Below are 57671 nucleotides of genomic sequence, written 5' to 3'. Positions count from 1 at the left end.
ATGTAGGATTATGTATATTATTGTCGAAATAATAATCATTCGAAAAAAACTGCAGCTTTAAGAGGGCGGCGCAGAATCTAAATATAAGCTGTCTTTGAATGGTCGAGGGAATATAGAATTTATCATGGAGGGTTTCCAGATGATTGTTCAAACGAAGCTATACATCCCCCATGCACATAACGCTTTAGTGCCTCGGCCAAGGTTGATACGCAAACTCGACGAGGGGCTGCGGGCCAAGTTGACGCTGATTACCGCTTCGGCTGGTTACGGGAAGACGACGGCGTTGAGCGAATGGGCGAGACAAAGCGACGCCCAAGTGGCTTGGGTATCGCTAGACAAGCAGGACGATGCATGGATTCCGTTTTGGAGCTGTGTTACCGCTTCGATTCAAGAGAAGGTTCCCGGTTTCGCCCAAACGGTTTGGCCGTTTCTGGAAAAAGGGCCGTCGGCGTCTTCTGTATCCTTGGAGCCTGCGATCTCGGCTATGCTGAACGCGCTGGACCAACGATTCGGCGAACTGGTGATCGTTCTAGACGACTACCATCTCATCGAGCATCCCGATATTCAGAAGTCGTTGACTTATCTGTTGGAGCACATGCCTGCTCACATTCATCTCTATATCGCGAGCCGTACCGATTTGACCATTCCTACGGCCAGGCTGCTGGCCAAAAGAGAAATGCGGCGAATTACGGTACAGGATTTGCGGTTTCATCCGGAAGAAGGGTTGATCTTCTTCCGAGATACGACAGATTTGTCGCTATCCAGGGAGCAAGTTGCGGAGCTGTTCGATCAGACGGAAGGCTGGATCAGCGGGTTGCAGCTCGCGGCACTTACGTTGAAGAGCAGCGATAACATCGCGGAATCCATAAGGCAATTCAGCGGCCATCAGCATCATATCTCCGATTACTTGCTCGAGGAAGTATTCCGTGATCTACCGGAAGACATGCGCGCTTTTTTGCTCCGGACGTCTATTCTAAGCCGCATGAATAATTCCCTATGCCAAGCCGTTACGGGACATTCGGACGGTCAGACGTATTTGGAAAAATTAGAACAGTTGAATTTGTTTACGATCCCGCTGGATGATCATAGGCAATGGTACCGTTATCACCATTTGCTGTCCGATTTTTTGCAGAGGCAGTTTGCCCGAACAGCTCCCGAGCTATGGGCGCAAGCCCATGTTCATGCGGCGCAGTGGCAGGAGTCTCACGGCTTTGGAGAGGCGGCGGCCGAGCATTACTTGGAAGGGCGCCAGTACGATGATGTCGTTCGGGTAATCGAAAAAAATCTTCAAGATTTTTTGCATAAAAAGGCTGAGAAAGTAAGTGGATGGGTTTTGCAATTGCCGGAAAGCTTCCTGTCGAAGCAGCCCATGGTCGAAATGTTTCATTTATCCCTCTTAATCGGCATTCGGCAATGGGAAGCGGCCAGTCTAAAGATAGAGCAGGCGAAAATCCGCTATGAAGCCATGCGAGGGAGCATGGACGAGGCGGAATGGAAACAGATGATGGGCAACATGTACTTTTTGTGTGCGAGCGCGAGTTATTTCCAAAAAGATTTGGATGGCATATCGAACTATTTCGAGCTGTCGGAGCGCGTTGCGCCGGAAGGCAGTCTCTTTGAATCCATGGGGGACAACAAATTTTACGGTTACGATGAATTCGATGATCACATGTCCTATATTAACAATTACCATGCGGCCGCCGCATTTATGATCAAGTGGATTCAACATTGGGGACACCGTAAAGCTCATCCGTCTGCCGCGATTTTTCATGCTTCTTACAGTTTGGTACTGTATGAATGGAACCGTTTGGAGGAAGCCGAAGCTCTTATAGATCAGGTGTTGAAACAGAGAGGCAAGAAATACAATCCGCGGAGCTTGTTGCAAATATACGTCAGCGCTTCGAGAGTTCAGCAAGCGTTGGGAAATCAGGCCCGAGCCCTAGAACTGCTAGAGGAGTTGAAATTGCGGATCGAATCGCCGGATTATGGACGGTTTTTGCGGAAGATTGAAGCGGAGCAGGCTTGTTTGGCCGTGCGGCAAGGTTCCCTGCTATATGCGTTGGAATGGTTGGAACGGTGCGGGATGGCTCCTGCGGATGAAGTATCGCTGAATGGCGTGGCAGAGCTTATGGCATTGGCGAGAGTGCTTGCCGCATGCGGGCGCACGGACGAAGCCATATCTTTATCGGAGCGTTTGCAACGGTTGTTCTGGAAAGAGGATCGTCTTCGCGATCGTCTCAAAATGGTTATCCTGCAAAGCGTGACGTTGTATCGCGCTGGCCTGACGCAGAAGGCGCTCGGTATGCTGGAAACCGCTTTGAGCTTGGCGGAGCCGGAAGGATTCATTCGCAGCTTCGCGGATGAGGGCCATGTAATGGAGGAGATGTTGTCCGTCTATTCGAGCACGCATCAAGGCCGCCAATCAGCGCATACACCCTCGCATTTATTGGATTATGTACACAAATTGCTTCAAGCCTTCAATATCTCGAATGTGGCTCTGGAAACACGAACGCAGGTCAAATTACAGTGCTTTGGCAGGTTTAAGGTGCTGGCGGGAAACGGCTATAGAAATGAAGTAAAATGGCGCACCTCCAAAACAGAAGAACTTATGGCCTACCTTGTGCACCATCGTGGAGAACAGGTGGACAGGCATCGGATTATTGAGAGCTTGTGGCCGGATGCGGATGCAGAACGGGCAGGTGCGCAGTTACACACAGCAGTTCACTATTTACGAAGGAACCTGACTACAATCGGGCTTGATGGAATCGTTTATTATGACAGAGGGTATTACAATTTGGACATGAGTCGTTTGGAATGCGATTACGATGAGTTCACTAGAAAGCTATCCGAGGGGGTTCCGGTAAGTAGCGAAAATTTACACGCCTATGAAGAAGAATTGACTCGAATCTATCAAACGGGTTACATGGAAGGCGGCGGTTATTTATGGGCCGAGCAGACCAGAAGTCGTCTGGAAAACGAATACGTCGACATGCTGTTGAAGCTGCAGGAGCATTACATGCAGGAACGGAACTTCTCTGCTGCTGAGAACTTATTAAGGAAAGCCCTCGAATGCAATCCACTGCAAGAGGTTATTCACACGAAGTTAATCCATATATGTATGCTGGCTGGCAAACGCGATACGGCATTGAGGCAATATGATGCACTAAGAAAAATGCTTCAGGCAGAATTCGGGGTAGAGCCTAATCAAGCTGTTAAACAGTTATTGAAAATAACGCAGATCATCAACAATGAAGCAAGGTCATGAAACTGGAAAACTCTTGAGTAAAAAGAGTTTGTGGTTTCAAGGCGTTGCTTTTTTTTGATATATAAGAGTTTATATGTTTTGGAGTGAGCGCGGAGTTACTCCAGCCGCCTTTTGCGAACAGAGGGAACTACAGTCCGCTATTCTAGCCAAAAGTATCCATATCGCGGGGGTGAGGGAACTCCAGTCCGCTATTTTGCTGTTTCTGGCAAATTCAGCGTTTTTCGTGGAAATAAGACCCTGTAGTTCCGCTAATACCCTAGCATCCCTGCTATTTGCCTATATAGCGTCCTCTAGTTCCCTTAACAGGTTTTGTCGCTACTAAGCGGCTGATCTCTCAGGGCGGCGAAGCCGTTTTTCTTTGTCGAACTTTGTTGAGTGAATGTTGAGTCGGTTATAAGTATCGGATTGGTATAGTAGGAGAAGAAAATGGATAGAAGGGATGACAACATGCGAAAACGATTTTTTTCTCTACTTATGGCCATGCTCCTCATAGCTGGAGCGCTTCCTCAAGTCGCAGCTGCATCTGCTGCAAATCCTTTGGACAACTGGAGCGCTCGAACTTCCGGAACGTCGGGTTTGATTTATGATGTCGCTTACGGCAATGGTGTGTATGCGGCGGTTGTGAACACAAATTTCTTATCTTCTGCTGACGCAGTAACCTGGACAGACCGAGGCAGTGCCCCGGACTATATGGCGAGTGTCATTTACGCCAACAGTCAGTTCGTGGCTGTGGGCTGGTCCGGGAAAATTGCGACCTCACCGGACGGAATCACTTGGACCACGCGCACATCGGGCACCACGTCTGTTTTCCGTGATGTCGCATACGGCAACGGTCTGTATGTTGCTGTAGGTGAGAATGGTGCTATTTACACATCGCCAGACGCAGTAACGTGGACGAGCCGCACTTCTAATATTCCATACAATTATCTTCAACGTGTAGCCTACGGTAATGGTATGTATGTGGCAGTAGGAGACGGTGGGAAAATCGTAACTTCTCCTGATGGAGTGGCTTGGACGCTGAGGACGTCTAACAGAACTGAGCAACTTTTTGCTCTAGCCTATGGCAATGGCATGTTTGTGTTGGCAGGTGCAGATGAGTTGATTATGACTTCACCCGATGGCGTGACCTGGACGGTTCGCAACTATGCACCAAGTGTCTTTCCACTCCCTAGCTATGAATACTTTCGTGCTGCGTATGGCAACGGTATGTTTGTTTTGGTAGGTCAAGGAGGGAAGATCAAGTCTTCTATCGACGGTGTGACCTGGACGAACCGCACATCAGGTATCACCAATAATCTTTGGGGTGTTGATTATGGCGGTGATAATACATTTGTAGCGGTAGGCGCACAAGGAAAAATTATTCAATCAGGCACGATACAAGCGATAACGGATGCAGCGGTGCCAAGCATAGGGACGCAGCCAGGGGATCAGACGGTAACCCAAGGCGCTGCAAGTCCGACGTTAAGCGTATCCGCGACGGTAAGCGACGGCGGCACGCTGAGCTACCAGTGGTACAGCAACACGACGAACAGCAATAGCGGCGGCACGCTGATTAGCAGCGCAACAAGCGCGACGTATGCGGCTCCGACGGCAAGCGCAGGCGTAATGTATTATTACGTCGTGGTGACGAACACGAACAACGGTGTCAACGGCATGCAGACGGCGCCGGCGGCGAGCCATGCAGCCAAGGTGACCGTGAATGCGCTGGTAGATGCAGCGGCACCAAGCCTAGGGACGCAGCCAGGGGATCAGACGGTAACCCAAGGCGCTGCAAGTCCGACGTTAAGCGTATCCGCGACGGTCAGCGACGGCGGCACGCTGAGCTACCAGTGGTACAGCAACACGACCAACAGCAATAGCGGCGGTACGCTGATTAGCAGCGCAACAAGCGCGACGTATGCGGCTCCGACGGCAAGCGCGGGCGTAATGTATTATTACGTCGTGGTGACGAACACGAACAACGGTGTCAACGGCATGCAGACGGCGCCGGCAGCGAGCCATGCAGCCAAGGTGACCGTCAATGTGTTGGTACATGCAGCGGCGCCAAGCATAGGGACACAGCCAGGGGATCAGACGATAACCCAAGGCGCTGCAAGTCCGACGTTAAGCGTATCCGCGACGGTCAGCGACGGCGGCACGCTGAGCTACCAGTGGTACAGCAACACGACGAACAGCAATAGCGGCGGTATGCTAATTAGCAGCGCAACAAGCGCGACGTATGCGGCTCCGACGGCAAACACTGGTACAACTTACTATTACGTCGTCGTAACGAACACGAACGTCAGCGTGACCGGAACGCAGACGGCCACAACCACGAGCGCCCCAGCGAAGGTAACTGTAAATACGCTGGTGAACGCCGAATCGCCGAGCATCAGCGGGCAGCCGTCGAACCAAACGGCGAACGTGGGCGACACGAGCCCGACGCTATCCGTTGCCGCGACGATGAGCGACGGCGGCACGCTGAGCTACCAGTGGTACAGCAACGCGACGAACAGCAATAGCGGCGGCACGCTAATTAGCAGCGCAACAAGCGCGACGTATGCGGCGTCGACGGCAAGCGCAGGTACGACATACTATTACGTCGTCGTGACAAATACGAACGGCAGTGTCAACGGGATGCAGATGGCCACAACCACGAGCAGCACGGCGAAAATGACCGTGAATCTGTTGGTCAGCTTTGATAGCAACGGCGGTTCGGCAGTAACCAGTCAGACATTGAGTTCGAACAGCACGGCCACCAAGCCAACGGATCCAACGAGAAGTGGATACACCTTCAGTGGATGGTACCGTAATATCGGTCTCACGAACGCCTTTGATTTCAGCACGCCGATTACGTTGAACACGGCGCTGTACGCCAAGTGGACTGTACAACCAACGGGCGAAACTGGAAGCCCATCGTCCGCGCCAGCGGAAAATACCTCGACGACAGATGGTAAATTGACGTTGTCTGCCGGAAAATCCGGCGATGTAGGCTTGGACGACGAAGTCAAAATCGAGATTCCTATCGGGGCTACTGCGAAGGATTTGAATATCACGATTCAAAGATTGACGGACACGAAAGGTCTGCTGACAAGTAAAGATATCATCGCCAGTGCGGTATTCGAAATTCTAAAAAATTTCCCAGAGAACTTCAGCAAGGATATTACCCTGACTTTTACTTTCAATTCGAACGCTTTGCAAAAAGGCCAACGGCCTGCCGTATTCTATTATGACGAGTCGAAGAAGACTTGGGTGGAAGTCGCCGGCGGCAATGTGAATGGCAATACCATTAGCGTAAGAGTCAACCATTTCACGAAGTATGCGGTATTCGCCGTAGGCGGAAACGCGTCTTCTGCGGGGGAAACGCCACAGATCGTTCATTTCACGGATATCGCCGGACACTGGGCAGAGGCGAGCATCAATCAAGCGGCCAGCACCGGTATCGTGAACGGGTTTCCGGACGGTACGTTTAAACCGGATAATACGGTGACGCGCGCGGAATTCGCGGTCATGCTGATGAATGCGCTCAAGCCGCAAGAAGACGGAGCGAATCTGACGTTCAGCGACAACGCGAAAATCGGCGCATGGGCGCAGAAGGCGCTCGCACAAGCGGTATATGCGGGCATTATGAAAGGTTTTGACGATGAAACGATCCGTCCTGACATGGCAATCACGCGCTCGGAGATGGCGGCGATGCTGGCCAGAGCGTTGGGTCAGTCGGTCGAAACGAAGACCTCAACGGGATTCTCGGACGACAAGCTCATCCCGATCTGGGCCAAAGGCGAAGTGGCGGCGATGGAAGCACAGGGCATTATCAAGGGCAAAGGCGACAATGCTTTTGCTCCCAATGACAAGCTGACAAGAGCAGAAGCAGTTGCAGTTATGCTGAGAATGCTGGCTATCAAAGACAAATAAATAAACGTTAAAAGGCTACCTTGAAGTGATGTTCAAGGCAGCCTTTTTGTGTATGGACGCAGTGGGATTTTGTGGATTTTTGTCTGTGTTAAAATAACGTAATGCCGTACTCCTCGATTTTACGATATAAAGTCGTTCTTCCGATCCTGAGTTGCCCGGCCGCCTTACTGAGGTTCCATTCCGAGGCCTTCAGCGCCTTCTTAATCGTGGTGATTTCCGCATCTTTCAAAGTGAATGGCTGATCTTCGCTGGACTTTGGTTGCACGGCTTCTTCGGGTTCTTCTAACGATAGATGCTCAGCGTCAATTGCCTGTTCTCCAGCTAGGAAGATCGCTTGCATAAGAACGCCGTTAAGCTCTCTTATATTGCCCGGCCAACTGTAAGTTAACAGCTTATGCTGTGCTTTTTCCGTTAGGAATGGACAGGGGGAAGGTTGCTTCTGGAGGAAATGAACGGCTAAGGCCAGAATATCGCTTCTCTCCCGTAATGCCGGCAGCGTAAGGTGTATACCCTTCAGCCGGTAATACAGATCGGCGCGGAATCGGCCAGCCTTCACCTCTGCGGGCAAGTCCTTATTCGTTGCCGCAACGACTCTCGCATCAATGGTCTTGCTCTTCGAGCTTCCAATCGGTGTAATCGTGCCTTCCTGGAGCACTCTTAATAAAGCAGCTTGAGCTCGAAGAGGCATGTCGCCTATTTCATCCAAGAAAATAGTGCCCTTGTGCGCGGCCTCGAATTTGCCGGCATTGCCGTCCTTGTTCGCTCCGGTGAATGCGCCGCGAGCGTATCCGAACAATTCGCTCTCGATCAGGCTGTCCGGAATGGCACTGCAATTCAGTGCGATGAACGGCTCTGCCGATCGGGGGCTTGCGGTATGAATGGATTGTGCGAATAGTTCCTTCCCCACGCCGCTTTCGCCCAGCAATAAGACAGGGAAGTCGGTCACGGCCGCCTTCTGTGCAAGCTCAATCTTCTGGATGATCGTAGGACATGTCCCGACGATATCGCTAAATGTGTACAAACGCTGCCCGTTTGTAGTCTGCTTTGCAACGGAGACGGACTGCCATAACTTCGGATGCTCATTATGAATGGTTTCTACCGAGAAGCCGTCCAGCTTCGTAAGCTCCTTGCCGATCGCGTCACTGCCAACGATGCGGATGGCCGCATTGTTGGCACGAAGGATTCGGTTATCCTGGCTGAGAGAGAGCAGCGGCAAAGGATGATTTAATGAGGTATGCTCGAGTTCTCTTAGGGTAATGAGATGCTCTTTCTTTGACTCCTCCAGCAGAATTTTGTTTTGGAGGGAAAATGCGGCCATGCACGCAAGCGTAGAGGTATACGCGTGGTAATGCTCCTGTTTGCCGCTAATATTGATGACGCCGATCAGCTCGCCGGTGGAGTTGAAGATGGGAGCGGAGGCGCAGGTCAAGAAGCGATTGGAGCTGAAATAATGCTCTTCGGCATGTACGCGTACAGGCTTTTTGTCAGCGAGGGCGACTCCAATGGCATTCGTTCCCTTTCTTCTCTCAGCCCAATTGGCTCCCACCTGCAGTTGAACCGCTAACGCACGGCGAGAGAAATCGATATCGCCGACTGTGTGAATGATGGTCCCTTCCGAATCGATAAGCAGCGCCATCTGGCCGGATTGCTTGATGCCGACGTTCATTTGCTCGAATATTTGATCCGCGTAATATATGGTTTGCTCGTTCTGTCTTAATAAAGTGTGTATGTGGCTTCCTGTTAAGATGTCATCATCAACAGGGTCATTTGGCTTTAAACCAAGTTCGTGACAGCGCTTCCAAGATAATGACGCTGCTTCGGATAGAAAGTTATTTTCTATGGGTAGCACAAGATCACCTCCACTGTAAACGGTATCCTAACCCGATCATACCATAGTCGCTTATATTAGTGGAGAAGTGGAAATAGAATGTTCCGAAATGGAACACTTTTATTGTATCAGAATGGGACAATCGAAATAGAGCGCTTCCAATATAGCCCGATATAACGGCATTCAATAAGTTGGCACGATTCTTGCTTATATATTTAATGTAATCCATTTTAAGGAGGCTGAGCTTTATGATTTATGCACAACCTGGACAAAACGGATCAAAGGTTACATTCAAAAAACGCTACGAAAACTTTATCGGTGGACAGTGGGTCGCGCCTGTTAAGGGTGAATACTTCGAGAATCCGTCTCCTGTTAATAACCGCATTTTTTGCGAGGTTCCCCGATCTACATCCGAGGATATCGAGCTTGCCTTAGATGCGGCGCATGCTGCGAAGGACGCATGGGGCCGTACGTCGGTTGCGGAGCGTGCTGTTATGCTGAACAAAATTGCTGATCGCATGGAAGCTAATTTGGAAATGCTGGCGGTGGCCGAAACCTGGGATAACGGCAAGCCGGTTCGGGAAACGCTCGCAGCTGACCTGCCGCTGGCGATCGATCACTTCCGCTATTTTGCAGGAAGTATTCGCGCCCAGGAAGGATCGCTCAGCCAGTTGGATGATCATATGGTGGCGTACCATTTCCATGAGCCGCTGGGCGTCGTCGGTCAGATTATACCGTGGAACTTCCCATTGCTGATGGCGACATGGAAGCTTGCTCCGGCTCTTGCGGCCGGAAATGCAATCGTCCTGAAGCCCGCTGAGCAGACGCCGGCATCCATTCTGGTGCTGATGGAGCTTATCCAAGATTTGCTGCCCCCGGGTGTGCTCAATATCGTCAACGGTTTCGGACTTGAAGCCGGCAAGCCGCTTGCCTCGAGTACCCGGATTTCGAAGATCGCCTTCACCGGCGAGACAACGACAGGTCGTTTAATTATGCAGTATGCTTCGCAAAACCTAATACCGGTCACCTTGGAGCTGGGTGGAAAGTCACCGAATATTTTCTTCGAAGATGTGGTTGCGCGCGATGACGCTTTCTTCAATAAAGCACTCGAAGGCTTTGCCATGTTCGCCTTGAATCAAGGAGAAGTCTGCACCAGCCCGTCTCGCGCGTTGATTCAGGAATCGATCTATGATCAATTTATGGAAAGAGCCTTAAAACGCGTCGCGGCGATCAAACAGGGCAACCCTCTCGATACGGAAACGATGATTGGGGCTCAGGCCTCTACCGAGCAGGTTGAGAAAATTATGAGCTATATCGATATTGGCGGGCAAGAAGGCGCGGAATGCTTAATTGGCGGTCAACGGGCGACGGTTGAGGGTGATCTGTCTGAAGGCTACTATATTCAGCCAACTGTTCTGAAGGGTCACAACAAAATGAGAATTTTCCAGGAGGAGATATTCGGACCTATCCTCTCCGTCACGACGTTCAAGGATCAGGAGGAGGCATTGTCGATCGCTAATGACACGCTCTATGGACTTGGATCCGGCGTATGGACGCGCGATATGAACACGGCCTACCGGATGGGGCGCGGCATTCAAGCTGGTCGCGTATGGACGAACTGCTACCATGCTTATCCTGCTCATGCTGCCTTCGGTGGCTATAAGACCTCAGGTATTGGCCGCGAGAATCACAAGATGATGCTCTCGCATTACCAGCAAACGAAAAATCTGCTCGTCAGCTACAGCCCTGACGCTCTTGGCTTCTTCTAAGGGGAGAGCCATACGATGACGACGGAAGTGAGCAAGGTTATTGCTACCGATACCGCGCTAGCGCTAATCGAAAAGGTAAAGATGAAGCATGGCCCCGTCATGTTCCATCAATCCGGGGGCTGTTGCGATGGCAGCTCTCCGATGTGTTACGCGCAAGGGGAGTTTCTGATCGGCGACAGCGACGTATGGCTAGGGGACATAGGGGATGCACCCTTCTACATGAGCAAGGCCCAATACGAATATTGGCGAAATACGCAGCTCATCATCGATGTGGTGCCTGGCAGAGGTGGGATGTTCTCGCTTGAAGGGCCCGAAGGCCAGCGTTTTCTGACTCGCTCGAGGATGTTCACGGATGAGGAGCGGCGTGTGCTGGGTCTCTAAGCTTTTTATTTGCAAGGATCAAGTTCCCTGTTTCCTTCCATGGCGAAGTGAGCAGGGTTTATTTTCTTATAGCTTCTGTTAGAAACCAGTGCATATAATAGTGTTAAGCGTTTGCAATCAAAAACCAAGGAGGAGAATGCATATGGAAATCTTATTGACCGCTGAGCAGGAACAAAAGCTGCTCCTTACGCCCCAGATGCGGCAGTCTATGGAAATCCTGCATATGTCCTCCTTGGATTTGAATGAATTTATTAAGCAGAAATCGATGGATAATCCTTTTATAGAGCTTCAACCCGTTAAGGATATCCCCGCAATGCGTCATGCAAGCAGCTCTGAGCAAGACTGGTGGTTCAATGTTGATCTTTCAAGCGAGGCAACTTTAGAATCGGTATTGCTTGAGCAGCTCACCTACATGAAGCTTGATCGCGCTGTCCTAGCTCTGTGCAAATGGATCATCGGCAATCTGGACGATAAGGGCTATCTCCTCCATTCTATAGAAGAAATCTCTGCGTTTAAGGGCGCTTCTTCAAGTCAGGTGCGTGAGGCCGTCGGCGTCGTACAAGGCTTTGAGCCGTATGGTGTGGGGGCTTCGACATTAGCGGAGTGCCTCATTCTTCAATTGCGGCAGGAGCTGGAGGGAGATCCCTTAGTTTGTAACCTAGTCCAGCATGATTTGCTTAGCATTGCAGAAGGAAGGTTCCGACAGCTAGCGGAGAAGTACGAAACAGACCTTGCGGAAATTAAAGCAGCCTTACAGAAAATAAGCTCACTCAATCCCAAGCCAGGGGCTTTATATAGCAGGGGGAAGACGCCTTATATCATAGCTGATCTTCAGCTTAAGCAGGTTGAAGGGAAGTACGAAGTGTTCCTTGAGAGCGGTTTTCTGCCAGCCATCACTCTAAGTGGTTCCTACTTTAACCTGATGGAGCAGATAGCCTCAAGGGATGTCCACCTCTATTTGAAGAGAAACTGGCAAGCGGCGAAAGGGCTGATCGACAGTATTGAGCGAAGAAAGGTGACGCTGCTGAAGGTGGCCGGCGTTATTTTCCAGCTGCAGGCGGGGTTTTGCGAGAAAGGCTCCTCTTTTATTCAGCCGATGTCCATGAAGCAGGTTGCCGAAGCGCTGCGCGTGCATGAATCAACAATTAGCCGCACGGTTAGCCATAAGTATATTCGAACGCCGTGGGGACTTTTTGAGCTTAAGCATTTCTTCTCGTCCTCTATTAAACAGGCTGACGGAACAACGGTTTCGGCGATCTACATCAAGGAGCGAATTCGGGAATGGATCTCATCAGAGAAGCCAGCTTCGCCGTTATCCGATCAACAAATCGCATCCCTTTTGACAAGCGACGGGTTACTGATCTCGCGTAGAACGGTGACCAAGTATAGAGAGCAAATGAACTTGCAGCCTTCTATGAGGAGGAGAAGACGAGAACCTTTCAATGCGTAAGCGTTCTTCCTCCCTCCAGAAGAAAAGTAAAAGACCCCTCACGAAAGGGGTCTTTGGCCTATTTGCCGGTCAAAATGGGATACGTTTTGTACTTATTACGTAGTCATGTTCGGCTGCCCACTTCACAAGACCACTCCAGAAATCTTCACAAGCTGAAATGATCTTTGAAGGTTCTGCTAACTCACCAGACATAACTATTCGTACAACATTATCAAATCCTTCTGGACGACTAGGCAGTTCTAATGCCTCTGGAAGAACCATTGAGCCAGTCGAGAAGAGTTTCTGGTGGTGTAATCCAACTAGCATAGCTCCGTATTGGGCAAACTCCATTGCCAAGTATGGCAAGTAGCTGTGTGGGCCATTTATACTGACATTTCTAAGTTTCCCAACAAATTCGTACATTTCCCCTACAAGGACTTCATTGATCGAACACCGGAAATCTTCGCTTGTTGGTGATTGGGCAGTTTCCTTCAATTTTGGGAAAAATCCTTGAGGATCATACAGGCTAAGTTGAGAAAAGAATGGCCCATGCGTCAATGGCCAACTTCCTTCAACAGTAGCGGCGGTTTTAAAGAGAACATCCGCACTACAAACCTCGACTTCTGCTTTCCAAGGCCCCGCCGACCATTCATAGCTAAAATCGACGGATTCGCTTGATTCACATAGTACGCAAAACATCTCAATATCTGAGAAAGGGCCGTCTGTACCTCTGGAAATAGAACCGTAGACTCCGATGGCAAGGACTTTTTCTCCGTACACCTCGTGTAATCTCGAAGCAATTTCGTGGCAGGCTTCAAGTCTTTCGTTTCGAGAAATATTTACAGGTCCATTCATGTGCATTAGTGTGCATCTCCCTTTGATTGATTTGGATGAATATTCACTAACACATGGATGGAGGACCTCGGGCTTAACGGGGGACTTTTTTTGGATGCATTTGATTTCCTCCCACAATGGTTTCTTATGGAAATTGTATCCAAAATTATCTGTTTTCGCAAGATGTGGAGTGGCGTCTAACGTCCTTTCCGCGGCAGCTCGTAACTATTTCGGCTGCCTACAAAACGGTTTCTTGCTGCTCCTATACCAACTAGAAAGAGTAAGACCGAAGCGCCGAGCAGAATGAAAAGTGGCAGGTTCCAACTATTTGTCGTATCATGCAGAAATCCAATAAGGGCAGGACCGATTGCGGCAAGAAGATATCCGATCGATTGCGCCATGCCAGACAGTTCCGCTGCTTGATGCGCATTTTCAGTACGTAAACCGAAAAACATCATGGACAAACTAAAGGCGCAGCCTCCGCCGATTCCGAGTATAATAATCCACAACAGAAGGATAGTGGAGCTTCCGTATAGAAGTCCGAGCGTTCCCGTCAATAGCAAAATGGTTGTGATGACCACTAACAAACGTTGGCTAGACATGCGCCCAGCAATAACGGGGACAATAAAGGTAAATGGAAGCAGAGCTAACTGCATGATCGAGAGGTACCATCCTGATTGGTTGGAGTCAATTCCTTGCTGCTTTAAAATTTCAGGCAGCCATGCGATCAACACATAGAAAACCAAGGACTGTATACCCATAAACAAGGTTACTTGCCAGGCAAGAGGGGATCGCCAAACATTCACATCGTTGCTGGCCATCTGCTGACTCGTCGTGGTTATTTGTTTCGTTTGATTTCTTAATTGGGGTAACCAACAGAGGATCGACACAAAGCTTAGAATCCCCCATATTCCCAATGCTCCCTGCCATTTTAGACCTGCGTTCACGGCCAGCGGTACACTAAGTCCCGATGCGATTGCTCCAAATAAACTCATTGAAATCGAGTAAACACCGATCATGGAGCCAATTTGATTGGGGAAATCCCTTTTGATTAAACTTGGCAATAATACATTACATACGGCAATTGCGAATCCAAGAATGGCTGTCCCCATATACAGATTAGCAGCGCCAGATAAAGAACGTATTACAATGCCAACAGTCAGAAAGATTAGGGCAATCAAAATGATACGTTCAACCCCATACCTTCGTCCTAATTTTGGTACTAGTGGCGATAATAAAGCAAAGGCAAGCAAAGGTACCGTTGTTATCAGGCCTGCTAATGTATTTGAAATACGAACGTCATCCCTGATAAGACCCACTAAAGGACCGACTGAGGTTAAGGGAGCACGTAAATTAGCTGCAATAACAATAATGCCGAGAATTATCAGCCCTATAGAGGTTGGTACGGCTTTTTTATTTTGTTTGTTCGGCATTCTTCATTTCTCCTTCCTGAATTCATGCGTAGTAATTGTTTCTTGCTGATTGAAAAAGTATAAAATAATATCCGATCGAACAATAAAAGTATATTGTAATATATTATTTTTGACAATAAGTATTTTATGATATATTAAAATTCGCGAAAAAATACAACTCTAAATTCCCGTTATGGGATTCGGAGTTGTATGTAAGAAGTGGGATTTTCGACTTATAGAAACCATACTTTAAGGATATATGGAGCACTGTTTCGCTATTCGTTGTCTCGCCACGTTCGATATTCCCCTCAACAGGTCACTACCGGAGTTAAGATCATTTTTTCGTTCTTTCCGCCAGCTGCGTAATCGACTCAATATCTTGATTGGTTAATTGATCCAGAAAATGCTTGCGTATTGCCTTTGAGACGACAGGAAGGGCCTGATCCAAAGCTGATTGTCCCACAGAAGTAATGATGACCTGAACGCCGCGATCAGCGTCTAATGGTTTCCTCCTAATAAGATCCCGTTTCTCCATCCGCGTTAAATGATGGGATAATCTGCTCTTATCCCAGTCCATCGAGTCAGCTAATTCCTGTTGCCGAAGTTTACCGCCCCCGAATTGGACTAACCGATCTAAGACTCCAAAATCCCCCTCTGATAGTCCCGTGTGTTCAGACATCTCTTTCACAACGCGACCGAAGATTCGATTAAAGGAGCCTTTCCACATATGCCATATTCGCATTTCATCATCGTTCAGTTCGTTTATATCCATAAACGTATAATATCACGGTTGACATGTCAACCGCAAGGTGATAAAGTGCTTACAGGTTGATGTGTCAACCTAAAGGCGATTCTATAAACCTAAGGTTGACACGTCAACCTTGATAACCTGAAGGTGAGGATACCTTCCAAATATGCTTAAGGAGTGTGTTATAAAGTGGAATATGTAAAACTTGGACGTAGCGGATTAGAGGTTTCAAAGTTAAGCCTTGGAACCATGAGCTTTGGTGTACCTGAACGCGGCAATACCCCATGGTCGCTGAATGAAGAGCAGAGCAGACCGATTATTAAAAAGGCACTCGAATTGGGCTTTAACTTTTTTAGTAGTGCTAATATGTATTCCGACGGAACAAGTGAAGAAATTCTCGGGCGTGCTTTAAAAGATTTTTCTCGTCGAGACGAAGTCATCATCAGTACAAAAGTATTTGTTCCAATGCGCAAAGGCCCGAATACATTAGGTCTTTCCCGCAAAGCCATCATGACCGAAATTGATAATAGTCTGAGACGGCTTGGGACAGACTACGTTGACTTGTACCAGATCCATCGTTGGGATCCTAATACGCCAATAGAGGAGACAATGGAGGCTCTTCACGATTTAGTCAAGGTAGGCAAGGTCAGATACATCGGAGCATCCTCCATGCTGGCATGGCAGTTTGCGAAAGCTCAGCATGTCGCAGAACGCAATGGCTGGACACGATTCGTTTCCATGGAAAATAGACTTAACTTGCTCTATCGGGAAGAAGAAAGAGAAATGCTCCCCCTTTGCCAAGACGAGGGAGTTGGCGTCACGCCTTATCTACCTTTGGCTGCAGGTAGGTTAACAAGGGATTGGAGTGAGCAGACCTCGCGATCCGAGAATGACCAGGTAGCAAAGGCATTGTTTATTAAAACGGAAGAGGCTGATCGCAAAGTAGCGGAACGAGTTGCGGAAGTTGCCGCTAACCGAGGAATTCCACGCGCACAGATTGCTCTTGCATGGTTGCTGCAAAAAGACGAAGTCACAGCCCCGATAATCGGGTCGACCAAAATCAGCCATCTCGAAGATTCGGTTTTGGCATTGTCGGTCAAATTAACACCTGAAGAAATCAAGAGTTTGGAAGAATTGTATGTACCACATCCATTGGTATAAATTGGACGCGAAAGCTGTTTTGCTTAGAGCCCGAGTTGGAACAATATTAAAGTAAGTCAAAGCGCAAGTGGACGATATTGAAATGGTAAAAGGCCCCTTTAAGGGGCTTTTTTTAAAGCAGAATATGCTACACTGTACGTAATAAGTAATTTTTCCTAAGGACTGATTATTATGACACTGCAGCAATTAAAATATATTTTAACGATCGTGAATTGCGGTTCTATAAGTGAGGCTGCTAAGCAGCTTTTCATATCGCAGCCAAGCCTATCTAGCGCAGTAAAAGAAATGGAGCAGGAAATTGGCATTGAAATTTTCCTGCGTTCATCTAAGGGGATTGCGCTGTCGAATGAAGGGGCTGAATTTCTATCTTATGCTCGGCAAGTAGTAGAACAAGCAGAACTTCTTGAGCAAAGATATATGAATAAAAAACCGTCTAAAAAGCTATGTTCTATATCCACGCAGCATTATGCTTTTTCGGTGCAAGCCTTTGTCAGTCTATTGAAAGACTTGAATACGAACGAGTATGAGTGTACGCTGCGCGAGACGAGGACGCATGAAATTATCGAAGACGTGCGCAATATGCGCAGCGAACTTGGCATTCTATATCTCAATGACTTCAATCAGAAGGTTATACAGAAAATGCTGAAAGAAAATGACCTTCAATTCCACCCGCTCTTTGTGGCTGAACCGCATGTTTTTATTAGCTCGGAGCATCCACTTGCTGCTAAGTCGATTCTGGACATTGAGGACTTAGATGAATTCCCGTGTCTAGCCTTTGAGCAAGGAGAGTACAATTCTTTCTACTTCTCAGAGGAAATCTTAAGCACAAGAACGTATAAGAAGAAAATATTGGTCAGTGATCGTGCAACATTATTCAATCTCCTCATTGGGTTGAATGGTTATACGATTAGCTCCGGTGTGCTGAATTCGGACTTGAATGGGGAGCAGATTAAATCGGTCCGCTTGCGTACGGATGAGAATATGCAGATTGGATATATTACGAATAAAAAAGTCAATTTGAGCCTGCTTGCTGCCGACTATGTTCGCAAGCTGAAGAGTGTAATTTCAGATTTTGGTTATACGATTATAAGCCAAGAGGAGGAACTCAAATGAGCTCCTCCTCTTGCTGTTCGTTGTTACAGCGTTTCTCTTACTTCTTTCGTAGCTTGAACCAACTGTTTTAGACTAGCCCAAGTCTCTTTTTCGCCGCGCGTTTTAAGTCCGCAATCGGGATTGACCCACAACTTCGCGATATCGATTTTCTCCAACATGCGGTGCAGTCCCAGCTTGATTTCCTCCACACTCGGAATACGCGGGGAATGGATATCGTATACCCCTGGACCGACCTCTGTTTGGAACCCGCATTGATTAATCACATCAATAATCGCAAGGTCTGATCTGGAGGCTTCGAACGTAATGACGTCGGCATCCATGGCATCAATATCGCGAATAATATCGCTGAACTGGCTGTAGCACATGTGCGTATGAATTTGAGTTTCGGCCTGGACACCGCTATGCACCAATCGGAAAGAAGGTATTGCCCAGCTCAGATACTCGCTCTGCCAATCTGATTTCCTTAATGGCAGCTTTTCTCTTAATGCAGCTTCATCGATTTGGATGATTTCAATTTGATTCGCTTCTAGATCCAATACTTCGTCCCGAATGGCCAGAGCAATCTGGAAGGCACTATCCTTCAGGCTAATATCTTCACGGGGGAAGGACCAGTTCAGAATCGTTACCGGGCCTGTTAGCATCCCTTTAATCGGTTTGCTAGTCAGACTTTTGGCATATGCGGAATATTCGACAGTCATTGGTTTGGAACGGGAAATGTCTCCCCATACAATCGGCGGCTTCACGCATCTTGTTCCATAGGATTGCACCCACGCTTTTTCTGTGAACATAAATCCATCCAAGCTCTCGCCAAAGTATTCAACCATATCATTGCGTTCAAATTCGCCATGAACGAGAACATCAAGACCAATCTCTTCTTGGAGCGCGATGCACGCCGCAATTTTCTCAAAGTTAAACTGCTTGTACTGCTCCTCGGTTATGGAGCCATTCTTAAAGGAAAAGCGATTTGCCCGAACTTCGGCTGTCTGTGGGAACGAGCCGATGGTTGTAGTCGGCAGCAGCGGCAACTGGAATTTGGATTTCTGAATCGCTTCTCGTTCATTGAAGGCAGGCAATCTTGTAAAGTCAGCCTCTGTCAATGCCGCTACCTTTGCTTGTACAGCCTCATTATTCGTAAACCGGGCGCTGTTGAACAGCTCCTCATTTTGCAAATATAGCGCACTAGAATAAGGGTCTGCTTGAGCTCCGATCGCTTTGAGTTGTGCGAATTCTTGAAGCTTCTCCTCTGCGAATGCCAAGTAGCGTTTAGACTCATTCGCTAATTTCGTTTCATGCTGTAAAGTGTAAGGCACATGCAGAAGCGAGCAGGAAGAGCTAAGCACGATGTTCTTTACATGCACTTTTAGTTCATGAATAAGTCCAAGCGTACGTTTGTATTGATTTTTCCAAATGTTTTTACCGTTCACTAGGCCAGCAAACAGCACTTTATCGTCCGAAAATCCATATTGCTGTACGAGCGCTAAAGATTGTGTACCTTCAACGAAATCAAGGCCGATCCCGTCGAACGGAAGGGCTTGAAGCGTTGGATAGCAGTCGCGAATGTCACCAAAGTACGTTTGAACGAGAACTTTTACATTCCCTTTGGAGGAAAGAATTTGTGTATATAGTTTGGAGAATAACCCGATATCCTCTTGGGATAAATCCGTTACCAATCCAGGCTCGTCCAGTTGAATCCACTCTGCGCCTAACTCATTCAATTGTTTAAGTATAACCGCGTACGCCTCAGCAGCTTGACCGACGAAGTCAGCGGCTTGTTTGGCACCCTTATATTTGGCAAGCTTGAGTAGGGTAAAGGGCCCAATCAGAACGGGTTTCGTTACAATATTCTGTTGCTTAGCCTCTAAGAACTCATCGAACAGCTTCGTTCCTGCTAATCGAAGGGTAGTAGAATCATCAATTTCAGGAACCATATAGTGATAATTCGTGTTAAACCATTTTTTCATCGCTAATGCTTTAACGTCGCCTTGTTCGCCTTGATAGCCCCTAGCCATAGCAAAATACGTTTCTAACGGGTTGAGACCTAGCGCTTGATAACGATCTGGAACGATATTTAACAAACAAGCTGTATCAAGCAAACTGTCATAGAAGGAAAAGTCATTAGAAGGAATGAAATCGATACCGTTCTCTTGTTGGATCTTCCAGTGTGCCGCTCGGAGGTTGGCGCCTGTTTGGTGCAGCTCAGCAATCGCAATCTCGCCCTTAAAGTATTTCTCGGATGCGAATTTAAGCTCCCGTAATGTTCCGACCCTTGGATAGCCAATAATGGATGTTTTCAATGCTAACAGCTCCCTATGCTTCATTTTGATCTAATTATAGGGTAGAGGGCTTGCTATCGAGAAATACATAAATACTATGTCAGGGTATAGTTTTTTTATATGGGAAAAGGCATTCTCTACCGATAGCAGGATGCCTTTTTGGAATGGAGAGTAAGTTTACAACAGCGAAATAACGAGCAAATTGTAAAGTACCAGGGGCAAAATGATATCGTTGTTTACAGGAGATGGCGTCCATGGATTAAAAAATCCGCGGGCGTCTTGATTCGAGACACGTAAATATAGATGGCCATCATCCATATGGGCAATGGTGCCTTCATGAATCTGTCCGTTCATCATCTGGATGCGAACAGGGCGGTTCGAGCATTGGCTGCCTACGTCAAACAATTGTTGTTGCGTACGACTCAGTGATTGTATGAAAGCAGGATCGGCTTGATACATGGTTTGTTGCGAATAAATCGAGTGATTATTCATCTAATATCCCTCCGAATGTTATGGTCTTGCATCCATCGTATGAAAATGCCTACTCGAATGTGCCTATATCGGCCGTATGACTTCGCAGAGGCGGCTGCATCTTGCTGCGCGGCTTTTTTTGTAAAATGCAGGGCGTGTTCTATGGATATCTATTGTTATAATCTGGTACTTTAGTAGTTATTATGATAGTATAAATTTGTTGCTTTTTGTTAAATTTTGCTGATTATTGGGGTGGTTAGCTTGGCACTAATTGATAGAATTAAATATGATGGAGCTGCAGACGGGAATTGGTTGGTGTACAAATATCCTAGTGAAGATTTAACCCTGGGTGCGCAGCTTGTCGTCGGTGAAGGCCAGCTTGCTATATTCGTCAAAGAGGGAAGAGCGCTGGATTTATTTGGGCCCGGTACTCATACCTTATCAACGGGGAACATCCCCTTGCTAAACCGACTGATAAATTTGCCATTTGGTAATGAAACTCCTTTTACGGCGGAAATCTATTATATAAATACAACATTGAATATGAATTTAAAGTGGGGAACGGAGTCACCAATTCAGATTATAGATCCGGTTTACCAGGTAAGAATTAATGCAAGAGCTAATGGGCAGTACACCATGAGAGTGAATGACTATAGCCTATTTCTAACCCAAATTATAGGGACGCAAAAGGGTGGGACGACCATCACGGTTCAAAACTTGCTGCCTAATTTCAAGGGGATTGTCCTTAATAGCGTTGATACGATTCTAGCGCAATATATCATTGATAAAAAAGTATCAGTCCTAGATATCCGTACCAAACAAAGAGAAATCGCACAGATGTGCATGGATGATATGAAGGATAGTTTCTTAACGTTTGGGATAGAATTAGTTAACTTTTTGGTCAATTCTATTAATTTTCCAGATGAAGATATGGAAGTAATTAATGGTATTCTCCAGCGTAAAGCCGAGTTTGATATTCTAGGTGATGCTAGATATGCCACGCAAAAACAATTTGAGATTATGGGTAATTTCTCGAAAAATGAGGGTACCTCAGGAATGGCTAATGCGGGTATCGGACTGGGTTTAGGATTTGGAATGATGGGCCAACTTGGAGGCGCAATTTCCAATATATCGAATAATACGATCAGGCAGCCTGTGCCAACACCAGAGACGAATGTTCCTTGCAAACATTGCAGTTCGGCTAACTCACCTGACGCCAAATTTTGTGTGGAATGCGGACAAAAAATGCAATCGACCAAGCCCTGCTATAAATGTAACGCGGAGAACAAAGAAAATGCTAAATTTTGTTCAGAATGCGGAACCGCCATCGGGATCATTTCCTGCCCAAGTTGTAGCCATGAACTGACGGCTGGTTCGAGGTTTTGCCCTGAATGCGGCACATCTTTCGTATAAGGAGTGGGTGGAATTGAGTAAGGATAGGTATTTTAAGATACTGGCAAGCGTTGTTGCGGCCTGTGTATTATTACTCGTGTTTTTCCTTATTATTGTCGTAGGGTTGGCGTTAAATTCGTTTGCTTCCTACCTCATCATGCTCGTTGTCATTGTCATTGGCGCTGCCGAGGTATTCAGTTTCTATCAAGCCTTTATAGCGAGAAGCACCTCATCCATGAGGTTGCCTTATAAGCTAGCGCTTGTAACGACAACGCAGTTGTTTGCTGTCATTGAATTGATCTTAATCGGGATATATGCCAGATTCGCTTTGAGTAATGTTCTGGATCACTTTGTGCGCAAATTACCAGTAAATATAGAAACGACCCATTTAAAAATAAGTGCGACGTATAGTGTATTAGCGTTGTTGGGTGTCGCCCTGTATGTTATAGCTTACGCTTCAATCCTATACATAGGTGATCATTCAAAAAATGAATTGGATAATGAACAGTTGCAAAAGGCGAATACCCGAGATGTTGCGACAACGTTATCCCATATCATTTTATCTTACAACCAATTGGCTGAGCAGTATCAGAGCCTCGATTTCAGCAAAACTAAGGTTTTATATGATAAATTAACGATTAAATCAAGGGCGCTAGGTGTATTTGGGCGAAGTAGGAAGCCTGAGGGAGAATGGGATGTCGTTTTTTCCTGCGACGAATTGAGAGACCGGCTTAAAGTTTTACAAGGTCAAGATCACCTCGAACAAGAGAACGTCAATGAAATCTACCAGAAAACGTCACGCATTTTAAACGAAATTTTGGCTTTGGATAAAGTTAGCATTCAGTAGGAGGTTACCTATGGCGAAGATTATAGTACATACATGTCCTAATTGTGGGGCAAACCTGCCGATAGACATCAATCAGATTTGTGAATTTTGTGGTACGGCATATATCCCCAAGAATTTGGCTGCTTTGGCGAAGATGGATAGCCAAACCAAGCATAATTACATCACCTCCTACAAAGAAAAGTTAGAGGATAATAAAGGAAATATTCCCCTTGCAGTTTCCTTGGCCATGTGTCATATCGATGCGCAGAATTATGAATTTTCATTCGATATTCTAAAAAAGCTGGCTGAAAATAATTGTACAGATCCAAATGTCTTTTATTATATGGCTCTTGCCATGTTGGAAGGGAAAAAACCGCGTGTGCTCCACATGGACAAAGTTCGTAAGGTAGAGTCGTATTTAAACAGCGCTCAAGTCTTATCCAGTGGAACAGGCTTGTATTATATTATGCAAGCTGTAATTAAGCGAGACTACTATGAGTACTACCTTTTCAATATGCATCAGGGAGGCAGCAGCAAGCTGCTTCTTGAGAAAGCGAACAATTTCCAACTTGACGTGGAAGAGATTCATCAGATTTTAAAAATTGTAAAGTTAGATGAAAGTGATAGAAGTTACTTTGATTCTGTGCTAGCCATTTAGACGAAAGGAGATTCTATGAGTACATTAAAACATTTAGCCGATGTTTCATTCGACGATCTGTCTGTAAAGGACAAGCTTTCCTATCTTAGGAATAGTTTGATAACCAATGTTCCTGCCTTCGACCAGATGGAACCTGCGGTTAAGAGAAACCGCTTCTTTGATTATTTAGCGAAGAAACCGGTGAGATGTTGGATGAGCCTGGCTCTTGTCATGGTTATCATCATCTGGGGATTCAAGATCACTAGCAGCATTTCTGATGTAATTGCTATTCTACTTTGGAGTCTCGTCATTCTTATGCTGGTTGCCTACTTCGTATGGAAGAGAAAAGTGGATGCTTTTTTTACCCGTTTGAATGGGACGATGACAGAGAAATTCATACAAGAACATGAACAGAAGCTGGCTGCCTATCACTCCGATCTTGCGAAGCATGAAGGGGAATTGGGCGAATACAATGCGATAGAACTTTCTTATGAGCAGGCTTCCAGTACCGTAGAGCAGGCCATGCACTACCATGGTGTGAAATTTGGCAGGACACAGCTAGGGGTTGACGAGTCGGAACTTGTTGCGCTGCATTTCATTTCTGCACCCAATCGAAATAACACTTCGAAGAAATTCGGTGATTATGAAGTGTTCGCTTCCTTTCAAATTCAGTATATTTACATGACCAATAATGAGCTGTATGAAATGAATGGGGACTTGGATCTGCTGAGTGATGAAATCAGCAACTACACGACGTCGAGAATTCTTTATTCGAAGATTAAGAGTTCAGAGGAGAGACATAACAACTATAATTGTCTGAACTTCTATACGATTACAACGAGTAATAATGATGGAAGTGAAAGTGATGTCATGCATATTCCATCTAGCAACCTTAGACCTCAAGCTAGCTATTTGATTCAATCGATTACTTGGAACACAATCAATAAGAGCAGCTTGGAATATAAGCAACTGCTAGAGGCACGCCGTTATACCAGTTATTATATCAATAATCCTTTAACCTATGATGAGTTTGAAGTAGCCGTGCGATACATTAAAAATCTAAGCTGCATCGACTACGAGTTTAAAAAAGAAATGACGGAAACCGAAAAAGACGTCGATAATTTCAAAAAAGTTAAGCTCATTATAGAAAGAGCTGTTAATCGTAAGATTCGAGAGAGCAGCATGTGATAAAATGTATCTATAAGAATGAACAATAAAATGCCCTTCCTGCTTTCAGGAAGGGCATTTTATTGTTCATCCTAATCCTTTACGTTGAGAATAATTATCAATATAATATAGAAGAAGAACAACCGCACAGTTATGCGGCTGGAGGGAATGAAACGCTGCGATGAATTTAAATGAGCATATTACGCTATGGAACCATGCTTCATTCAAAATGATAGATGTACGCTATATGCTTCTGGAGCGAGGGGAAGTATTGCGAGAATACTATCTTCCGGCCAGTACATTCCTATGTGCCGTTCGCGGGCGTGCTGAGATTTGGCTGGATGAAGCTAAGCATACGGTGAACCGGGTTCAAGTGCTGCACGGCGGTAAGGGCACACGTCTTGATATTTCCGTCGATGAACGGTTTGAATATTATCTGATCATTTACAAAGCTGAGCTGTCTTTGCCAGCCCCCCAGGAAAGGGTAAGGTTCATGGCGTCGAACAGGCCGTTTCAGATGCAGTATGGTTTCGTACCGCTGTATTCGCTCTCTCTGCTGGATAAAGTCGAAGATATGTTTGCAAAGTGGACGAAGTCAGAGCCGTTAAATAAATTTCAGGCGAGAACGTTGTTCTACCAATTTGTTCACGAATTGTTCTGGCAGATGCAGCGCCAGGGAATCCAACCTGCCCAGCCTGATCATGTTTCACAGGTGCTGCGGTTCATGAATGAGCGTTACATGGAGCCTATAACCCTGGATAGGATGGCGGATTTACTTGATTGCAGCACAAGGTATTTAACCAAATTGTTCAAAAACGAAATGAATGAAAGCCCTATCCGTTTTCTCACGCAAATTCGTATGGATAAGGCCGCGCAACTTTTAACGGATACAGAGGCTCAGTTGCAAGAAATTGCCTTGCAGGTGGGCTATCCGGATGCGCATACGTTAAGCCGCAGCTTCAAGAAGCACTATGGGATATCGCCTGCGCTGTTTAGATCGAAGCAAAGACGTATGGACTCGGTTCTGAAATTGCCCCGTGTCCGTTCCCGATCTGCTATTGTATCGCGGTTGCCTCTTCGTTATAGTGATAATGGATATGAGAATCGTTATCACTTAATTAAAAAGGGAGATTTACGTATGTATAAGGAAAGAAGACCTGCTGCTATGGCAGCAGTAACGTTGTTATTTTGTATGACATTATTTCTCAGTGCCTGCGCAGGCGGAACGAGCATGGGAAATATCAGCACTGGCACAGAAGGGAAAGCCGTGTCCAGCCAGAATTCAACGAAGGCAAATTCAACGCAATCTTCACCGACCGCTACGACTAGAAATTATACGGACAGTCAAGGGATCGTGGTTATACCGGCGAATCCCCAACGGATTGTAGATCTGACGGGCAGTTTTACCGGTAATTTACTGGCGCTTGGCGTTAAACCTGTAGGTGTTCAAGTTGATTTACTTAAGAATCCTTTCCTAAAGGGTATGATGGACGGGGTTGAAACGGTTGGCGACTCCTTCGCCCCGGAGAAAGTCCTGAGCATGCAGCCTGATCTTATCATTGTTGTTGCTGCTCCAACCATGGAGCAGACCTACAAAGAGCTAGACAAGATTGCTCCCGTTGTTCGATTAGAATATGGCAAATATTCTTATAAAGAGCAGATGCTCGAATACGGAAAGCTTGCAGGAAAGGAGCAAGAGGCAGCCAACTGGTTGAAAGAGTGGGACAAGAAAATCAATGAGTACAAACCGCAAATTGTAAAAGTCGTAGGCGACAGGACGGTTTCCATCCTTCAGCCTTATGCCAAAGGGATCTATGCATTTGGTGACTTTTACGCCAGAGGCGGGGAAATTCTCTATGGGGAGTTTGGCTTGAAAGCTCCCAAGATAATTAAAGAAAAAGTCCTTGATAAACATGAAGGCTATGCCAATTTATCCCTTGAGCAATTGCCCGAATTTGCTGGCGATTATATCTTTACGAGCAATTGGGGATGGGACAACGGTGATCCGAATGTTGTTTATGGCAGCAACTTATGGAAGAACCTCCCTGCCGTGAAAGAGAATCGCATTTTCCATATCAATGCCGAAGGTTCATATTACAATGATGCTGTATCCATGGATGCCCATTTGGAATTTATTGTGAAAAGTTTCCTTGGGAAATGATAAGCTACAAACCAAAGAGCACACCACCTACGTCAGTAGGAGGTATGCTCTTTATTTCCGTTTAATAGGCGCAAATGCATGCACTGTGCATTCTTGGCGGCTAGGAAGCCTTATTCTGTGTAAGCTGCTTTGGTGTCGATGCCGATTGAACCGGCTTCCGCATTCCAGCTAACGCCGATGTTCATCAACTGAGCGATATCTCTCAGCTTAAAGTAGTTGCTGCCGTCGATGTTATAAGCGGTAAATTTGACATCCTTACCGTCAAGTGTAACATTCGCCTTAGTTTCTGTTACAGGCTTGCTAGTTTGCTGTCCTGCAACAACCAACTCAGTACCTTCTGGTGTATAGGCTCTCTTCGAAATGAGAGCAATTGCGTTCTTAGCGGCATCCCAGCTCACTTCAAAGTTCTTTTCGGTCCCATTGACAGCGAAGGTTAGGTCACGCAATTTGAAGTAGTTATTTTCGTTGATGTTATAAGCTTCAAAGGATACGTTCTTGCCATTCACTAATACTTTGGCAGCCGTAGGAGCGGCTAGCGAAGGTGTAGCAGCTTTTTCAGGCTCTGTGGTCGTAACGGGTGGTTTAGATTCCGTAGTACCGGCTACGACTTGCAAAAGAATAGGGGCATTATCGTCACTGTTGTCATTCTTGAATACTGGGAAAATGCCATATTTAACATCTTCAGTGAGTACGGCTTTATTATCGTGGATTTCTACATAGTCCAGACTCTCATCGTCAACCCATTTGGCAATGGATGCCTCTGGGGAGAGCTCGCCGTGGAAGGTGATAGTAACAGGTGCAGTAACGACATACAGGGTATCTCCGTAACCGACGTCCTTGGTTTTCTTTGTTTCAACAAGGTTGGAAATGGTGACATAATTTCCGTTTTTCGCATCAATACGTTTCTCATTTGCTGCGGACGCAGTGAGGGATGCAAATACAGATACACTTAAAAATAAGGCAAGCATAACCGATAGTCTTTTAATATTTTTGCTCATCTGATACTCTCTCCTTTTTCCCTAGGTGCTAAAATATAGCACGGCTGTATGTTTCATATTACATTATCTTTCAAAATATGACAATATTTTCGGGTCAAGAAAGGTGGTCTAGTAAGTTAAAGCCAACCGATGTAGTAGCTTGGACATCCCTCTCTGGGTAAATGTTTGATTTTACAGGTGCTTAATTAGTTCAGTCTATTAAAGTAAGAAAAGTATCATTGGATTAATCCAATGAAATCGGCTTTAAAGCTGTTGAAATCAACCTTTCACTGGATTTATCCAATCTTTTAACAGGGAATCGTTCTATAAGGGCCGATTCTGGAAATTCCATTGGAAAAACCCAATGGAAGAAGGTTCTAAAGCGCGAAAGTGAGGAAAACACTGGATAAATCCAATGGTTTTCATCAAATAGTCACATCAACTTATGACCTTTGTAACTAGTAAGCACGTCAAGTGTACCCTTATAATAGCAGGTAAGTCAGCAGAGTTATTAGGGGGAAAAGTAGTGTTTAACCTGGTCAAACATTGGTTTTGGTACGATTGGATGGTTTTTCTGATTCGCATAGCCTTCTTTTTTTCTATATTAGTTACTGTGGGATATGTATCTGAGTTTCTAACAATTCCGTTCTGGCTTACGCTGTTATGGGGAATCATCGCGTTCTCTGCTCCGTGGTTCTGTTTGCAACTGCATTACAGGTGTTATCTGATTGCTGAGTTGGTTATTACCGGGGGATATTGTTTGTATTTGGCATCGTTATTCCCTGATTCTTATTTGGTTTTCCTGGCTCCCGCTTTCATGATCGCTAGCAACAGTGCGCAAAAGTCATATTGGTGGTCAGGTCCTATTACGATCATTTTGATTCCATACTTGTTAGCCAACCTTACACATCAAGAATCAACTTTAAGTATGATCCTGAATTTCGGACTGATTTACACGGTGGGGTTTGCCTTTCATTTGCTAGTGGTAAATCATCGGCAGAATGGCATTATTCGAGACCAATATGCGGTATTGGAGCAGTATATCTCGCAAATGGAGCAGATGACGCTCATCGAGGAACGAAATCGGCTGTCCAAAGATTTGCACGATACGATGGGCCATGCGTTCATCTCCATCATCATGGGGTTGGAGACGCTGCGCTCTGAAGTGACTGCCACGGATGGGGAGCAAAAAGTGGAAGCCTTGTTGCAGGTTACACGCAATAGCTTGGAAGAGGTTCGTCATTACTTGCATCAAGTTGACTCTCCACAAGATAGATCGACCCTTATTCAGTCGTTACAGAAACTAGTCGATGACTTCCAGAAATTCTCCAAGGTGAAGGTTCGCATCCGAACGTTCGGAGAGGCGTATGCGGTATCCAAGCAGGCCAAGATGACCTTATACAGGTGCTTGCAGGAGTCTTTAACCAATGCGGTACGTCATGGGCAGGCTAGTGAGATCGAGATCAAGCTGCAGTATGAGGAGAAACAGATCAGGTTGGAAGTGCAGGATAATGGGTTAGGTACGGAGAACTTGCAAGCTGGTTTTGGAGTGAATGCTATGAAAGAGCGCGCTGCTAACTTGCAAGGACAGGTTAATTTGTATGCTAAGCCTGGAGAAGGGACGCTGGTGACGTGCTATTTGCCAAGAATCGTCGAATTTCAAGAGGGAACTGTTCAATTATTGCTGGTTGATGATCAGCCTTACATCCGAGATAGTCTTCGAATTATTTTGGAGAGAGAACAAGACTTTGAAATTGCAGGTCTGGCGCAGGATGGCGATGCTGCCATAACTATGTGTGAGCAAATGAGACCTCATGTGGTGCTGATGGATTTAAATATGCCCGGTAAGAATGGCGCGGAGGCAACCAAACAGATTAAGATGAAGTGGCCGGAGATACGTGTGCTAATCTTGACTACGTTCCAAGAAACAGACAAGGCGGTTGAGGCGCTGCGCAACGGAGCCGATGGCTATTTGTTGAAATCGACCGAACCGCAGGAGTTGTTTGAGACGATACGTCTCGTTCACCGCGGGGTCAAAATGATTGCACCTGATATTACAAATGTATTGATTGATAACTATGATTTGCCTCCATATGCCGTGGCGCCGGCTGAGAAGCCCAACGAGTATGGGTTAACTCCGCGCGAAATCGAAATTTTGGAATGCCTATCGAAGGGGCTGCGCTATAAATCAATCGCAGCCAAGCTGTATTTGTCCGACGGTACAGTGCGGAATTACGCTTCTACGATTTATGCCAAGCTCGGTGTCAGCAACCGTGAAGAAGCACTGCAGAAAGCATACGGATCTCGGCAATAACCGAATAGTGAACAGTGAACACCTTCTTTTACATTCCTTCAGGAAGTAGAAGAAAGGTGTTTTTATTTGGCTTTTTGGGGGGATTACCGCGTGGATTTCGTCATATGACATTATGGCACTGGTCGATCATACATCCTAAGCGCTAGCATAAGCGGTATACCGAGTACAGAGGGAGAGATAACATGAACCAAATCATTCGGAAACATATGAGAAACTGCTGCTTTTTGCTGCTTACATTCTTAACAGGGCTATTTTATTTTTGCTTTTTTTTAGTAGGCATAACCTTTGGGATTACGATGGCATTCACTTTGGTGGGGTTACCTATTCTCTCTTATGTGTTAAGTGCGACAAGCAAGTTTGTACAATACGAGAGGATTCAGACTAAAGTCTATACCGATATTTCCACCTACGATGTGCCAAGTCGATCAAGACCACAAGGAGGTTTATGGGAACAGGTTAAAACTGAGCTCATGGATGGCCGGAATTGGAAAGCGATTTTCTGGCTGATGCTGAAATTCGTTATCGGGCTTATCTGTCTCCTATGTGTTGTGCTTTTCTACGTGGCACCCTTTATCTTCTTGTTGGCCCCTGTTATGTACTTATGGATGGATATTACCTTTGTCGGAATGGAAATTAGAACATTTGGTGCCTCACTCCTCGTCATGCTTGCAGGTGTCTTATATCTATGGATCGGTCCTTACCTAGGCAGCATTCTGGTAAAGTGGATTGGCGGCTACACGCGCCGGCTAGTTGGATCCTTTGTTCGAAACCAATAAAGAGAGTAGGAAAAGATCATGTCAACGTCATCACTTATGAAGATATCTTTACAGTCCCTGTGGATTGTCTGGGAACATATATTTGATATCCTGACCCAATTTCGCAGTAAGTCCGTGCAAAAATACGGCATATGTAAATTGTTGGTCAGGCAGCATCAAGGAAAGAGCATGATCTGTCAAGATGGGCATAGGATAGTTGTCGGGGATTGGGTAGGCGAGCTGCATCTGGATAACCGACAGGTGCTCCGACTTTCACGCACGTTCGGTGCAGATCGAGCTGGATTGAGGATTGCACGCATGTTTCGGGATGCCATGAAGCAAATTAACTTAGAACTGGATAGTCATCCAGAGCTATTGAAGGTTCAAGCCTTAACAGGAATAACCCTGCTTCACCGCGGAATCATTCATGGCATAGGGTTTGAACAACATCCCATAGAATCCAAGTGGCAGCAACGATTTTATAAGAGATATCTGCGCCTTTTGCTTCGTGTCCTCCACCCGGAGGGCAACCAACAGATGCAAAACAGCAGCGAGAAGTTGTTTCCGATGAGGCTCGTGATCAGCAAGCAAGCTCTGAAGGAGCGTTTCATATCACGTGAAAATGGTCATCAGGAACGGCAGAATCGAAGGAAGGAAGAGGCGATTTCATGATACGGATGCTAATGATTGTTTCCCTAGATGCCATGATTCTTTATACGATGGTTCCCTTTATTCTTACCCGCATATGCGGGTGGGGCGTCCTCTCCAAGGGAAAAGCCGGGAAGGGCGTTGCCTTTACTTTCGATGACGGGCCAGATCCTTCCTATACGCCTGATTTGCTGGATTTGCTACAAGAGCATGACGTGAAAGCTACTTTCTTCGTACTCGGCAAAAAGGCGGAAGAACACCCTGAATTGATTCGGCGAATGCACCAGGAGGGGCATCAAATCGGCATTCATAACTACATTCATCGATCCAATTGGATCTTGTCCCCCTGGGCGAATAGACGCGAGCAAGCAGATCGCACAGCGGATATCGTGGAACGAATCACAGGAGAGAGACCCATTGTCTATCGACCGCCATGGGGGCTCCTTAATATAGGTGATCTTATCTTGATGAGAAAAAATTACCGGATTGTCCTCTGGTCCGTCATGGTTGGAGATTGGAAACCAGCGGTCAGCGTGGAACAATTAAAGATGAACTTACTGAAAAGGATTAAGCCTGGTTCCATTATCGTACTTCATGATAGCGGCGATACACTTGGGGCAGATGAAGAAGCGCCGCGGCAGATGATCGCAGGGCTGAAGGAAGTTCTGATTGAGGTCCGCAGGAAGGGCCTGGAATGCCTGCGAACGGATGAGCTGTTAAATAGGGAAGCTAGAAGTGTTGGCAAAGTTGGACACGACGCTAAGCTTCCCGGTCAAGCTCATTTGTAGGAGTTCTTAGTAAATTGATCAAAATCAACATCCTCAATAAACTCAATAACCTCCCCATTGGGACTATGAACAAGGGCATTCTTTACTTCAAGCGGTGGCACGCCGAGAGAAAGCCGACTTGGTGCAATAAAAGCTTTTGCTCCATGAGCAAGAGCTTTTTGGTATATGTCATCGACATTATCCACATAGAAAGCGAGATGCAGCAGCGCTCCATGAGCGATTTCATCTTCGGATGACGCTTTCTTGCCTTGCGCGGGGATGACCGCTTCATTGTCAAAAACCTCGATGCATGTTCTTCGGTCAGGGGAAACCAGCATGGAAGCTTCTTTGATTTGGAAAGCAGGCAGACTCCAAGAATGGCCTATTTTGAATCCTAAAACTTCGGTATAGAAAGCAATAGTTGCGTTATAATCTTTGGCTTGAATGGCTACGTGGGCAAGACCTTTGATACTCATCTATCATCACTCCTTAACTAAGATGTATTCATTATAAACAGTCGAAAATGTAAAATATATGTGAAATATAAGGATTTTAATGTGATAAAGTATTTAAATATAAGGCATTTTTGATAAGATATCTTATTTTGTGGATTATCATAGGGGGGCGTTGGATTTGGATCATCATCTAGATGACATTGATAGGAAGATTATGCAGTTTCTTCAGCACAACGCGCGAATGACGGTTTCACAAATTAGTAAAGAAATAGCGATGTCTCAGCCCTCTGTGAAGGAACGGATGATCAAACTGGAGGAGAAGAGCATTATTTCCGGGTATAGTGCGGTCTTTCAATTAAGGGAATTGAACCGGGGGACAACTACGTTTATTCTCATAAAAACGGAACAGTGCCAGAAGCTCGTGGATTTCTGTGAAGAAGCTAAGGAAGTGACGGATTTATATCGCATAAGTGGAGAATATAATTATCTCATTAAAGTGCAGACCGCCTCCATAGAGGAGCTCGCCGAGTTCCAGGATTCTCTGAGCAAACTAGGCCCCTCCAAGTCTCATATCAGTATGAAAAACATATTGGAGAACAGAGTTTTGCTGTAGAAGTCTGAGGTTGGCAACTCGCAACGATTAAGATATGATTCTGTAAGAAGGGATGTGGCGGAATGAACTTAACAGAAGCGCTAATCCCAATTTTCACCTATCTGCTGCCAATCCTTTTCTTCTTATATATGGGGTTGGATGTGCTGCTGCGAAATGGTTTGGGAGTGTAGGCATTCTCATACCGGGTATCGGTATTCATGTTTTATCTAAGTTTGCCAGACTCGATAGACAGATGCCGAAATATATTTATCCGTATGTTTTCTATGTGCCGGTTATTGTCGTGTTGATTAACTTGTTCAGCGAGGAACGAATTATTTCTACAGCACTGTTCAATCAAGTAGGTATTTGGAAAATGCCTATCTTGGATAAGCCGTATTTTATAACCATAACCGTCAGTCTGGTCGTCAGTGCTTTGTTCCTGCTTATGATTGCCAGGGGCAAATCGAATGCAAGCACAATGGAGCGCAAAGCTATCTATAATGTGCTAAGCAGGGGCGCAGGTCTTGTTCTTATCTGGACGGCGCTAACCGGCTACTTGGATTTCAGTGACGTCCTCCCGCCTTATCCCTATATTTACGCAGGCTTGATTTGGTGCTTTACGCTAAGGCTTGCTATGATCAAATTCGACTATCTTAACTTTATTGATAAGAAGTATGAGAAACTATTTAATTTGAACCCCGCGGCTATTCTGCTGCTTGATCAGCATGGGCGAATGAAGGAAGTCAATCCTAGCGCGAAGCAGCTATTTCAACTTATTAAGCTGAAGCATGTTACTTTTTACGATTTAGTCGGAGAATCAGCGAAAGATCATATACAAAGCAGGCAAGCTATTAGTGATTTCGAGACGACCATCTGCACGGAGGAGAAGCGAATCGATGTGCTTATAGATGGGGATTATGTGTGGGTGGATAACGAGCCCCATGTTATTTTAATTATTCGCGACATTACAGCACAGAAGGAAAACCAGCAAGTGATTACGTTCATGGCCTACCATGATCCTCTCACTCTTTTGCCAAACCGCAGATTTTTCTACGAAAAATTGGAGGAAGCGATTCAGGATGCAAGAGTGCGTCAGCAGCAACTGGCTCTGATCATTGTCGATCTGGATCTTTTTAAAGAGACGAACGATACGTATGGTCATAAGGTCGGCGATGAGATCTTGCAGCACGCGGCCCAATTAATCAATGAATCCGTTGCCCAGCAAGGGGTTGCGGCTAGATTTGGCGGGGACGAGTTTGTCTTCTTTCTAAATGAAATTCCCTCGGTGGAGTTTGTAAGAGATAAGCTGAACCAGCTGCAGCACGCGTTCATTCATGATGTCTTCATGCACGAGGGAATAGCGATTCCGATCGGCATGAGTCTAGGGGTTAGCTTTTTTCCAAGTGATGGCGATGACGTGGATACGTTGCTGAATAGTGCGGACAAGGCGATGTATGAGTTGAAACGGAAGGGTAGGACCACGGGAAAAACCTAATGATACTTGTTTAAAATACTGAGAAGCCCTGAGAAGGGGCTTTTTTTGCTTTTATTGGCGTCCAACCGCAGACTTCTTTGCTTTGGCGGTTTTCGGTCTCAGAGGGCATCTAATGAAGGGTATGATGCTTATTGACCGGAAAATGGCTACTTCGGAGATTTAATGAACTGGATTAACGCTATCGAGCAAATTTTAGGCAGAATGGTGATCATTTGCTGGTTGCCCAGCTGCCTCGCGCGGAGGTAAGGGAACTACAGTGCGCTATTCTAGCAAAAAGTGGCATTATCGGGAGGCTGAGGGAACTACAGTACGCTATTTTGCTGTTTCCTGGGAAATTCAGCGTTTTTCGTGGAAATAAGACCCTGTAGTTCCGCTATGTCCCTCGCATCCCTGCTATTTGCCCAAATAGCGTACCAGAGTTCCCCTCAACAGGATTTGTCGTGTTTGATTGGCTCATCTTTCAGGGTGGGGAAGCCGGTTTTCTCACAATAGGACTGTGGGTTTGGGAGGATCGAAGCTACCCCCATATGTATAGTGTTGGAGAGCTCCAAGTTTGCGCTTTGCTAAAAAAATAAACTTTCTCTCCAATAGGATCAAAAGAGTAGTCGGCATCGTGCGCCAACTACTCTTTTCGCTGTTTTTGCTCATAATAAGGAGGCCAAAGAAGACGTCGCGCAAAAGAACGGATATAATAAAATTATAATGACTTACACATAGGAGTTACTGATATGTATCAAAACTTAGAAGAATGCCTAATTGATTTGGAGAAAAATGGCCATCTGGTTCGTATTGGGGAAGAAGTGGACCCTTATCTCGAAATGGCTGCAATCCATATGAAAGTGTATGAAGCGGGCGGACCTGCCCTATTATTTGAAAATGTGAAAGGGTCGAAATTCAGGGCTGTTTCTAACTTGTTCGGGACTTTGGAGCGAAGTAAGTTTATTTTCCGCAAAAATTGGGAGGATGTCCAGAACGTTATTGCCCTTAGGCAAGATCCCATCAAGGCGCTGAAAAACCCGTTTGCTCATGTTCGTAACGGGTTAACGGCTGTCAAAGCGCTGCCTTTGAAGAAATCTTCGAGTTTACCTGTAAGTGCGCAGGAAATTAACATTTCGGATTTGCCGCTCATTCAGCATTGGCTGAAGGACGGAGGCGCATTCATCACGCTGCCCCAGGTCTATAGTGAAGATCCGGACAATGCGGGCATTATGAACGCTAATCTAGGCATGTATCGGATACAGTTGAATGGGAATGATTATGAGTTGAATAAGGAAATTGGTGTTCACTACCAAATTCATCGCGGGATTGGGGTCCATCAAGACAAAGCGACGAAGAAAGGCGAGCCTTTGAAAGTTAGTATTTTCATTGGAGGCCCGCCTGCTCACACGCTATCTGCGGTAATGCCGCTGCCGGAAGGATTAAGCGAAGTCACATTTGCGGGTATGCTGGCGGGGCGACGTTTTCGTTATAGCTATATAGACGGGTATTGTATTAGCAACGATGCTGATTTCGTAATCACAGGCGACATTTATCCGGGTGAGACCAAGCCAGAGGGGCCTTTCGGCGACCATTTGGGTTACTATAGCTTGACACATGAGTTTCCGTTAATGCGGGTACACAAGGTTTATGCAAGGGAAAACGCCATTTGGCCATTTACCGTGGTCGGACGTCCTCCTCAAGAAGACACGTCATTCGGTGCGTTGATTCACGAGTTAACTGGAGATGCCATCAAGCAGGAGATTCCTGGTGTCAAAGAAGTGCATGCTGTAGATGCGGCTGGCGTGCATCCGCTGCTTTTTGCGATTGGCAGTGAGCGTTATACACCTTACCAACAAGTCAAGCAACCAGCGGAATTGTTGACCATCGCGAACCGTATTCTAGGAACCGGACAGCTAAGTTTGGCTAAGTATTTATTTATTACGGCAGAGGACAAGCAACCTTTGGATAGCCATAAGGAGTCTGAGTTTTTAGCATATATATTAGAGAGAATCGATCTGCACAGGGATATTCATTTTCAAACCCATACAACCATCGATACGCTGGATTATTCGGGCACTGGCCTGAACCAAGGGAGCAAAGTGGTTTTTGCTGCGAGCGGTGAGAAGATCAGAGACTTGTGCGCAGAAGTTCCGGAACCGTTGAAAGGATTGCCGACGTTCACGAACCCCCGTTTCATTATGCCAGGGATCGTAGCGCTGCAAGGACCGCAATTTGCAACGTATGAGGATGCGCAAAAGGATTGGCAGGAACTAAGCGCAAACCTGCAGCTGAAAGGCTCAATGCCCTCCTGTCCGATGATTATCCTGTGTGACGACAGTGATTTCCTAAGTGAAACTATTAATAATTTCCTGTGGGTGACTTTCACGCGAAGCAATCCTTCCCATGATATTCACGGGGTAAACAGTTATTACGACAATAAACATTGGGGCTGTGACAATCTGATCATCGATGCCCGTATTAAACCGCATCATGCGCCGCCGCTGATTGCTGATCCTACAGTTGAAGCCAACATTCAACGTTTGTTCGTACAAGGGGGAAGCTTGGCAGGAGTGAAAATTAAATGAAATTAGAAGAGGCTGCTTACCAGGTTTTAACCTGTTGAGACAGCCTCTTGTTTCTTTTAAGGTAGCTGAACATAGAACGAGGTGCTCTCATTCAGCACGCTCTTCGCATGAATTTTGCCCTTATGCTGCTCGACAATGGACTTGGCGATAGCGAGTCCCAGACCGTAGCCGCCATGCTTGCGGGAGCGGGATTGATTCGCGCTGTAGAAGCGATCAAAAATTTTATCAAGATGCTCGTGTGAGATTCCGTCGCTTGTATTGGTTACTGTGAGCAGAATATCGGAATGACGCTTCGCAAGGGTTAAGGTTATCGATCCTTCAGATTTGTTGTATTTGATCGCATTATCCAAGAGGATCATGACGACTTGCTTAATTTGCTCATTATTGCCATGAACGGTCAAGTTAGGTTCAATGTCGTAATGCAGGGTAATATTCTTCTCGTACACGACGGCTTCCATCGTTAGAATGACGCTTTCCACGGACTCGCTTACAGGGAATGTCGTGAACATCATAAGGGCTCGGGAGTCGTCCATCTCGGTCAGGTAGAGGAGATCGTTGGTCAGCGTCTTCATTCGTTCTGTTTCTGATTTAATATGGTGCAGCCACTTCGCTTGATTCTGAATCGTGTCATCGCTATTGGCTAATAGAACGTCCGCATTCGTGTTAATGACGGCTAGCGGCGTTTTTAATTCATGAGAAGCGTCCGCGATAAATTGCTTCTGTTTATAGAAAGCTTCTTGGACCGGTGCGATCGAGCGGTTTGCGAAAAATCGGCTCGTAAAATAAATCACAATGAGCATAACTAAGCCAACGACGGAGAACGTATAGACGAGATTCGTAAGGATATTGTGTTGAGGGGTGACGTCCAGGTAGACGACGCAGTATCCCGTATTATTTTTTTGCACCATGTAAGCCCATGTATTGCCATCGAGCGTAAACTGGCCGTCTTGCGCGTTATGGGTAGCTGCTTTTTGAATAGCCAGACTGTAGAAATCGGTATCCATGTCAAATCGGGAGTTCGTGGCTGTGATCTTCCACTGGTCGTCTGTTTGGAGCAGGAAGGAGACCGTGCGCTCTGGAGAAGAGTTCGTATTGGCCTTGCCTTGCTGCGGCGGGTTTCCCCCGTCGGGTCGCGGTTCTCCCTTATTTCCGTTCGGTTTGAGGTAGAAATCGGACACGCGATGCAGCTCCATATCGATATCGGCGCGTACATTTTGATAGGTAATCGTATAGATAGAGGCAAAAGCCACAAGCATAATGAAAGAGATAATGACCAGATTCACGACCAGGAATCGATTGCGGAGCTTGTTGAACATTAGGAGGTCACCTCCAAGACATAGCCTACGTTTCTAATGGTATTTATGCGAACTGCTGAATGCAGAAAAGTCATTTTTTTGCGCAAAAAAGAGATATAAACTTCCACGTTATTATGTTCGACCTCGGAATCGAAGCCCCATAGCTTCTCGATAATCTGCTCCTTTGATGTAACGGCAAGCTTCCTAGACATTAACAGCTCCAGTAATTCACTTTCTTTTAAAATGAGTTTGAGTTCCTTCCCTTTGCAGGTCAGTTTGAGATTCCCTGTGTTCAATTCGATATCGCCAAATTTCAAACCATCCTCCGGAACAACATCGCCCTTGCGTCGCAAAGCTGCTCTGATTCTCGCCAACAATTCCTCTGTCGAAAAAGGTTTCGCCACATAATCGTCGGCGCCATAATCCAAGCCTGTAATTTTATCGGAAATTTCGCCCCTCGCCGTGAGCAGGATAACGGGAGTGGAGATCCCTTGGCTCCGAATGGTCTTCAATAAGGTAATGCCGTCCATTTCAGGCAGCATAATGTCGAGCAATAAGAGATCGTATATGCCGCTGGACGCATGATCCAGCCCGGATTGACCATCATGAACGGCATCGACGGAGTAATGGTGTTTTTTTAAGATTTGGGTTAAGGCCTCGGCCAGATGAATCTCATCTTCTACAATTAATATTCTCATTGTCGCGTCCCCTTTGTGTCAGCCTACCTAAGCCGTTGTTGTGAATGGCTTCATTATAGTCATCGAACCTTTAATCAACCTTAATAGTAGCATTCGTCGGTGGGTTAAGAAAAATAGCCGATGGATAAGGTCATTTAAGTTTCACTAAAGGTTCGGAAGCTAAGATACAGACATGAAGCAGCAAGCACATCGTACAAGAGAAAGGGGCGCAACGATATGGCCATTGAAGTATTCAACCGGTATGAAAGCAAGTATCTGATGGATAGCAAAGCTTTTTATACGATCTATAACGACTTACTTGCCTATATGGAGTTGGATAAGTACAACAAGGACGATAAATTTTACGCGATAAGCAATATTTATTTCGATACGGAACATGATTCTTTAATTCGAAACAGCTTGGCGAAGCCCAAGTATAGGGAGAAGCTCCGCATCAGAGCTTATGGCATTCCCGAGAAAGACGCGAAGATCTATTTGGAACTGAAGAAGAAGGTATTTGGATTGGTAAACAAACGTAGGACAGCGCTGAAATTAAACGAGGCATATGAATTTGTTCGCTCGGGCATTGAGCCGGAACTTCAACCTTATATGAACAAGCAAGTCATTCAGGAAATCAAATATTTCCTCGGACGATATGAGCTGCAGCCAAAGGTATATCTGACCTATGATCGCATCGCGATGTTCGGCAAAGAGAATCGTGATTTGCGGATTACATTTGATACGAATATTCGATCCAGACGATATGATCTCAAGCTTGAAGATGGCGATCACGGAGAGCAGCTGCTCTGCCGCGGCCAGTGGTTAATGGAAGTGAAGGCCGAGAAAACCGTGCCTGCCTGGCTATCGAGGATGCTGTCGGAACACCAGATATTTCGCACGAGCTTCTCGAAGTACGGGAATGAATACAAAAAAATGCGAATGAACGAAAACCTCGCGAAGGAGATGGTTTGGCTATGATCGAATCGCTGTTTACTTCGGCTACGATAAATTCGGAATTAACCATCATGAATGCTCTGCTAACCATTCTGATTTCAATTGCTTTAGGGGCAATTATTAGCTTTACGTATATGAAAACACAGCCTGCGTATGCTCAGAACTTCACTTTGACCATGATTGTGCTGCCTGCGATCATAGCCATTATCATCCTGCTGATTGGCAGCAACATTGCAAGAGCCTTTAGTCTCGCTGGAGCCTTCTCGATTATTCGGTTCAGAAGCGCTCCCGGCGATCCTAAGGATATCGCGTTCGTCTTATTCACGATGGCGGCAGGACTCGCCTGTGGCGTTGGATCATTCGGTTATGCTGTCATCTTCACAGTCATCCTTTGTATGCTGATGTTCTTCCTGAAAGCCATTAAATTCGGTGCCAAGAAATCCTCGCAGAAAGTGCTAAAAGTGACAATTCCAGAAAATCTGGGATATGAAGAAGCTTTTGAAGAGGTTTTCAACACGTTCAAAATTGCTTATGAGTTGAGAAAAGTGAGAACCACCGAGCTGGGCAGTCTATATGAACTGGTTTATCTGGTTACGATCGATCATCTTACGAATCAGAAAGAATTTCTTGATGCAATACGATGCCGCAATGGAAATTTGGACATTACCTTAACCATGAGCCCGACTGCTTCAGAATACTAATTAGAGAGAGGAAAGATAAACGATGAAAAAAATATTAAACGCTAAACAAGTAGGTGTTGTTCTATTATGCGCTGTGCTGGCGACGGCATGCAGCAATAATCCTGAAACGACGACTTCCACTACCACTACGGAGGCTGCAACGCCAGCAGCGGTTCAATCGACTACAACCACCGCGGCAGGTGTGCAAACAGCCAGATCAGATCTGATTCAGAAGGTCGAGTATGACAGTGACGACAATTATACAGACTGGAGTTCGTCGAATCCGACCCAGATTATGCTGAGCGGTACCGCGGCCACGGTCAACGGCACAGGGGTAGAGGTGAAGGACGGCAAGGTTTCGATCACGGCAGCGGGCACTTATGTGGTGAGCGGGAAACTGGATAACGGCCAAATCGCTGTTAAAGTCAAAGACAAAGGCATCGTTCGCTTGGTACTAAATGGGGCGGAAATCTATAACAGCAGCACCTCGGCTATCTTCGTTGAAGAAGCAGGCAAAACGATTATTTCATTACAAGAGGGAACCACTAATCTCGTATCCGATGGAAAAACGTACGTCTACCCGGATGCGGCGACAGATGAACCGAATTCAGCGATCTTCAGCAAAGATGATCTGACGATCAACGGCACGGGCAAGCTCGTCGTCCAAGCTAATTATAATAATGGCATCACGAGTAAGGATAAATTGAAAATTACAGGAGGTACACTGGCTGTTCAAGCGGTAGATGATGGACTTATGGGGCGCGATTTGGTTGCTGTCCAAGCAGGCGATTTGACCATCGCAGCAGGTGGGCACGGCATCAAAACAACGAATGACAAAGCGGGTTCCGAAGGTTACCTGTCCATAACTGGCGGTACGTTCAATATTGAATCAGGCGAAGATGCTCTGCACAGCAAAGGCGGCCTTCACATAGCTGGCGGTGATATTCATATCAATGCCGGCGATGATGGAATTCACGCAGATGTTTCGATCGCCATTGCAGGAGGCAAGATCGATATTGCCCAAAGCGAGGAAGGGATCGAAGCGCCCACCATCGTGATCTCTGATGGTCAAACGAGTCTTGTCGCCAATGATGACGGCGTGAACGCTTCATCTGGGTCGAGTGAAACGGCCGCGGAGGGCGGGCAAGGCGGGCAGGGCGGACAGAGCGGACAGAGCGGACAGAGCGGGCAAGGTGGGCAAGGCGGACCCAAAGGACCAGGCGGTGAGTCCGGCGCTGCCTCAAATAATAAGCTGACGATTACCGGAGGGTATCTATCGGTCGATGCCAAAGGCGATGGCTTGGATGCCAATGGCTCGATTGTTATGACAGGCGGCACCGTTATTGTTAACGGTCCAACAGATAACGGCAACGGCCCCTTGGACTATGATGGGACATTCGAGATGACGGGCGGATTCCTCGTTGCCGCGGGCAGCTCTGGCATGGCCCAAGCGACATCCGAGCAATCGACGCAGCCCGGCATCCTGATGACCTATAACAAGTCACAGCAAGCAGGCGCTATGGTTCATATGGAGGATGGCGAAGGGAATACGATTCTAACTTTCGCACCGCCCAAAAGTTATCAGTCACTGTTCGTTAGCTCACCTAACCTGAAGACGGGCGCTTCGTACACGCTCTATGCCGGCGGCACCTCCACGGGCAGCGCTGCCAAAGGGCTCTATGATGGAGGCGAGTACCAAGGAGGGACGAAGGTGGTTGATTTTACAACATCCAGCGTCATCACCTGGCTGTCCGAATCGGGTGTGACTGCGGCAAGAAGCGGGATGGGAGGACCTGGCGGCAATCCCGGACAAGGCGGGGGCCGTGGGGGCATGCGGCCTGAAGGCGACGGCGCTGCGCCGCAGCGGGCGCAGCAGTAAGCAAGGCAAGAATGCACGGGAGACGGGGCACCCACCTTATTCGGGTGCCTTTTTGGCGTTGCGGGACTACCCCGTAAATTCATCCTCCTGTGGTAGGGCAGGTATAGGCGATACGGGAACTGCTACAATTGTAGTGAATCCAGCCACGCGCGGAGAGGGAACTACAGGGCGCTATGCTAGCCAAAAGTGTCAATATAGCGAGGTTGAGGGAACTACAGTTCGCTATTTTGCTATTTTGAGGGAAATTCAGCACTTTTCGTGGGAATAAGACCCTGTAGTTCCGCTATGACCCTCGCAACCCTGCTATTTGCCCAAATAGCGTCCCAGAGTTCCCTTAATAGGATATGTTGCTTGCAAGAAGCTCATCTCTCAGGGTAGCGAAGCCGATTTCATATGCTTGCTTAGGTGGTGATCTGCTTTTTGAAGGTCATCGCTCTAACGAACAGTATGATGCTTATTAGCGGAAAAATCAGCTGATTTATCTACTCAACGAACTGAATAGGCGTTATGGAGCTATTTATAGGTGGAATGGTAGGCTTTTACCTGAAATAACGCGTCTGGAATTCGTAACAACTTCAGAATCGTCCATTTTGATCGAATAAGAATAATGGAGTTCGTTGGCACTGGTTACCCCCCAGCCTACGAATAGGAGTGAGTACTCGATTCGCACGGCAAAGTTTCTGTCATTTAGCCATCATTGGCATGCGGTATACTAAATCCAGCAGAATAGCGAATATTCGAACAGCGCGGGGAGAGGGAGTTTACTTGAAGGTTGTTATTATCGATGACGAGAAAGCCATGCATCTCATTATGAGACGGATGCTTGCCAAGGTGAATGAGGTTGAAATCGTGGGTACCTTTCAGGAGACTTCAACTGCATTTTCATATGTAACCAATCATGAAGTCGATTTGATATGTATAGATATTAGCATGCCGCGAGAGAGTGGGCTTGATTTTGCCAAACGATTAAGGGCTAATGGTCACCTGATGAGGCTTATATTTGTTACATCGTACACCGAGTACGCTCCATCCGCCTTTGATGTTAATGCCTATGATTATATATTGAAGCCTATCAGGTCGGAGAGGCTGGTTAGGACGCTGCAAAGAGCAATCGCCGATGGGGACGCGCATCCTAAGTTGATTTAGGAGTCGTCCAACATTTATAGTGAGGACAGGAGGTGTTCACTGTGAAAATTATGATTTCCGCTTCAGAAGCAATGGAAAAAGGTGTTTGGAAGGAAATTCTTCGCCTATTCGGCAGAGATAAGGATGAGGAATTCTGGCCTAAGGAAGAATTCATTTTAACAGAGGAGCAAGCTCTCGCATTGAAGCTTATCCAAAAATAAGTATCCAGCCGGTGATAGCCCCTTCGCGATCGTCGAGGTGATCCGCCCGCGAGGGCTGCCCCATGGCTGAAAACCTCGGGGGCAGTCCTACGTTGGTGAAAACCCCTCAATTCCATCACGGAACTGAGGGGTTCTTTATGTATGAATGAGGTTGGAATCGGAGACATATCGTTCAAGGGATTAGGCTTGTATTACGGTCGTACCCTTCTGGATCGACTGGTGTACTAGGTATTTGGTAGTATAAGTAGGTGATAAATAGGTAATCTTTGTGAAAAATTTATCAAATTTAATCAAACGTTGATATTATATGTAGAATTTACGTTGTATAATTTAACCATTATTGAGAGAAGAGGTCGAAACATGTCGTCACTTTTGCAAAAGCAAAATTTAACATCGGAGCAGCTTCAGTTGCTAGCATCCGAAATGAGCAAGAAACAAAAATCAGGTGGTATTGCTTGGCTGCTTTGGTTCTTTACAGGTGGTTTCGGGGGTCACCGTTTCTATCTGGGCAAAGTTGGAACAGGGGTTGCCATGTTGCTCACACTGGGTGGTTTGGGAATTTGGACATTAATTGATCTATTCCTATTATCCGGCATGATCAGAGATACGAACGAAAGAATTGAAAATGAAATTCTTTCCGAAATTCGTCTGCTCAGTCATGCAAAAGCTAATTCAAAAGTAGCTGCAGGATAGGTTGAACGCATAATCAATGGATAACCTAAACCTATTACGCACCTTAACTCTGGAAGAGCTTGGCGTTTTGGAAACGGAATTACTCAAGAAGAGGAAATCCAAGGAAATTGTTTGGGGCCTATGGGCAGGGTTGCATTTTTTTGGAGCACACAGGTTCTATACAGAGAACTATTTGTACGCAAGCATCATGTTTGCGACGACGATTGTTCCAACCCTAGGCATCATACTGTTAGCCGTATACACAGATATTGAAGCGTTTAGCTACTTTCTGTTATGGCTTTCAATATGTCTATTAAGCGGATCTCTGCTGTGGAGTTGGATCGATGCCTTTTTCCTCAACAAGCGCATCGAAACCATGAACCATGAACAGGAACGGAATGTGATTTACCGGATCAAAGGGCTGAGTGAAAATGAATAGAGTTGAGGCAGTACGAAACCGTCACTGGTTTTAGACTGTCTCTCTTTTCGTTTGTATGTAGGGCGGATATTAGATGATATATTTTCTTACATGTTACTTGAAAACTCTGATAAGATAGAGGTGCAGAACGATCGTTTACTATCTGCACGGGGGCAGTCATCTATGAGCTACAATTCGTATTTATCTGTATTATTAATGGCGGCAACCTGCTGCTCTTTGGTTATTACTTACCTTTCTTGGAAGAGAAGAGAGCTTCCGATCGCGATTAGCTATGGTCTCGGCTTGCTGACGGGCGCGTTTTACACATTCGGTTATGCTTTTGAAATTGTTAGTACGACGTTAGATCAGATCCGGTTCTGGCTAAGAATTGAATATATTGGTATTCCTTTCGGCACCATCCTTTGGTTTATTCTCGTTCTGCAATATACAGGTCGACAAAAATATATCAACAAATGGGTTATTGGTTTTCTCATGATAGTCCCAATGATTACCTTCATCTCCCATAATACGAATGAGTGGCATCATTTATTTTATAAAAGCATGACCTTAGATTATTCAGAAGGGTTCCCGCTGGCTGTCTTGGAGAAGGGGCCACTATACATGCTTCATGTCTTATACTCTTATTCTTTTTTTGTAGTAGGTATGGTATTTCTAATCCAAATGTTTTTCAAAGCTACCCCTCGTATGAAGAAGCAAATCGCCTTTATGATCATCGGATCATGGGGACCATACGGCTTTACGCTCGTCTATTTATGCGGCATTATCTACATGCCAATCGATATATCGCCATTCGGATTTATTTTCTCCGGGGTATTCTTTCTATGGGGGATTTATCAATTTAATATGCTAAGATTAGCCCCGTTGGCGCTCCAAAAAGTGTTCGCCTCCATGCAGGACGCGGTTATGGTGTTTGATCTGGATAACACACTAACGAGCTTCAACCAATCTGCTGTTGGTGTCATTCAAGGTCTCAGCCATCAATGGATTGGACAGCCTGCCGTTCAGTTATTCAACTCCTACCCTGTGCTGCTTGCGAAGATCGTACAAGGCCCCTCTATGGCTAGTAAAATTCAACTTGCGGGATCAACGGACGAGCAGTTTTATAATGTTCATATGTCTTTCATTACAGATATTCAACACAAGCCGGCAGGTAAAATGATCTTAATCAGCAATGTAACGGAAGTGGTACGATCCGAAGAGAGGCTGCGTGATAACGCTAGGCAGTTAAGTGAACTTAATACTTTTAAAGATAAAATGTTTAATGTAGTAGCCCATGATATTCGCGATCCGCTAGCCGTACTTATCAACCTGATGGAGTTAATGGAAGATGACATGCAGGATTGTAACGGGGATCATGAGGAGATCGTTCGTGAAATGGGTCAGCAAATTCAGAATACTTTCATTTTAGTAGAAAGTTTGCTGGATTGGTTTCGAAGTCAAAGGGGGGGAATGATTTTTAATCCAGTGGAAAGGGACCTTGCCTTAGCGGTCCAGACTAGTTTGCGATTATTGCATGTTCGCAGTGAGAGTAAGCAGATACAGATTATTTCTGAAATTCCAAAAGATACGTATGTGTATGCCGATAAAGAAATGCTAGATTTAATTATTCGAAACCTCCTCTCTAATGCCATCAAATTCACAGAACTTGGCGGTACGATTCGTTTGCGAACCGAGCATGCAGAGGATAGAATTATTGTCTCTGTCAGTGATACAGGAGAGGGAATCCCAACTGACCAAGCTAGTACGCTGCTTCAGGAGTTCTATCCTATCTCTTCAATGGGTACGGCCGGGGAGCGAGGCGTTGGTCTAGGACTTACGTTATGCAGAGAATTCGTCCGTTTAAATGGTGGGGAAATCTGGTTTGACAGTGCGCCTGCGCAAGGAAGCACCTTCTATTTCTCCATCCCGACCCCTCCTGAGGCCCCAACCCAACCACCAGCCAGAGGAGGACAGCGATGAAGGTTATTCTTATAGATGATGAGAAGGCGATGCATTTAATTATGAAAAGAATGCTAGCCAGATATCCGGACATTGAAATTGTCGGGAGTTTCTTGGAGACGGCTGGAGCCTTTTCCTTCTTGATGAACCAAGAGGTGGATCTCGTTTTTGTAGATATCAGTATGCCCAGAGAGAATGGTCTCGAGTTCGCTGAGCGCTTACGGGCAAGCGGCAGAGAAACAAATATTGTCTTTATTACTTCTCACAAAGAATACGCGCTATTTGCCTTCGATGTCTTTGCCTTTGATTATATTGTGAAGCCAGTTGAGCAGGAGAGGCTTTTCAAGACGGTTCAAAGAGCTTTGGATGACAAATATTCAAAACGTTTACTCCACGAAAAGCGGGAGCCTACTTTGAATGAAGTGCAGTTCAACTGCTTTGGTGGTATCGATATTCAAAGTACAATGGGTGTGAGGGCCAAATGGAAATCAAGTAAAAGCGCGGAGCTTTTTGGCTATCTAGTTATGCACAAAGGACGATTAGTATCTAGAGCAAGGCTAATTGAAGATATGTTTGGCGAAATGCCGCAAAAAAATGCCGAAACTTACCTGAATACCACCGCCTATCAGCTCCGCAAGGTATTAGAGGCATTTGGACTGAAGGAGAGTTTGTATTCGGATAGCAATCATTACGCACTTAGTTTAAATCATGTGAAAGTGGACCTCTCGACCTTCGAAGAAGGTTGCAGACAAATTGCTGTCGTAGATGAGACGAATCTTGAACAAGCGCTTGAGCTTGAGCAGCTCTATGTGGGTGATCTGTTCGGTGACCGTGCTTTCGGATGGGCCTGGAATGAAATCGAACGCCTATCGTTAATGTATACTTCCTTAACCCAGCGTCTAAGTGTCGCTTTGTTGAACAAGGGAGAGGCGCAAGCGGCCATCCGCTTGTTGTCCAAGCTTATGACGAGCAACGAACTGAACGAGGAATCGTTCCTTCTGCTGATGAAGGCCTTGGCTTTGCAAGAAAATAAAGAAGCGCTGATCCGGCAATATGCGCAGTATGCCGAGACACTTGAGCGAGAAATCGGTATTAAGCCGTCTCACGAAGCTGCCGATTTGTATACACAGTTGCTTTCGGGGTTGTAATATATGAGTTTGAGGAAGAGGAGTCCATCTTAGATGGGCTTTTTTTGCTGTCGAAGTTTGTCATTTTGCCGTCATTGGGGTTTGGTATAGTGATGGTATTATAAATAGAGGGAGAGAAAATAACGATGAAACGATTTTCATTACGGAGTTTATTTGTACTTTCGGCTATTCTGTTGATTGTGTTAAGTGGCTGTGTGAGTATCCTGAGTTCAATAACATTCAACTTTCCGAGTGATAAGCTTAGTAACTCCGAGCAGTTATTTGTCAGATTTTCTGATGGAAGCATAGCTCAAGCACCTTACACGGCAGGAGCATCTGCAGTAACAGTAAATAATACGGGGAGAAAAACATTTGTAGGTGGATACGTTAGTGATGGTATAGTGAGCTGGGTTCCGGATTACTCCTATTCCCAAAATTCATGGGGAACTCTAGACGTGAGCGGGATTGATGCACGAAAACCTGTACATGCGGCAAATCATGTCAAGTTAGCTAAACAACCAGAAACCTCTGGTGAATACGTAAATGTAACCTTTGCGGTTTATGATGTGGATGGCCAGCCTAGCGGTGATCGCACGGAAATATTTGCTCATTCAGCAGATTCAAGTTTAACTTTCTTCAATACAGATCCCGATGATAAGAATAATGGAAACTTTTATACACGGAGGAACACCGTAGACGAAGGATATTCCTGGTATACAGTCGACGGAGTAGTGACTTTCATGATTAAATCCAATATTAGTGATATTCACTCCAAACCTATTTCTTTGTATTCTGGCTCTAAGTTAATTTCCAATGATCCCTTTTATACAGGAACTAATCTTGTGACTGCTATTGATATAGGCACCAGCGGCAATGTTTCTTTTTTAAAAGTAGGAGACACGCTAGCTATGAGTGCAGGAATACTACCTGTAGAAGCAACTAACAAGGTTGTCACTTGGTCGGTAGAAAATGGCACTGGTGCGGCTACCATTAATGCAAATGGTGTATTGACAGGTACTTCTGCGGGTACTGTGATCGTAAAGGCAGCTGCAAACGACAGAACAGCAACTTCTGGATCTAAGATAATGACGATTCAACCGCCTCCAGTAGCCTTTGCTGGTGGATCAGGTACGCACGAAGATCCTTTTCAAATTGCAAATGCTGAGCAGCTTAATGAGGTTAGAAATCATTTGGATGCCTACTATTATTATAAATTGACAGCTAACATTACATCATTCCCAGATGTTGATGGCGGTTGGCTGCCAATCGGTGATGATGATATAGGATTTCAAGGAAACATGGATGGCAATGGATTTGCAATTAGGAATTTAACAATTAGTCGTTCTGGAAATAGCTACATAGGGCTTTTCGGAGTGACGCTTTCGAATAGTGAGCTAAACAATATCATTTTAGAAAATATAGAAGTACATGGTAGCTCTACAGTAGGTGGCTTGGTTGGCTACAATAGCGGAACCATTGGTAAAAGCTCTGTCTCAGGAAGTGTAAAGGGGAGCTCTACAGTAGGTGGCTTGGTTGGTGAAAACCAGGGGATGGTAAGTACCAGCTTCTCAAGCGCTAATGTAAGTGGTGATTATACGGCGGGCGGCTTAGTAGGAAGCAACAGTAGTGATGGAGGCATTAATAACTCCTATGCTACAGGAAGTGCGTATGGATATTATGGGATTGGTGGTTTAACTGGATCTAATAATGGAACTATTAGCAATTCCTATGCCATTGGTAGTGTGCAAGGATTTCCTAATAGTAGTCCTATCAATCTAGGTGGCTTGACACCATACTCTGGAACTGAAATCATGGATAGCTTCTACAACATCCAGACAACAGGCCGAACAGATACCGGGAAAGGAACCGGAGTAACAACCGAAGCAATGAAGTCACAACAAACCTACGTGCATTGGGACTTTGCAAGCATATGGGGGATACATGCGTCGCGAAATAACGGATATCCTTATTTGCGAAATGTACAGTTGTTTGTAGACTACAACGGGAACGGCAGTACGGGTGGAACGCCACCGACTGATAACAGCTCCTATTATAAAGGAGTAACGGTTAATGTTTATGGCCAAGCTGTGAACTTAGTGAAGGAAGGCTTTACCTTTGCAGGATGGAATACAAGTGCGGATGGCAACGGTACTAGCTATGCAGCAGGCGCGCCATTTACAATAACAGGCGATACTATTTTATATGCTAAATGGCGAGAGAACGGTCCATTGGTTGTACCTGTATCAGGTATCACGGTTAGCGGTGTTACTTATACTGTATATGTAAACAATACACTGCAATTGAATGCAGTTATAGCACCTAGTAATGCAACAAACGCCGATATTATCTGGACGGTTAGTCAAGGAACCGGGAATGCTAGCATTACTAGCGCAGGGTTGCTGAAGGGGATTTCGGCGGGTACTGTAACGGTAAAGGCAACATCTGTCGAGAATGCAGCTATGCAGGGTAGTGCGGTTGTTACAGTGGTGAATTCCTCGTCATCAAATGATGATGGTAACGGCAGCGGCAGCGGCGCTCCCACACCTCCACCTGTTACGGAAACTAAACCAGATCCTAAACCGGAAACTAAACCAGAAGTTAAGCTCAACGATACCGTCGTTAAACTTACTGAAGTTTTAGCGAATCTCAACAAAAAAATAGAAGAAACGAAGACAACTCCTAATGTTAAATTTAGAGACACAGCTTCCCATTGGGCAGATTCGACGGTTTCTATTTTCGTTAAACTTGGAGTCGTTAATGGGTACGCGGATGGTAGTTTCCGTCCTAATGCAAGCATTACACGCGCAGAATTTGCGACTATTCTTGCCAAAGTATTCAATTTAACGACTTCGGGTTCTGGTAATAAACTGAGCGATGCCTCGGGTCATTGGGCAGAATCGTCCATTAATGCTTTAACCGCGAGCGGAATCATCTCTGGGTACGAAGACGGTACATTTAAGCCCAATAGAGAAATTACGCGGGCTGAAATTATTTCTATGATCAGTAAAATGCTAACGATTAAAGCAGCAGGCAGCGTGCCAACAACATCTGCATTTACGGACATTAATGGCGTATGGAACAAAGAACAGATCGAAGCGGCCGCTTCCGCGGGTCTTATCAGCGGAATGGGCAACGGGTTGTTCTCACCGAACAAACAGTCTACAAGAGCTGAAGCTTTAACCATATTGCTGCACGTATTGCAAGCTAATCCAGAATTAAATACTCTTTTAGGTTCAATCAGATAACGATAATGAAAAAGGAGCTAAGCGGCTTGTACATGCTTAGCTTCTTTTTTGGCGTCCACCGCAACTGTCTTTGAAGCTGAGCACCGCCTAATCGATCTGTCATTCTAATGAACTGGATGATGCTTATAGACGATAAAACGGCTGCTTTGGCGATCTATTGAACTCAATAGGCGTTATCGAGTAGCTTTTAGGCGGAAAGATGATCATTTGCATGGAATAACGCATCTGGAATTCATTAGATTTTTCAAATGCACAATTTTGGTCAAATAAAGGTTATTGAGTTCGTAAGCGAGGGAGGAGTCTTGCCTAAGGATCTCTTGCCTATGGGGTCTTTATCTTGTGGGAGGGCCCCTTCTGTAGTAATCCTTAAATCAAGTCGCTCAAAGTTTTAGCCTGGGCATCCAAACTCTCCGCAGCTTCACCAATGTCGGTAAACGCGTCAACAGCTTGTTGGATTTGATTTTGGCTATTGATAATTGCCTTTTGGGAGTTTGTTGTGCCAAGACTGACCTGACTAACCTGTTCAGAAATAGCGTTCACCGTAATTTGAATTTCTTTAATAGCTTCTTGAACATTCTGAGCAAGCTTCCGGACTTCCGTTGCCACAACGTTAAAACCACGTCCGTGCTCACCGGCATGGGCCGCCTCAATTGTCGCATTCAATGCGAGTAGATTCGTTTGTGAGGCAAAATCCCGAATCGTCTGAACAATGCCGCGAATGACTTTGGTCTGACGTTCAAGGTTCATCAGAGAGTTCAAGTTATTCTCATTGTCCTTAACTACATGTTCAATGGTGGATGCTACTTGCTGACTTCGTTGGATTCCCGCCTCGGTACGGGCAAGCAGATTCTCAGCCATTTGCTGCAGTTCGTTCCTCACTTGGGTAGCCGCTGCTTCCCGCGATGTAATATCTGTAGCTACTTTCAAGACAGCAACAACCTGCCCCTCATCATTGTAAACAGGCATATAGGTTGCTTCCAGCCATAGAGCCCTGCCGTTTTTCCCCACACGAATAATTTTCTCCTGAAATTTAACCCCATTTCTTAAGTTATGCCAGAGATCCCTATACTTCGAACTTTGGGCATATTCAGGCAAGCAAAACTCCCGATGGTGCATCATGGTAAGCTCGGCTACTTGGTAGCCCATCGCTTGCGCGAAGTTTTCGTTCGCCCAAAGCACATCTCCCTCTATATTAAACTCAATCATAGCCAACGATTGCTCCAGTGCAGCTAGTACGGATTTTTCTTTTAGGACCTGAGTACTTTCGTGGGAAATTATGTTGTCTAGTATCACTTTATCTCACTCCTTTAACCTATTTATTGACAAACCTTCTCAAATAAGTATAGGTGAAATGAGACCAAGTAGATAGTGGGATTTCTACATATTTCGTCAATATTTATGCGCTTTATTCGGATATGAGCCATATTTCTGCCAAATAAATGAAATGTGCCTTAATGCTGTCGGAGTTTGTCATTTTGCCGTCATTGGGATCTGATAGACTATTTGTAGATTAGTAATTACACATGACTATATTAGGAGTGGAGAAATCAGATGGGAAGTAAAAATGGAATAAGCAGGTCAGGATTTCTAGGTTTTTTATCAAGAATGATGGCGGTCGTAGTAGCCGTCATGACGGTTATCACGGTTTCACCTACAGGAAGTTATGCAACAATGCCTACGGCAATTACTTCGGCATCAGCGGGTGTAAGCAATAATAATACAACGGTAACAGTTACATTTAATACGTATGCGACTCCGACTACCGATTTAGTAGATTTAAAATCAAAGATTCAAATTGGGCGTTCCGGCGTCAACTCATTCGTTGATCTTTCCGTGGATAACGGCAACAACGCAGTTACTATGGTAGATGGCAAATTGATCATTACATTAGGCACTGCGTTAACAGGTACAACCAATGCCATTAATGTAAAAGCAGGCTCCTTAATGAATAAAGATGGAATTGCCTCAAACACCAACGTGGTCGTCTCCAATATCTCCGCGCGTGATATTACTGCGCCTGCATTTATTGGTTCGTCTTCTGGTAATCAAGGCAGATACGTAAATTTGAATTTTGATGAAGATCTCTTTATTAATGCTCCAGACGACTCAAACAGTGACCAAACCCAAGCATTCTTAAAAAGTAAATTGAGTATTTCAACAGATGGTGTGAGCTTCTCTCCCTTCTTAGAAATAGGTGAAGCACGTCAAATTAATTCAAGAACCATTTATTTAAAATACGATAAAGAAATGAAAATTATTTTAGGCGCCAACACGATTATCAAATTTGCTAGTGGTACTATAAAGGACGCAGCAGGTAATATTAATCAGGAAATGTCTCTACCCGTTAGCCCTCCAATCATCCAAAGTGCAGGAGTTAGCAGCGACAATCATGATGTAACGATTACCTTTGATAAGGATATTTATGAAAACACAAATGGATCCAATTTAAAAGGCGGTATTCATTTATATAAAGGCGACGGCTCAAATAATAAAGGATTAGTTGCTGAAGATAGAGTATCCACGACTAGTAATAAACTAACTATTCATTTTGCAGAGGCTCTCTCAGGTGTAAGCAATCAAATTTCTATAGGTGGAAATACGCTTAAAGATTCTTATGGCAATATGCAGGGTGACGATAGATTAACGGCTGTATTCCAAGCGAATGCTGGGGGTGTAGACCCTAACCCGAAAGATACTACAATGCCTAAATTTTTATATGCCAGTCTTTTAAATCCCCAAGATTTAACACTTATTTTTGATGAAGATGTCTTCATTGCTAGAGATGACATTCCTAATTTTTTACTAAATGTTGATTGGTATAATAATGGTAGGCGCAAAAATCTTCCTTCCGATACAGCTGTAACGTTCTCGGGCCATAAGGCAATCATTCATTTTGCAGCTCCATTGACTGGCTCACAATTCTATTTTAATTTTAATTCCAATTACGTTAAAGATGCTTCAGGAAATATAATGGCTAGTTATATTAACACCGACTGGGTTTATTTGGGTAGACAAAATTTAGCTCTTAAGCAAGGGTACTTTTCGCAGGATGGTCGTTGGTTGAGTTTAGCGTTCAATCTAAATAACTGGAATGACAATCTAGTGGATCAAACGCTTGTGAACGGAAAAAGTCAATTACATGGGAAAATTACAATTTCATTAGATAATGGGTTAACTTACACAGATTTGAATCCGCTAGATATTGTTTCTGTTCAAGGTAATAAAATAAATATCTTCTTTCACAATGCGATTAAACAAGGCTCTATAAAAGTCAAAGTTGAGGCAGATGTGGTTAGTGATAAATATGATGCAAATCGCAATAAGGCATTAGACGAAGTCATTGCTTATAACACTCCTGAAATTAAAGGTTATATGTTAAGTAATACAACAAGTGAGTTTGTAATTGTTGAAAATGATGCATGGAGAGCCAAAGTAAGAGTAGTCAATGTATATGATAGAAACTTGGGAAGGTATAGAGAATTGACTAGCTCCGAGTATTCCCTATCGGCAGGCAAACTTACTATTGCCAAAGGTGTCTTTCAAGAGGGACAATCCTATAAAGTTTATATCGATGCTGAAGGTTACAGCACCAAGTATTTTGAAGGCTACGCTTATAAATCATCTGAAATTTTCTATATGACTGCACCGGTAGTTACGGTAGAAAACGGAATTACTGCTACGATCAATGTGTTGAATAATGCCTATGATAATAATAGTATTGGGAACCAAACGGTTATTTTTGAGTTATTTAACGGATCAAGTCCAGTAGGTATTCTCACATCTAATTTAAAAATGGGTACAGGAATATATTCAGGTAATTTTAATGTTGCGGATGCCGGGACGAATACGAATTATACCGTAAAAGCATTTGTCGTTAGCCAGTATAGCAATAGTTCAACCAATATCGGATTAAATCTAGCAACAGTAAAAACGCAGTATGAGTTCGATCAAGCCCTGCTTAACGGGAATAACAATAATAATGAAGAAGATTGATTTTTGAAAAAAATGGTTAAAGCGAAAGTGAGGAACGCAAAAGTGAAAATACGCAAGTTAAGTATTCTTTTAATTTTAACGCTTTGTTTATCACTCCTGCCGGCTGCCGTATTCGCAACTAGTGCAGCAGCAGTGACATTGAATAAGATATCAGCTATTCAACCTGGTGGTTCTGTTGCCGTTTCGGGAACGTCAACACTGGATGAAGTGATTATTCAAGTGCTCCGTCCAGCGAATAGCACGCTGTTCTACGATATTGTTAAGGTAAAAGACGGACAGTTTTCTAGATCGTTTACGTTAGCCAGCAGCGAAACAGTCGGGACATATAAAGTTGTTGTTGGACAAGCAGATTCTATTGCGACGCAGGAATTTGTGGTTAGTGTACCAGCCGGAGGCGGTAGTATTGGTGGTGGCGGAGGCGGCGGCCAAGCCGCCAACACCGTGACCCCAGCCAACGTCCAAATCCATTCTAGCGCCATCACTTCCAACAAAGTGACAGGCCCAGATGGCAAAGTGACAACGGCTGTCTCCATTGACAATAAATTTCTGAGCGATGCTTTCGTTCAGCTCAAAGAGCAAGGCAAGACAGAACAAACACCTATCATTGCTATTAAAATAGGCAATATCGATGCTAATGGCACTACCAATGTTTCCCTTCCGGCCTCAGTTTTGATCGAAGGCATGAAGAATTCAAATGCTGTAATTCGCATCTATTCCGATAAGGAGTCGTACTTCTTGCCCCTTAATGTGCTGAATTTTGATGAAATTGCACGTTCGCTAGGGACAGACAGCTCCAAAGTAACGTTTCATGTGAATATTAGCGTTGCTGGCAATGATCTTGAGAAGCAAATTCAAGAGAGTGCCGGTAAAAAGGGAGCGTCCAGCCTAGGCCACTCTGTTGATTTCAGCATCGTTGCCGAAGGAAATGGCCAAACCAAAGAGTTGAAGGAATTCGGAACGAATTATGTGAATCGCAGCATCAGCTATACAGGTACTGTAGATCCTAAGACGTCCACAGGTGTCCTCTATGATCCAACCAAACAAGAAATTTCCTTCGTACCAAGTGTGTTCGGAGAAAATGCGGAAGGCAAACAACAAGTGACAATTAAAAGGAACGGTAATAGCATCTATGGTGTTGTTACATCCAGCAAAACGTTCAATGATGTTAAAAGCCATTGGGCCAAATCCGACATTGAACTGCTAGCTTCCAAGTTGGTCGTTAGCGGTGCAACTGATTCGGAATTTGCTCCAGACCATGCCATTACGCGTGCTGAGTTTGCAACACTGCTGGTGCGTGCGTTGGCTTTGACCGCTGATCCCTCAGCGGCTTCGTTCAAGGACGTCCAAGCAACAGATTGGTATGCCGGGTCTATTGGTGCGGCTGTGAAGAGTAAGCTGGTAAGCGGCTATGAAGATGGCACGTTCCAACCGAATGCACAGATTACCCGTGAGCAAATGGCTGTCATGGTTGCCAAAGCGCTAAGCGCCGCGGGCCTAACTGTGGATAGCCAACCGGAGCTATTAAACAAGTTTACAGACAACTCGCAAATCAGCGATTGGGCGAAAGCCTCGGTTTCGCAGTCGGTGAAAGCCGGGATTATTTCGGGGATGACGGATACGACGTTCGTAGCTTCGGCTAATGCGAGTCGTGCTCAAGCTGCTGTTATGCTCAAAAGATTGCTGCAATATGCGAAGTTTATCAACTAGCATATGGCTAAGTGAAAAAGGAGGCTGTCCCATAAGTGACAAAGTGGATTTGTGGGACAGTTAGATTGAAATGAATAAGGAGCTAAGCGGCTTGTACACGCTTAGCTCCTTTACTTATAGCGGCCGTGCCGCTGAGCCCCGTCGCCGCCCCGGCACAATCATTCTGTCACCTTTAATGAACTGGATGATGCTTATAGACGAGAAAATGGCTACTTTGGCGATCTAATGAACTGAGATGGCGTTATCGAGCAGTTTTAGGCGAAATGGTGCAGAAGCTTTGCAAAATATATGACATGATAAGGCATTGTGCTCCTTAGCGGCTGATTCACCTTTACGGAGCACATGCCGACTAGGAGAAAATTCAAAAAAATTTATAATAAGGTTTATATTT

At 45.4% G+C, this 57671-nt stretch carries 43 protein-coding genes; 32 read left to right on the top strand and 11 right to left on the bottom strand.

Features of this window, described 5'->3' with window-relative positions; translation table 11 throughout:
* The first annotated feature begins 139 nt into the window (after positions 1–139).
* Both IEY34_RS17895 and IEY34_RS17890 read left to right on the top strand, forming a co-directional pair.
* A complete protein-coding gene (locus IEY34_RS17895) occupies positions 140–3265 on the top strand; it encodes an AfsR/SARP family transcriptional regulator (protein ID WP_189013621.1) in 3126 nt (1041 codons plus the stop codon).
* A 447-nt stretch (positions 3266–3712) separates the two neighbouring features.
* Positions 3713–7159, top strand: coding sequence for an S-layer homology domain-containing protein (locus IEY34_RS17890; RefSeq protein WP_189013619.1), 3447 nt, complete (start codon positions 3713–3715; stop codon positions 7157–7159).
* An 88-nt stretch (positions 7160–7247) separates the two neighbouring features.
* On the opposite strand, the gene IEY34_RS17885 is transcribed toward IEY34_RS17890, so the two are convergent.
* Positions 7248–9008, bottom strand: a complete 1761-nt coding sequence (locus IEY34_RS17885) for a sigma-54-dependent Fis family transcriptional regulator (RefSeq protein ID WP_229757706.1) — start codon at positions 9006–9008, stop codon at positions 7248–7250.
* 227 nt (positions 9009–9235) lie between these two features.
* Here IEY34_RS17885 and adh point away from each other — a divergent pair, with 227 nt between their 5' ends.
* From adh to rpoN, 3 genes are all read left to right on the top strand, one after another.
* A complete protein-coding gene (gene adh / locus IEY34_RS17880) occupies positions 9236–10756 on the top strand; it encodes an aldehyde dehydrogenase (protein ID WP_189013617.1) in 1521 nt (506 codons plus the stop codon).
* A gap of 15 nt (positions 10757–10771) precedes the next feature.
* A complete protein-coding gene (locus tag IEY34_RS17875) occupies positions 10772–11137 on the top strand; it encodes a DUF779 domain-containing protein (RefSeq protein ID WP_189013615.1) in 366 nt (121 codons plus the stop codon).
* Positions 11138–11279: 142 nt separating this feature from the next.
* On the top strand, positions 11280–12587 hold the full coding sequence (rpoN, locus tag IEY34_RS17870) for an RNA polymerase factor sigma-54 (RefSeq protein WP_189013613.1): 1308 nt from the start codon (positions 11280–11282) through the stop codon (positions 12585–12587).
* Positions 12588–12656: 69 nt separating this feature from the next.
* Here rpoN and IEY34_RS17865 read toward each other — a convergent pair whose 3' ends face one another.
* From IEY34_RS17865 to IEY34_RS17855, 3 genes are all read right to left on the bottom strand, one after another.
* A complete protein-coding gene (locus tag IEY34_RS17865; protein WP_189013611.1) occupies positions 12657–13427 on the bottom strand; it encodes an ANT(4')-I family aminoglycoside nucleotidyltransferase in 771 nt (256 codons plus the stop codon).
* 170 nt (positions 13428–13597) lie between these two features.
* Complete coding sequence (locus IEY34_RS17860) at positions 13598–14833, bottom strand: CynX/NimT family MFS transporter (RefSeq protein ID WP_189013609.1); 1236 nt, start codon at positions 14831–14833, stop codon at positions 13598–13600.
* 313 nt (positions 14834–15146) lie between these two features.
* Positions 15147–15584 (bottom strand): MarR family winged helix-turn-helix transcriptional regulator, encoded by a 438-nt coding sequence (locus IEY34_RS17855; protein WP_189013607.1) that lies wholly within the window; start codon positions 15582–15584, stop codon positions 15147–15149.
* Positions 15585–15749: 165 nt separating this feature from the next.
* On the opposite strand from IEY34_RS17855, the gene IEY34_RS17850 reads away from it, so the two are divergent.
* Positions 15750–16721, top strand: coding sequence for an aldo/keto reductase (locus IEY34_RS17850; RefSeq protein ID WP_189013605.1), 972 nt, complete (start codon positions 15750–15752; stop codon positions 16719–16721).
* Positions 16722–16892: 171 nt separating this feature from the next.
* Entirely contained in the window at positions 16893–17834 is a 942-nt protein-coding gene (locus tag IEY34_RS17845; RefSeq protein WP_189013603.1) for a LysR family transcriptional regulator, read from the top strand.
* A 23-nt stretch (positions 17835–17857) separates the two neighbouring features.
* On the opposite strand, the gene metE is transcribed toward IEY34_RS17845, so the two are convergent.
* Together metE and IEY34_RS17835 are read right to left on the bottom strand one after the other, a co-directional pair.
* Positions 17858–20128: a 5-methyltetrahydropteroyltriglutamate--homocysteine S-methyltransferase gene (metE, locus tag IEY34_RS17840; RefSeq protein WP_189013601.1), complete on the bottom strand. Its 2271-nt coding sequence runs from the start codon at positions 20126–20128 to the stop codon at positions 17858–17860.
* A gap of 156 nt (positions 20129–20284) precedes the next feature.
* Entirely contained in the window at positions 20285–20599 is a 315-nt protein-coding gene (locus IEY34_RS17835) for an acetyl-CoA acetyltransferase (protein ID WP_189013599.1), read from the bottom strand.
* A 240-nt stretch (positions 20600–20839) separates the two neighbouring features.
* Here IEY34_RS17835 and IEY34_RS17830 point away from each other — a divergent pair, with 240 nt between their 5' ends.
* The 5 genes from IEY34_RS17830 to IEY34_RS17810 all read left to right on the top strand — a co-directional run bounded on the left by IEY34_RS17830 (position 20840) and on the right by IEY34_RS17810 (position 26761).
* Positions 20840–21991, top strand: coding sequence for an SPFH domain-containing protein (locus tag IEY34_RS17830; RefSeq protein WP_189013596.1), 1152 nt, complete (start codon positions 20840–20842; stop codon positions 21989–21991).
* A gap of 13 nt (positions 21992–22004) precedes the next feature.
* Positions 22005–22817 carry a hypothetical protein gene (locus tag IEY34_RS17825; protein ID WP_189013594.1) on the top strand — a complete coding sequence of 271 codons (813 nt, stop codon included), beginning with the start codon at positions 22005–22007 and terminating at the stop codon, positions 22815–22817.
* Between the two features lie 10 nt (positions 22818–22827).
* Entirely contained in the window at positions 22828–23454 is a 627-nt protein-coding gene (locus tag IEY34_RS17820) for a hypothetical protein (protein ID WP_189013592.1), read from the top strand.
* A gap of 15 nt (positions 23455–23469) precedes the next feature.
* Complete coding sequence (locus IEY34_RS17815; RefSeq protein ID WP_189013591.1) at positions 23470–24621, top strand: magnesium transporter; 1152 nt, start codon at positions 23470–23472, stop codon at positions 24619–24621.
* A gap of 160 nt (positions 24622–24781) precedes the next feature.
* A complete protein-coding gene (locus IEY34_RS17810) occupies positions 24782–26761 on the top strand; it encodes an AraC family transcriptional regulator (protein WP_189013589.1) in 1980 nt (659 codons plus the stop codon).
* A 110-nt stretch (positions 26762–26871) separates the two neighbouring features.
* Here the strand turns inward: IEY34_RS17810 and IEY34_RS17805 are convergent, their stop codons facing one another.
* Complete coding sequence (locus tag IEY34_RS17805) at positions 26872–27759, bottom strand: hypothetical protein (RefSeq protein ID WP_189013587.1); 888 nt, start codon at positions 27757–27759, stop codon at positions 26872–26874.
* Between the two features lie 505 nt (positions 27760–28264).
* Between IEY34_RS17805 and IEY34_RS17800 the strand changes: the two genes are divergently transcribed.
* The 4 genes from IEY34_RS17800 to IEY34_RS17785 all read left to right on the top strand — a co-directional run bounded on the left by IEY34_RS17800 (position 28265) and on the right by IEY34_RS17785 (position 32243).
* Positions 28265–30052 (top strand): helix-turn-helix transcriptional regulator, encoded by a 1788-nt coding sequence (locus IEY34_RS17800; protein WP_189013585.1) that lies wholly within the window; start codon positions 28265–28267, stop codon positions 30050–30052.
* A 182-nt stretch (positions 30053–30234) separates the two neighbouring features.
* Positions 30235–30828, top strand: a complete 594-nt coding sequence (locus IEY34_RS17795; RefSeq protein WP_189013583.1) for a sensor domain-containing protein — start codon at positions 30235–30237, stop codon at positions 30826–30828.
* An 18-nt stretch (positions 30829–30846) separates the two neighbouring features.
* Positions 30847–31479 (top strand): YkoP family protein, encoded by a 633-nt coding sequence (locus IEY34_RS17790; protein WP_229757705.1) that lies wholly within the window; start codon positions 30847–30849, stop codon positions 31477–31479.
* Complete coding sequence (locus IEY34_RS17785) at positions 31476–32243, top strand: polysaccharide deacetylase family protein (protein WP_189013581.1); 768 nt, start codon at positions 31476–31478, stop codon at positions 32241–32243. The genes IEY34_RS17790 and IEY34_RS17785 overlap by 4 nt, the downstream gene beginning before the upstream one ends.
* On the opposite strand, the gene IEY34_RS17780 is transcribed toward IEY34_RS17785, so the two are convergent.
* On the bottom strand, positions 32234–32698 hold the full coding sequence (locus IEY34_RS17780; RefSeq protein WP_189013579.1) for a VOC family protein: 465 nt from the start codon (positions 32696–32698) through the stop codon (positions 32234–32236). The two genes, IEY34_RS17785 and IEY34_RS17780, sit on opposite strands and share 10 nt — an antisense overlap.
* A 157-nt stretch (positions 32699–32855) precedes the next feature.
* Between IEY34_RS17780 and IEY34_RS17775 the strand changes: the two genes are divergently transcribed.
* From IEY34_RS17775 to IEY34_RS17765, 3 genes are all read left to right on the top strand, one after another.
* On the top strand, positions 32856–33290 hold the full coding sequence (locus tag IEY34_RS17775; RefSeq protein ID WP_189013577.1) for an Lrp/AsnC family transcriptional regulator: 435 nt from the start codon (positions 32856–32858) through the stop codon (positions 33288–33290).
* 52 nt (positions 33291–33342) lie between these two features.
* Complete coding sequence (locus tag IEY34_RS17770) at positions 33343–34764, top strand: sensor domain-containing diguanylate cyclase (RefSeq protein WP_189013575.1); 1422 nt, start codon at positions 33343–33345, stop codon at positions 34762–34764.
* Positions 34765–35492: 728 nt separating this feature from the next.
* Positions 35493–37328 carry a UbiD family decarboxylase gene (locus tag IEY34_RS17765; protein ID WP_189013574.1) on the top strand — a complete coding sequence of 612 codons (1836 nt, stop codon included), beginning with the start codon at positions 35493–35495 and terminating at the stop codon, positions 37326–37328.
* A 56-nt stretch (positions 37329–37384) separates the two neighbouring features.
* Here the strand turns inward: IEY34_RS17765 and IEY34_RS17760 are convergent, their stop codons facing one another.
* Positions 37385–38644 (bottom strand): sensor histidine kinase, encoded by a 1260-nt coding sequence (locus IEY34_RS17760; protein ID WP_189013573.1) that lies wholly within the window; start codon positions 38642–38644, stop codon positions 37385–37387.
* On the bottom strand, positions 38644–39321 hold the full coding sequence (locus IEY34_RS17755) for a response regulator transcription factor (protein ID WP_189013572.1): 678 nt from the start codon (positions 39319–39321) through the stop codon (positions 38644–38646). Before IEY34_RS17755 ends, IEY34_RS17760 begins: the two co-directional genes overlap by 1 nt.
* Before the next feature lie 216 nt (positions 39322–39537).
* Here IEY34_RS17755 and IEY34_RS17750 point away from each other — a divergent pair, with 216 nt between their 5' ends.
* The 10 genes from IEY34_RS17750 (at position 39538) to IEY34_RS17705 (ending at position 51580) form a co-directional block, all read left to right on the top strand.
* A complete protein-coding gene (locus IEY34_RS17750; RefSeq protein WP_189013571.1) occupies positions 39538–40278 on the top strand; it encodes a polyphosphate polymerase domain-containing protein in 741 nt (246 codons plus the stop codon).
* Entirely contained in the window at positions 40275–40955 is a 681-nt protein-coding gene (locus IEY34_RS17745) for a DUF4956 domain-containing protein (protein ID WP_189013570.1), read from the top strand. Before IEY34_RS17750 ends, IEY34_RS17745 begins: the two co-directional genes overlap by 4 nt.
* Before the next feature lie 22 nt (positions 40956–40977).
* Complete coding sequence (locus tag IEY34_RS17740) at positions 40978–42813, top strand: carbohydrate-binding domain-containing protein (RefSeq protein ID WP_189013569.1); 1836 nt, start codon at positions 40978–40980, stop codon at positions 42811–42813.
* A 765-nt stretch (positions 42814–43578) separates the two neighbouring features.
* Positions 43579–43959, top strand: a complete 381-nt coding sequence (locus tag IEY34_RS17735; protein WP_189013568.1) for a LytR/AlgR family response regulator transcription factor — start codon at positions 43579–43581, stop codon at positions 43957–43959.
* 41 nt (positions 43960–44000) lie between these two features.
* Complete coding sequence (locus tag IEY34_RS17730; protein WP_189013566.1) at positions 44001–44159, top strand: hypothetical protein; 159 nt, start codon at positions 44001–44003, stop codon at positions 44157–44159.
* Between the two features lie 360 nt (positions 44160–44519).
* Positions 44520–44852 (top strand): TM2 domain-containing protein, encoded by a 333-nt coding sequence (locus IEY34_RS17725; RefSeq protein ID WP_189013564.1) that lies wholly within the window; start codon positions 44520–44522, stop codon positions 44850–44852.
* Positions 44853–44919: 67 nt separating this feature from the next.
* Positions 44920–45270, top strand: coding sequence for an NINE protein (locus IEY34_RS17720; RefSeq protein ID WP_189013562.1), 351 nt, complete (start codon positions 44920–44922; stop codon positions 45268–45270).
* A gap of 162 nt (positions 45271–45432) precedes the next feature.
* A complete protein-coding gene (locus tag IEY34_RS17715) occupies positions 45433–47229 on the top strand; it encodes a sensor histidine kinase (protein ID WP_189013560.1) in 1797 nt (598 codons plus the stop codon).
* A complete protein-coding gene (locus IEY34_RS17710; RefSeq protein ID WP_189013558.1) occupies positions 47226–48356 on the top strand; it encodes a response regulator in 1131 nt (376 codons plus the stop codon). The genes IEY34_RS17715 and IEY34_RS17710 overlap by 4 nt, the downstream gene beginning before the upstream one ends.
* A gap of 125 nt (positions 48357–48481) precedes the next feature.
* The gene (locus IEY34_RS17705) at positions 48482–51580 is read left to right on the top strand and encodes an S-layer homology domain-containing protein (RefSeq protein WP_189013556.1); all 3099 of its coding nucleotides are present in this window, start codon (positions 48482–48484) and stop codon (positions 51578–51580) included.
* 366 nt (positions 51581–51946) lie between these two features.
* Here IEY34_RS17705 and IEY34_RS37565 read toward each other — a convergent pair whose 3' ends face one another.
* Positions 51947–52873: a methyl-accepting chemotaxis protein gene (locus IEY34_RS37565; protein WP_189013555.1), complete on the bottom strand. Its 927-nt coding sequence runs from the start codon at positions 52871–52873 to the stop codon at positions 51947–51949.
* Positions 52874–53131: 258 nt separating this feature from the next.
* Between IEY34_RS37565 and IEY34_RS17695 the strand changes: the two genes are divergently transcribed.
* The 3 genes from IEY34_RS17695 (at position 53132) to IEY34_RS17685 (ending at position 57506) form a co-directional block, all read left to right on the top strand.
* On the top strand, positions 53132–55573 hold the full coding sequence (locus IEY34_RS17695) for a hemoblobin-interacting domain-containing protein (protein ID WP_189013554.1): 2442 nt from the start codon (positions 53132–53134) through the stop codon (positions 55571–55573).
* Positions 55574–55585: 12 nt separating this feature from the next.
* Positions 55586–57280 (top strand): S-layer homology domain-containing protein, encoded by a 1695-nt coding sequence (locus tag IEY34_RS17690; RefSeq protein WP_229757707.1) that lies wholly within the window; start codon positions 55586–55588, stop codon positions 57278–57280.
* Between the two features lie 70 nt (positions 57281–57350).
* Complete coding sequence (locus tag IEY34_RS17685) at positions 57351–57506, top strand: hypothetical protein (RefSeq protein ID WP_189013552.1); 156 nt, start codon at positions 57351–57353, stop codon at positions 57504–57506.
* Positions 57507–57671: the final 165 nt, after the last annotated feature.

Origin of the sequence: Paenibacillus marchantiophytorum (genome assembly GCF_014640555.1) — a bacterium.
GTDB classification, from domain to species: Bacteria; Bacillota; Bacilli; order Paenibacillales; family NBRC-103111; genus Paenibacillus_E; species Paenibacillus_E marchantiophytorum.
Note: the sequence above shows the minus strand (reverse complement) of the source record. Positions and strands in the feature narration are given on the sequence as shown.

Bases quoted from the DNA above. Each gene is read 5' to 3' on its own strand.
- IEY34_RS17895 (WP_189013621.1), top strand. From the start codon at position 140: ATGATTGTTCAAACGAAGCTATACATCCCCCATGCACATAACGCTTTA.
- IEY34_RS17890 (WP_189013619.1), top strand. From the start codon at position 3,713: ATGCGAAAACGATTTTTTTCTCTACTTATGGCCATGCTCCTCATAGCT.
- adh (WP_189013617.1), top strand. From the start codon at position 9,236: ATGATTTATGCACAACCTGGACAAAACGGATCAAAGGTTACATTCAAA.
- IEY34_RS17875 (WP_189013615.1), top strand. From the start codon at position 10,772: ATGACGACGGAAGTGAGCAAGGTTATTGCTACCGATACCGCGCTAGCG.
- rpoN (WP_189013613.1), top strand. From the start codon at position 11,280: ATGGAAATCTTATTGACCGCTGAGCAGGAACAAAAGCTGCTCCTTACG.
- IEY34_RS17865 (WP_189013611.1), bottom strand. From the start codon at position 13,427: ATGCACATGAATGGACCTGTAAATATTTCTCGAAACGAAAGACTTGAA.
- IEY34_RS17860 (WP_189013609.1), bottom strand. From the start codon at position 14,833: ATGCCGAACAAACAAAATAAAAAAGCCGTACCAACCTCTATAGGGCTG.
- IEY34_RS17855 (WP_189013607.1), bottom strand. From the start codon at position 15,584: ATGGATATAAACGAACTGAACGATGATGAAATGCGAATATGGCATATG.
- IEY34_RS17845 (WP_189013603.1), top strand. From the start codon at position 16,893: ATGACACTGCAGCAATTAAAATATATTTTAACGATCGTGAATTGCGGT.
- IEY34_RS17835 (WP_189013599.1), bottom strand. From the start codon at position 20,599: ATGAATAATCACTCGATTTATTCGCAACAAACCATGTATCAAGCCGAT.
- IEY34_RS17820 (WP_189013592.1), top strand. From the start codon at position 22,828: ATGGCGAAGATTATAGTACATACATGTCCTAATTGTGGGGCAAACCTG.
- IEY34_RS17815 (WP_189013591.1), top strand. From the start codon at position 23,470: ATGAGTACATTAAAACATTTAGCCGATGTTTCATTCGACGATCTGTCT.
- IEY34_RS17810 (WP_189013589.1), top strand. From the start codon at position 24,782: ATGAATTTAAATGAGCATATTACGCTATGGAACCATGCTTCATTCAAA.
- IEY34_RS17805 (WP_189013587.1), bottom strand. From the start codon at position 27,759: ATGAGCAAAAATATTAAAAGACTATCGGTTATGCTTGCCTTATTTTTA.
- IEY34_RS17795 (WP_189013583.1), top strand. From the start codon at position 30,235: ATGAACCAAATCATTCGGAAACATATGAGAAACTGCTGCTTTTTGCTG.
- IEY34_RS17790 (WP_229757705.1), top strand. From the start codon at position 30,847: ATGTCAACGTCATCACTTATGAAGATATCTTTACAGTCCCTGTGGATT.
- IEY34_RS17785 (WP_189013581.1), top strand. From the start codon at position 31,476: ATGATACGGATGCTAATGATTGTTTCCCTAGATGCCATGATTCTTTAT.
- IEY34_RS17780 (WP_189013579.1), bottom strand. From the start codon at position 32,698: ATGAGTATCAAAGGTCTTGCCCACGTAGCCATTCAAGCCAAAGATTAT.
- IEY34_RS17770 (WP_189013575.1), top strand. From the start codon at position 33,343: ATGTGGCGGAATGAACTTAACAGAAGCGCTAATCCCAATTTTCACCTA.
- IEY34_RS17765 (WP_189013574.1), top strand. From the start codon at position 35,493: ATGTATCAAAACTTAGAAGAATGCCTAATTGATTTGGAGAAAAATGGC.
- IEY34_RS17760 (WP_189013573.1), bottom strand. From the start codon at position 38,644: ATGTTCAACAAGCTCCGCAATCGATTCCTGGTCGTGAATCTGGTCATT.
- IEY34_RS17755 (WP_189013572.1), bottom strand. From the start codon at position 39,321: ATGAGAATATTAATTGTAGAAGATGAGATTCATCTGGCCGAGGCCTTA.
- IEY34_RS17750 (WP_189013571.1), top strand. From the start codon at position 39,538: ATGGCCATTGAAGTATTCAACCGGTATGAAAGCAAGTATCTGATGGAT.
- IEY34_RS17745 (WP_189013570.1), top strand. From the start codon at position 40,275: ATGATCGAATCGCTGTTTACTTCGGCTACGATAAATTCGGAATTAACC.
- IEY34_RS17740 (WP_189013569.1), top strand. From the start codon at position 40,978: ATGAAAAAAATATTAAACGCTAAACAAGTAGGTGTTGTTCTATTATGC.
- IEY34_RS17725 (WP_189013564.1), top strand. From the start codon at position 44,520: ATGTCGTCACTTTTGCAAAAGCAAAATTTAACATCGGAGCAGCTTCAG.
- IEY34_RS17715 (WP_189013560.1), top strand. From the start codon at position 45,433: ATGAGCTACAATTCGTATTTATCTGTATTATTAATGGCGGCAACCTGC.
- IEY34_RS17710 (WP_189013558.1), top strand. From the start codon at position 47,226: ATGAAGGTTATTCTTATAGATGATGAGAAGGCGATGCATTTAATTATG.
- IEY34_RS17705 (WP_189013556.1), top strand. From the start codon at position 48,482: ATGAAACGATTTTCATTACGGAGTTTATTTGTACTTTCGGCTATTCTG.
- IEY34_RS17695 (WP_189013554.1), top strand. From the start codon at position 53,132: ATGGGAAGTAAAAATGGAATAAGCAGGTCAGGATTTCTAGGTTTTTTA.
- IEY34_RS17690 (WP_229757707.1), top strand. From the start codon at position 55,586: ATGGTTAAAGCGAAAGTGAGGAACGCAAAAGTGAAAATACGCAAGTTA.
- IEY34_RS17685 (WP_189013552.1), top strand. From the start codon at position 57,351: ATGAATAAGGAGCTAAGCGGCTTGTACACGCTTAGCTCCTTTACTTAT.